Below are 57671 nucleotides of genomic sequence, written 5' to 3' on the forward strand. Positions count from 1 at the left end.
CGCCGACGTCGTCGCCGAGGACGAACTCAACGCGAACTACATCATCCCCAGCGTCTTCAACGCGAAGGCGACCGAGGCGGTGGCCTCGGCCGTCAAGCAGGCGGCGCTGGCCGCCCGCCAGTAAGCAAAAACCAGTGCGGCGGTGCCCGGGACACGGGCACCGCCGTTCTCGTACGCTCGCCCGCGTGGGCGGGATGCGGGCGACGCGCGTGGTCGTGCTGGGCGAGTTCCGCGCGGACCGGCTGGTGCCCGGGCTGCGGCGGGCCGGTGCCGAGGTGGTCGTCCTGGGATTCGCGGAACTCGACGGCTTCCTGGGGCCCGACGTGGTGTGCGGCGGACTGCCCGCCACCTTGAGCGAGCCGGTGCTGCTGCGGCTGCTCGACCGCCACGACGCGGACGTCGCCGTGCCCAACCCGGGCTGTCCCGGGCAGGAGCAGTTCCTGCCCGTCTACGCCCGCGTCCGCTCCCTGCTGCGCGGTACGGGCCGCCGCCTCCATGGGCACGCGGAGGAGTTCGCGACGCTGGCGAGCGACAAGGTGACCTTGCACCGGACGGCGGAGCGGCGGGGCTGGCCCGTCCCTCGCGGGGTGGTCTGCGCCCGGCCGGAGGCGGTCCGCGCGGCCGCGCGGGAGTTGGGGTTCCCCCTCCTGGTGAAGGAGGCCCGCAGCGAGTTCCACGCGGGGCGGCACCATGTGCGGGACGAGACGCGGCTGGGCCCGGTCTGCGGCGGGATGACGTACCCGGTGCTGGTCCAGCGGGCGGTGACCGGCGAGGAGTTCGCGGTCGAGCTGCTGTCCCTGCCCGGGCGCACGGTCGCCTGGCCGGTGGCCTCCCTCGGGCGACTCGACGGCGACTGCGCCCCGGGCAGACGGGTGCGGGTCGCTCCGGCGGCGCTGCCCGCCCGGGCGCGTACGGAACTGTCCGCGGTGCTCGGTGACATCGTGGCGACGTACGAGCCGTGCGGACCGTGGCAGATGGACCTCGCCGTCGACGACGAGGGCGGGCTCCGGGTGATCGAGCTCAACGGCAGGCTGGGCGGCGTGTCCAACATGAGCCGGGCCGCCACCGGCCTGGACCCGCACGCGGCGTACGCCGGCACCGTGCTCGGCGGTGGACTTCCGCGACACCCGGAGGCCCACCGGGTCGCGCTCGAACTGCCCGTGCGCCCCGGCGCCGTCCTGCCGCCCGCCCCGCCCGGCACCGAGCTGACGCCGTACCCGGGGAACCCCGGCAACCCGGGCCCCGCCCACGGCGGGGTCCAGCGGGCCGTGCTCGGCGTCCCGGCGGGCCTCCCCACGGAGCCGGTGGGTGACTGGTTGCGGGCCCTGCCGCCCGGCGTGCCGCTGAACTCCCCGGACGAGGCGGTCACCCAGCTCATCCGGGGCGTACGGGCTCTGCAGGCGGTCAGGCGAGCAGGTTCGTGATGAGTTTGCGCACCCTGCCCTCCACGACCGGCAGGACGCCGTGGACCAGCTGCGTCCCGTAGACGACGGTGGTTCCCGGCGGCGGGGCGCACGTCCAACGGGTGTGAGGGACCGAATCGAGCTTCACCGGGCCGGTACGGGCGGTGATCTCGTGGACGAAGCGGGTACCGGGCGCGTAGCCCCCGGCGCCGGAGGTGGTGGCATCGCTCCACAGGGCGTCGGCGGAGCAGGTGTCGAGGTGGAACTCGCCGCCGCTGTCGGCGTCCTGGAGGTTGAAGGCGACCCGGGCGATCCGCTGGGGGCGCGCTTCCGGGTCGCCGACGCCGTGGACGTGCGGGCGGATCCTGTCGCCGGGTTTGAGGTCGTGGTAGAGCCATGGGTCGGTGCTCGCGGCGGACGGGAAGACCCGGCGGAGCGCGGGCAGGGCGCGCCGCATGGCCCGGTCCAGGAGCGCCTGGGCCGCCGCCGGCGGGGTCGTCCCCTCGCTGGGGCGTGCCGGGACCCAGCCGGTGGCGGAGAGATGGTCGTCCAGGATCCTGGTGAGCTCGGCGGTCTCCTCGGGGGTGAGGAAGTCCTCGACCGTCTGCACGGCCAGGGTCTCGGTCATATGGATCACGAACGGACTCCTCTCACGGCACCCGCGCGATTCCCCCCACATTGGAGTACAGGGCCGGGCACCTGCCAAGCGCGCCGCCCGGACATCCTTGACGGCCCGTCCGCACGCGCCGAATGGTGGAGGGGTGACGTCCCTGGGCACACACACGGACACCGACGTGCTCGTCGTCGGCGCGGGGCCGACCGGGCTGCTGCTCGCCTGCGAGCTGGCGCTGGCCGGGGTGCGCACCCTGGTCGCCGAGCGGCGCGACGCGCCCCACCGGGAGTCGAGGGCGCTCAATCTGCACCCGCGCGGCATCGAGCTGATGGACATGCGGGGGCTGGCCGGCCGGTTCCTCGCGCGCGGCCGGACCGTGCCCGGCTGGCAGTTCACCGCGACGCTCCCCCACCGGCTCGATTTCACCGCCCTGGACACCCGCCACCCCTACGCGCTGCTGCTGGCCCAGGCCCGTACGGAGGCTCTTCTGGAGGAACGGGCCCGTGAGCTGGGCGTGCGCATCCGCCGCGCGCACCGGGTCGTCGCCCTGGGCCGGTCCTCCTCCGGCGTCGACGCGGAGCTGCGCGGCCCCGGTGGCACGGTCACCGTGCGCGCGGGGTACGTGGTGGGGTGCGACGGCGGGCGGAGCTTCGTCCGGGAGGCGGCGGGCATCGGTTTCCCCGGCACGCGGGAGTCGATGACGGCCGTGGTGGGCGACTTCGCGGTGGCGGATCACGCGCACATCGAGCGGGCGCGGCGGCACGGGGTGCTCGTCGCACGGCTGGAGGAGGGGCTGACGCGGTTCGTCGTCATGGACCCGCTCCGGATCAGGGTGCCCTCCACCGAGCCGGTGACCTTGGCGGAGTTCCGCGCTTCGCTGTCGCGCGTGTGCGGGACGGACTGCGGCATCGGCGAGCCCCGGTGGCTGTCGCGGTTCGGCAACGCCACCCGGCTCGCCGAGTCCTACCGCCGGGGGCGGATCCTGCTGGCGGGCGATGCCGCGCACGTCCACTTCCCCGTCGGGGCCCAGGGGCTGAACACCGGGCTGCAGGACGCGATGAACCTCGGCTGGAAGCTCGCCGCGACCGTCCGCGGTTGGGCGCCGCCGGGCCTGCTGGACACCTACCACCGGGAGCGTCACCCCGTGGGGCGGGCGGTCACCGACGGCACGCGGGCCCAGACGCTGCTGGTGGAGCTGCCGCTGACCGAGGAGTACGGGCGTCCGGCGGCGCTCCTGTGCGAGCTGCTCGACACGCTCCTGGGCATGACGGAGGTCAACCGTCACCTGGCGGGCCGGATCTCCGCCCTCGACACCCGCTACCCGCCCGCCGCCCCGGACGCCGATCCGCTGAGCGGACTCCGCATGCCCGACATCGGCCTCACGACCTCGGCGGCCGGGCGCGCCGTCCGCGTGTACGAGCTGCTGCGCGACGGCCGTTTCGTGCTGCTGCGCCTGGGCCGCGACGGCGGGCCGGGGCCTCCCGCGATCGGTGACCGCGTCCGTGTGGTGACCGCCCGGTCGCACGACGGGCACCGGGATCTGGAGGGGGTGCGGGAGGTTCTCGTCCGGCCCGACGGGCACATCGCCTGGGCCGGACGAGCGGGCGGCCCCCGCGCCCTCGGAGCGGAACGGTCCCGGGCCCTGGCCGCGTGGGCCGGGTCCGGGACCGGGTCAGTGGGTCAGGCCTCCACTCCGTAGTACTGGGCGAGGAAGCCGGTCACGTCCGCCGCGTGCGGGCTCAGCTCGGGCAGGTGCGCGGCGAGAGCGGTGCGCACGGCCTCCGTGAGCTCGGGCAGGCCGGTGGCCGCGCCCTTGACGTACGGGTCGAGGCGGCGGACGAGCTCGTAGTTGCTCTCCACGTCCAGCTGCCGCATGGCCCGCTCCAGCGGCGGTGCCTCCGCCCCGGCCACCGGCGGCAGCAGCCGGCTGACGAACGTGACGCGGTGCATCACCCGCCAGCACGGCGGCTTGCGGTCCGACTGGCGCGCCTGGCGCAGCGCGGCCGCGTTGGGGTCGGTGCCGTTCTCCAGCCAGGTGGGGTCGACGACCTTGTGGAAGAAGGTGTCGAAGTGCTCGGTGTCCTCGCCGAGGTAGAAGCTGAGGAACCGGTAGGCGTCCACCTTGCCGGGCGCGTTGACGGGCTTGCCGTCGGCGTCGAAGACGGGCTTGCGGTTGGCGTCGTACTGCTGGACGTTGCCGGACGGCGAGCAGGTGACGTTCAGCCCGAAGGAGCGGGTGGCCTCCTTGCCGCGGGCCCGGGTGACGGACATGCCGCCGCCGACGGCCGCGTCGAGCTGGGCGTTGATCCCGACGCCCATGATGTCGAAGGACGTGCCGACGGACGCGCCCACCGAGCCGGACAGCGAGTACGAGCCGGAGGTCGTCTCGCTGACGGCGTCCGTGGTCTCGGTGGTCTCGGCGAAGAAGCCGCCGTCGGCCGTCCAGACGTAGGTGTTGACGAGATCGCGCCGGGAGAAGCCGTCGCCGGTGGTGTTCCCGGCGGTGTCCCGGCCCTTGCCCGGCGTGGTGTCGCCGCCGATCGCGCCGCCCAGCACCCGGCCCGCCCGCTCGGCGGTGGGGTCGGGGGCGTGGGTCTCGGTCGACACGGACTCGTAGTAGCCGCGCAGCCGCTGCTGCTCCCGCTGGATGCGGCGCTTGACGGCGTAGGCCTCGCGCGGCTTGTAGTAGCTGTACTCGCCGTGGTCCCGGGCGCCCGCGTAGTCGGGGTCGATGACCTTGCCGCGCTCGTCGTAGCCGACCGTGCCGTCCAGCGTGCCCTGCTTGGTGTAGCGAGGGTTGATGGGGAAGGGGACGACGTTCCAGTCCTTGGGGATGTCCGGGTTGGGCTGGATGCGGTAGGCGACGAGGGCGCCGCTGTGCGCCAGGCGCAGCGCGAAGACGTCGGCGGTCTGGGACTGGACGAGCGCGAAGCCGGTGTTGACGGGGACGTACCGGCGGCCGAGCGTGGCGTTGAGGGGCTTGGTCGGGTCCTCCCAGCTGCCGGACAGGTCGACCTTCATGGCGCGGGAGGTGTTCTCGCCCTGCGAGACGGCGGTCTCGTCGGCCCAGCTGTTGGAGAACTCCAGGCTGCCGCGCACGCCCACCGACACCTTGGCCTTGGCCATGGACTTGGCGACGCCGAAGCCCAGCGGTGCGGCGATCATCCACATGTCGACGTCGACCTCGTTGGAGAGGGCGAAGTTGAACGCGGCGTCGACGCTGCGCTCCTTGGCCGACGACAGCGAGTGGACGACCTGCTCGGCCTGGGTGAACTCCACCGAGGCGACGCCGTCGTAGGTCGCCCGCTCGGGGTCGATCGTGTTGGGCGTGAGGTTCTCCGACGGCACGGGCGGCGCGCCCTCGACATAGCCGACGAGCTGGGGGTCGAACTGCACCTGGCTGACCCACTCGCTGACCAGGTCGCCGACCTTGTAGCCGGTGACCAGGTGCCAGCGGCCGTCGCGCAGGTAGCCGTACGCGCGCTTGAGCACGCCGAACGCCTCGCCCTTGGCGGTGTACTGCATGTCCGCGTACTCGGCGACGGCGGGCGCGCCGGAGACCGTCTCGTGGAAGGGGGTGCGCATCGCGGCCAGGGCCGAGCGGACCTGCGCGGTGTCGCTGGAGACGGGGGCGGTGGACAGGACGGCGGCGGGGCGGCGGGGGGCGGCGGCCAGGGTGAGGTCGTTGCCGCGCAGGCCCTCGTCGCGGACCAGGTTCGCGCTCTCGTCGGTGGAGGCGCGGTCGAAGGACCAGTAGGCGATCAGGTCCTCCTTCTCGCCCTTGAGGCGGGTGAAGAGGTTGTCGAGGACCTGCTCCTGGGTGCGGGCGGTGCGCCAGACGCGCACCTCCTCCAGGATGCCGTGGAAAGGCTGGGTGACCTCGCCGTCCTTGACCCGGGCGCCGAGGGAGAGCTGGGTGTCGCCGTAGTCGGTGAAGTCCTTGGCGTCGAGGGGGTCGCAGGCCACGGAGACGCCGTTGCGGTAGATCCGGAAGGCGCTGCCGCGCGGGTCGGGGTTGCGGGTCCAGCGGGCGCCGCGCAGCCGGGCGGGGTGCGAGCCGGTGGTGTCGGCGGCGGTGTTGCCGGCGTTCTCCTCGAAGCGCCACTGGGCGGTCAGGCCGCGGTCGCGGGCGGAGACGGGGGTGCCGAGCCGCGCGGCGTCACGGGCGAGGCCCCACAGCCGGACCTCGGCGACGACACCGGTGAAGGAGTGGACGTCCAGGCCCGTGCGGGCCCGGCCGATGTCGAGCGTGCCGGTGTTGCCCTTGGCGCCGGGCCCCTCGTAGCGGGCGGAGCCCGCCTCACGGCCGTCGATGAAGAAGCGGATGTCCTGCCACTCCTGGACGTCGACGGACTCCACGAGCTCGACGGTCTGCTTGACGGGCTTGCCGTCGGCGCCCGCCCCGGTGATCTCCTTGCTGCCCTTGCGCTCCTGCGTCGACCGGCCGCTCTTGCGGACGACGGCGAGGCGGTGGAACGTTCCGGCGGCGACGGCCTCGGTGGAGGTGAAGCGCACGAGCTTGCCGTCCGGGTCCTCGAAGCCGAACTCCAGCTTTCCGTCGGGCAGGACGAGCAGCCGGTACGGGACGCTGCCGCCGGAGCCGTCCGCCGTACGGCCCTTGGAGAGCAGGCCCTGTGTCGTACCGAGGGCGGCGACGCGGCAGAAGACCTCGACGGTGAGGTCGTCGGCGATGTCGAGCGCGTCGTTGTCGGGCGCCTCCAGGTACGCGCCGTCGGAGAGCTCGACGGCCCAGGACTGCTCGTAGGCGGCGGCGAGGTGGGTCCACTCGTGGGGGGCGAAGGTGTCGCGGGTGGCCACCAGCCGGTCACCGGCCCCGGCGACGACGCGGTACGTCGTCTCCGCGGTCTGCTCGAGCTCGGCGGTCGTGGTCGCGGTGGTGACGCCGCCGCGCAGCTGAACGTGCCGGTCGTTGCCGGAGCGGTCCAGGACGCCGGGCTTGCCGCCGACCTGGTCGAACGGGTCGCCGGAGGGCCAGTAGCCCATCAGGCCGGGCTCCTTGCCCGTCAGCCGTACGTTCTTGCGGTCCCGGATCTCCGCGGCGGTGCGGGCGGTGCCCCAGAGCCGGACCTCGTCCATCTCCACGGCCGCGTAGTCGGGCACCCAGCCGCCGAAGTGGCTGCCGAAGCTGAAGAGGCCGTCGCCCTGGTAGGTGCCCGTGGCGATGCGCCGGTCCTCGGCGACGCCGTCCCGGTAGATCACCTGCTCCCGGGTGGTCGCGTCGAAGACGCAGGCCCAGTGGTGCCAGCCCGCGTAGTCCTGGCCGTGGGTGGTGGTGAGGTCGTCGCCGTAGAAGGCGAAGGTGAAGGTGCTGGTCTCGCGCCAGCCGATGTGCAGGGCGCCCCTGGTGCTGCCGTGCGAGGTGCCGTGGCCGACGACGTACTGGGCCTTGCCGTCCCACTCCTTGGTGCGCCGGGCCCAGAACTCCACCGTGAAGGACCGGCCCGCGAGGCTGAAGCCCTTCTCGGTCATGGCCACGCCGCTCTTGCCGTCGAAGGCCAGGGCGGGCACCACGGTCGCCGCCGGGGCGAGCAGGCCGAGGGTGTACGGGACGTCACCGGTGCCGGCGTGGACGATCCTGGCCGTACCGGACACCGTCTCGGGGTTGACCCACGCCTCCAGGGTCAGATCGCGGACCACGGCCACGCGGTCCAGTCGCTCCTGCGGCAGGGTGAGGGCGTTCCGCTGCCCGTCGAAGGAGTACGCCCGGCCGGGCTTGTCGGCGCGCCAGCGGCAGCCGTGCCCGGCGACGAGGTCCGAGACCTCGCCGAGCGGGACCTCCCGGGCCGTGCCCGGGTCGGCGAGCACCAGCCGGGAGCCCGCGGAGAGCGGGACGCCGGGGCGGTCGGCGGAGGCGCGGCGGTGGTCGTAGCGCAGCCGCTGGACGGGCTCGCCCGGCTGCGGCTCGGGGCCGCCCTCGCCGGCGTCCAGCCGGAGCGACGTGGCTCCGGGCGCGCAAGCGGTCTCCGTGAGGTAGAGGTGACCGCCGAGGGTGACCGGCGTACCGGCGGGCAGGGCGGCGGAGAGGGGTTCGGCGAGCCGGAGGACACCGCCGACGACGTCGCCGGACTTGCCGCCGGACAGGATTCTGGTGGTCGCGTCGAACGACTTGACCGCGCCGATCGTGACGGGCTCCTCCGGCGTCCCGTTGACGATCGCGGCGAAGTCGGCGGCGTGGCGCGGCAGCCCCCGCCAGGTCTCGCGTTCCTCGCCCCGCTCGATGGTCATGTCGCACAGGCCGGGTCCGTCACCGGCGGTGACGCGGATGGTCACCGAGCCCAGGCCGGTGCCGGAGTCGCGGGCGGTGAAGGTGACTCCCTGGCCGTCGCCGGCCGTCAGCCGACGGGAGGAGCGCAGGACCGTGGTGTCGTAGTAGGTGGCGAAGAACTGCCCGTTGGTGCCGCGGAAGTACAGCACGACGTTGCCGGTGGCGCTGTCCAGCAGGTACGGCCGGTCGGCGGAGCGGGCGAAGGCCAGCAGCGCGCCGGAGGCGCTCAGGCCGGTGCGGTCGAGGGAGAGCTGGGGGACGGGCAGCGCGATGTCGTCGGCGCCCTTGAGGCCGCCGGTGAGGCGGGCGAGCTCGTCGCGCTTGGCCGTGAGCTCGGCCTGGTCGGCCTCGATCTCGCGGCGGCGCCGTTCCAGCAGTTCGCGCTGCGGGCGGAGCTCGGCGAGCTGGGCGTCGAGGGCCTCGACGCGCTTGGCCGCGTCGCGGAAGTCGGAATGCCCGAATTCGTGGAGGGCGACCCGTTCGAAGACGATCAGCCCTTCGCCGGACTCGGTGACCGCGGCGGTGTCGTACTGGACGACGCGGTCGCCGAGCCGGTCGGGGGCGCAGACCGCCTTGTCGCTGTAGCGGTTGACGAGCGTGCTGTAGCCGTCGCTCCGCTCGTCGATATGGAAGTGGGTGTTCCAGGCGGTGACCTTCCGCGGCCACACGATCAGGGGCGCGTCGTTGTCCTTGCTGTCACCGGCGACGTTCATGTCCTTGCCGGTGTGCCGATTGCGCAGGAGGTAGGGGATACGGCCGCTCCACGAGGCCCCGGGGGGATACATGACGTCCCACAGCGCCGACTTCGCGTCCTTGTCCGAGGTCCGGACCAGCGGGGGTTCGCCGCCGGCACCGTCGTCCTTCACAGCCAGGTACTGCGGCTCGCCGTCCCGCGCGTTCTTGAAGCGGATCCGGCACGTCCAGCCGGCGATGTCCTGCCACCTGGCGTAGTACCCCTCGCGCTGGCGCTCCAGCTCCGGCACGTCGGCGGTCTGCCGGGCGAGCTCGGCGACCTCGGTCTCCTTGGCCGTGACGTCCTGGACCAGCTGACGGATCCGGGCGTCCAGCTCGCTGATCGTCTCGACGTCGGAGCTGCCCTCGGGGGCGGCGAGCACCGGCAGCGTCAGCTCGTCGGGCACCTGGGCGAGGCGCCCGTCGCGCCCGACGCCGAAGTCGACCGTGGCGAGATACGCCTCGTCGGTCTCCGCGCCGGTCCTCGGGTCGGGTCCGGCGGTGGCGTAGGACAGCAGGACGCGGGCCTGGCGCTTGGCGGGCTTGGGCTCCTGACCGTAGCCGGTGGTGGTCTCCTCCTGCTGGTGGTACAGGACGGCGGAGAGCCCGGAGACGGTCTTCCGGCCGGCGACGGCGAAGCTGTCGCGGCGCACGCCGGGGTGGTCGCCGATGGGGGCCTCGGAGGTCACCCACTTCGGGCCGCCGACGAGCTCGCCGTGGCGGGCGTGGTCCGTCTGGTCGTGGAGGCGGGTGCCGGAGCCCTCGTCGAAGCGGTAGTAGGCGACGAGCCCGGGGTCGTTGCCGATGAGGCGGACGCTCTTGTCGCGCTTGAGCTCGTCGGCGGTGCGGGCGCGCTCCCAGATCCGGACCTCGTCCAGCTCGGCGCGGGCGCCCTGGGCGAGGGCGCGGCCCAGCAGCAGGGCGCCGGTGCCGGTGTAGCCGCCGTCCATCGTGCGGCTGCCGGCCGGCTCGCCGTCGCGGTAGACGGTCTGCCGGAGCGCGGTGTGCTCGTAGACGCAGGCGTAGTGGTGCCAGGCGGTGTCCTCGGTCCGTACGTCGGTGTTGAGGTCCTCGGCGTAGAAGGCGAAGGTGAACCGGTTGTCCTCGCGGAAGCCGATGTGGAGGGAGTTCCGCAGGCTGCCGGCCTCGTCGCCGTGGCCGAGGAGGAACTCCTGGCGGCCGTGGGCGGTGCGGCGTGCCCAGAACTCGACGGTGAAGTCGCGCCCGGCGAGCTCGGGTCCCTGCGGGACTCGCACGTGGGCGTCGCCCTCGCCAAAGGCCAGCGCTGTCTCGGCGTGGCCCTCGGTGCTGACGACGGGTATGAGCGGCAGGCCGGTGAACGGGCAGGTGCCGGGGCCCGGTTCGTAGACGGCGTCGCGGTGGGCGGGGTCGGGGCTGGTCCAGGCCTGGGTGCCCTGGAGGTTGAACAGCCCGTCCTTGCCCTGCTCGACGTTGAAGGAGTCGACGCGGCCCGTGGCGTCGTTGTGCGCGAAGATCTGCCAGCGCTGCTGTCCGTGGACGGCGGTGGGGACGAGCAGGGCGGCGAAGCGCCCGCCGGAGAGGTGGCGGACGAACGACAGTTCCTGCGTGGGCTCGTGGAAGGGGCGGCCCTCCATGTCGGTCGTGCCCAGGCTGTCCTTGGCGGAGTCGGGGCGGGTCCGGTGGCGGCTGCGGCGGTAGCGGGCCTCCAGGACGGGCTTGAGCTCGCCGCCGACGAGTAAGAACCGGTCGCACAGGAGGGTGTCGGCGACGAGGGGCACCTTGGCCCCGGCGGCGTCCTTGACGTAGTCGGTGCGGTCCGGGTCGCCGGAGGAGGCCCCGCCGGTCAGCTTGTGGACGGCGTCGGGGTGGTCGGCGGCGACGGACTGGCGCAGGACGACAATATGGGTGCCGTCGGACAGGGCGTGGAAGGGGGCGGGGGCGGTGAGCCGGGCGGTCGTGGACAGGAAGGGGTCGGTCTCCTCGGCGTCCAGCCGCTCGCCGGGCGCCGCCTCCACTCTGCCGCCGTTCTTGACGACGGGCAGCGCGGTGGTGCCGACGGCGGCGAAGCCCACGTCCGTGATCTCGGAGGGGAAGCGGAGCGGGAGGGGGTTCTCCGACCAGTAGGCGGCGTCGAGCTCGCCCTTGGCCTCGTCGTGGCGGGCCAGGTCCAGGACGGTGTAGACGATGCGCCGCCGGTCGTCCATGGCCAGGGCGACGGTGGTGCCCTGGTGGCGAACGGTGGTGGTGTGGAGGTAGGAACGGTCGCTGTAGACCTTCAGCAGGTGCTGTTCGCCGGACAAGAACTCTCCTCGGGACGGCGTGCGGTCGCGCGCGCCGGAAGTCGTGGGACAAGGGGCCGAGCGGCCCCTTGCGGCCTGCGCCCGCTCCCCCGGGCGTGCGCGGCCGTCACACGATTGACCAGCGGGAATTCCCCGTCAAGGGAGTCATCGCGCCACGGTGTCCGGAAAGGGCGTCCGAGTTCGTTCCGGTCGGCTCAGTGGTCGTGGGGCCCGGACCGGTGGACGGGTCCGTGGGTGTCCTCGGCGTGGCCCCGGTGGCCCGTGGGGGCGGCGATCTGGAGGAGGGCCTCCTCGTCCTGGTCCTCGCCGAGGTGGTCGACCTGGAGGGTGGCGTGGGTGATGCCGTAGTCCTCGCGCAGCCGGTGCTGGAGGCGGCGGCGCACGGTGTGGCAGTCGCCGCCGGGGGTGACCAGGACGTGGGCCGACAGGGCGGGCTGGCCGGAGGTGATCTGCCAGATGTGGAGGTCGTGGATCTCGACGACCTGGTCGGCGGCGGCCATCCGGTCGCCGACCGCGTCGGGGTCGATGCCGGCCGGGGCGGCCTCCAGGAAGATCCGGCCCGAGGCGCTGATCAGGCCGAAGCCGGCCTTGAGCATGAGGACGACGACGGCGAGGGTGGCGATGGCGTCGGCGCGGGCGAAGCCGGTGAGCATGACGACGAGCCCGGCGACCGCGGTGCCGATGAAGGCGTAGAGGTCGTTGAGGATGTGCTGGAAGGCGCCCTCGACGTTCAGCGAGGTGCGGTTGGCCTTGGAGATGCACCACGCGGCCACGATGTTGACGGCGATGCCGACGAGCGCGGTGACGAAGACCAGCTGTCCCTCGACGTCGGGCGGGCTGATCAGCCGGCGCACGGCCTCGTAGCCGAGCCAGGCGCCGAGGAGGACGAGCGTGAGGCCGTTGGCCTGGGCGGAGAGTATCTCGGCGCGCTTGAGGCCGTAGGTGTATCCGCCACGGGCGGGCCGGGCCGCCAGGCGCATCGCGATGAGCGCCAGCACGATCGAGGCGGCGTCGGTGAGCATGTGGGCCGCGTCGGAGATCAGCGCCAGGGAGCGGGCGAGGATGCCGACGGTGACCTCGGCGGCCATGAACACGGTGATCAGCGTCAGGGCGATGGTCAGCCACCGGCGGTCGGCGTCGGCGGCGACGCCGTGGCTGTGCCCCCCGTGGTCGTGGCTGTGGGCGTGTTCATGGGTGTGGGTGTGGCCGGGCACGGTGCCTCCTGGCTGCCTCGTCGGGGGCTTCGCCAGCGAGTGAACAACATGATTCACGGGGTGCGCAAAGGCTGCAACGGCATCGGTTTCCAGTAGCGTTAACACCGCTCTGACCTGCGATTTTATCCCGGAGGGGCGGGGCTTCGCATGCAGCTGGTAATCGATTTCAGAACCATGGAGCAAACACCGTGCCCGGCCTCGCCGCTACCCCCGGCGGCCGGGCTTGCCGGGCTTGCCGCGCTTGGAGGTGTGGGAGCCGCCGCGGGTGCCCTTGGCGCCCGCGCCGCTCCGGCCCGCCGTCCTGCCGGTGGCCGTCCTGCCGGTCGCCGGCTTCCGGCGGGCGGCGCCCTGCTCCGGGCGCTTGTCCTTGCGCTGGTCCTTCGGCTGCTCCCCCGCCTCCGGGCGGCGGCCCCGGGAGCTGTTCACGGTGCGGCCCCGGACGATGCCGATGAAGTCCTCCACCATGTCGGTGGTCCGCTCCTCGGGCCACGACAGCGCGACGCTCGACTGCGGGGCGTCGGTGACCGTCCGGTACGTGAGGTCCTTGCGGTGGTGGAGACGGGCGAGCGACTGCGGGACGAGGAGGACGCCCACGTTCGCCGCGACCAGCTCGATGGCGTCGCCCGTCGTCGCGGGGCGCTCGATCGCGGGCCGGCCCGGCAGCCCCTCCTGCCAGTCGAGGGTGTCGTCGAGGGGGTGGAAGACGACCTCGTCGGCCAGATCCGCCAGCGTGACCTCCTCGAACGCCGCGGCGAGGTGATCCTTCGGGATCACCACCACCGTGGTCTCGGTGTAGAGGGGGATGGCGCTGAAGTACGTACGGTCGACGGGCAGCCGGACGAGCCCCGCGTCGGCGTCACCGGCGCGCAGCACGTCCGGTGCCTCACCGGCGGGCGTCGCCACGAGCTCGAGCGGGGTGTCCGGCAGTCGCTCGTTCCAGATCCGCACCCATTTGGCGGGGGTCGCGCCCGGTACGTAGGCGAGCCGGAACGGGGGAGAAGGTACTTCCGAGCCTGTCACCTGGCCAGGTTACCGGGCGTGGTCGGAAGGGGCGCACACGCTCGATATCCTTGACGGCATGACGTCGCACCAGAGCACCCAGACCATGAAGCCCGCCACCGCGGCGAAGAAGCTGGGTGTGTACCTCGAAGCCACCCCCGCCGAGTTCCAGGAGGGTGTCGTCACGCGCGACGAGCTCAACGCTCTTCAGGCGGACCCGCCGGAGTGGCTGCGCGAGCTGCGCAGCAACGGTCCCCACCCGCGTCCGGTGGTCGCGGCGAAGCTCGGTGTCTCGATCTCGGGCCTGGCCCGCGGCGGGGTCACCGAGGCGCTCACCACGGAGCAGATCGAGGCGCTGAAGCAGGAGTCCCCGGAGTGGCTCCAGAAGGAGCGCGCCACCCAGGCGGAGGTCCGCAAGGAAACCGTCCGCATCAAGGAGAAGAACAAGCAGAAGCAGGAGCAGCAGGGCCGCTGACGCCCCTGGTCCCTGCCTTTCGGAGGGCGCCCGGCCGTTTCGCGCGGCCGGGCGCCCTCCGCGCGTTCACAGCCAGCTGACGCGGGCGCTGGTCAGGTTCTCCCCGGCCGGTGGGCGGGCCAGCTCTCCCTTGGCCACACCGTCGAGGAGCTTGCGCACGGCCGCCATGATGTCGGGCGTCGCGTTCCGGAGCTCCGCCGCGTCGTGCGGCCCCGCTTCGTCCTTCTCCACTCCGGCCTCCGCGAGCAGGGCGTCCAGGTCCGCCAGTCTCCCGGCCACCCACTCCAGGGGCGCCGCCGAGAGTTTTTCGTCGAAGACCCGCGCTCCCGGGTTCCAGCCGTCGAACCTCGGGTGGTGGTGGGCGCGGTCCAGGCTTCCGGCCGGGCCGGCCACCGACTCCAGCAGGTCGGCCCGCCAGAGGGGGCGGTCGACGACGATGGGCCGCGCGGCGTAGATCGTCCCCGTCAGGGGGCCTCGCCGGAGCAGCCGGACCTCCAGGCGCACGCCGTGCTCGGCGCCTTCCTGGCCCGGGGTCGGACGGGGGTCGATGAAGTAGAGGTCACTGGCCACGACGCCGATCCGCTCGAATCCAAAGGCGTAGAGCACGAATCCTCCTCCGGCTGTTCCTGGCGACCTTGCGGTGGCGGTGCTCCGGTCAGCGTGCCACGGCGCGGGCGGCGGGGCCATGGCGCGGGAGGTGTCCCCGGCGGCGGGCCGCCGGGGACGGGAAGGGGGGCGGCCGGGGTCAGACGCGGTCGGCGGCGATCAGCAGGTACTGGAAGCTGCCGTCCTTGTACGCGGTCAGGAACGCCTTCTCGATGCCCGTGGCCAGCGGCGACTGGGCGCGCAGCTCCCAGTACGGGATGGTGGCCTCGGTGAGGTCCACGACGGCGGCGGGGACGAGCCGGTTGGCGGCCATCTCCTTGAAGTAGCTGCTGCGCGGGTGGATGTCGCAGATGTAGTGGGCGTTGATCTCGCTGACGGCCCGGGACGGCAGTCCGTAGGTGTCGTTGTAGCAGCCGGTGATGGTCACGTACCGGCCGCCGTGCCGGAGCATCCGCGCGTACTCCGGGAACAGCTGGGAGAGGTCGACGTACATGGTGCTCTCGTTGTTCCAGATGGCTCGGAAGCGGCCGCTCTCGAAACCGGTGTCCAGCATGTTCTTCAGGTGGAAGCGCACCTTGTCGGACACGCCGTGCTTCTCGGCCTGCTCGTTGGCGAACGCGACCTGGGTCTCGGAGATGGAGACGCCGTCGACGTGGCAGCCGAAGCGGCGGTTGGCGACGAGGCTGCCGCCGCCGCGGCCCGACCCGGAGTCCATCAGGCGGTCGTCGGGAGTGACGGTGCCGAGGTGGTTGAGCAGCACCTCCGCCTGGGCGCACTCCAGGCGGTGGAGCTCGGCGATGATCCGCTCGTCGCGGGTCTCCTCGGGGCCCTCCAGGACGGACCAGTCGACGTCGCCGATGCCGTAGTGGTGGTGGTAGATGCCGTCCACCTCGCCGAGCCGGAGATTGACGGGGTTCTTCTCCCGGTTCCAGTAGTCGGCGACGGACCGCTGGTAGGCGCTGGCGAGAACCGAGGCGGGGCTGATCTCCTGAATGGTCACCGTGTCTTCTCTTTCCGCTTGCTGATGAACTGCTGGGGATTCACTGGGTCGATGCGCCGTGGTACCGGGGGCTGGTCGCGTGCCACTCCTTGCTCCCGCCCATCCAGGCCCACAGCCCCGCGAGGTAGCGCCGGAGCTCCGGGGAGCCCGCCGCGCTGAGGACGGCGCACTCGGCTTCGACCGTGTGCATCAGCTCGTCGTGGATGCAGGCGGCGCGGTTGACGGCCTCCTGGAGCGAGCAGTTGTCCTCGGCGGCGATGAGGTTGGGCAGATTGGTGTCGGTGGGGTCTTCCTTGGCCATCGAGTACAGGTCGTTGAGCAGCACGTTGGCCGTGCCGGCGTACAGGTACGTGCGGCGTACGCGCGCGTCGGCGAACTCGGCGGCGGGGAGCTCGTAGCCGCCGACGGGGTCGATGAGGACCATGCAGGGGTAGAAGGCGTTCTCGTAGCGGTGCAGCAGGTACTCCCACACGGCGGGCCGCCGCTCGGAGCCGCGCCACTCCCCCTCCTGGTTGTAGCCCACGAACATCACGGCCAGTTCGTGGCGCAGCCGGGCCACCTGGGTGGGGGTGGCGATGCGTGCCAGGTGGTCGAGGCAGGAGCGGAAGGCGCGCAGGACGGGTTCCTGGCGCACGACGTTCTCGAACTGGGCCAGGTAGCGGGCCGGGAGGCGGACGGGGTCGACGACGGCGTGGGCGAGGGCCAGGCGGGATCCGATCAACTCGGGTGAGGTGTCCTCCCCTTCGTCGACCCAGTGGTCGTCCACGGCCCATTCGGCGAGTCCGCAGCGGGCGGCGGTCAGAATGCGGTCGGGGTCGTCGGTATCGGGGTGGGCGAGCATGAACAGCCGCCCGAAGTTGTGGGACCGCAGCCGCTCCAAGCGGCCCCGGAAGATGCCGACTTCCTCGGCCCATTCGACGAGCCGGTTGTTCACCTCCTCGCCGAGGGCCGGGTCGTCGCGCTCGGCGTCGGGGCAGTAGAGCGGCGGTACGCGCACGGAGGAGCCCGAGGAGGGCCCGGGGTCGTGGGAGGACCCGTCCGCCGGTTGTTCGAGGGCCGGCCCGGGGGCGGGCGCAGCGGGCGGCGTGAGGTCCGCGCGGAACAGACGGGCGGCCGACGTGCCGAGCCCCGTCGGCCCGGCGAGCAGGCCACGCAGCGCGTCCACGACGGCCGGTGCCGCCTCGGCGGTGTCCGCCGGGTCGTCGGGGCGGGGGGCGGTCGGCGCGCCCGCTCCGAGCGGAGCGGTGCCGTTGAGCCGGTTCATCCGGGGTCCCTTCGCTGCGCGTGCGGGCAGCGGCCACCGTGCCACCGCCCCGACCAGGCCACGCAGCAGACTGGCGGACCCGAGGGCGTCCGCGCAGCATCGGCGACGTACGTTCATCCGTACGTAGCTGAGTATGTTTATAGGGTCGAAGTGTGGTGCAGATACGGCGGAAGGGCCCGCGCCTACGACAGGCGCGGGCCCGTTCCGGGCCGAGCGGGGCTCAGCCGGTCGCCTTCTTGAGGAGGCCGCGCAGCCGGACGGCGTGGAAGACCTCGAACACGCCCATGACGACGAGGAACACCCCGGTCACCACGGTGAGCACCTCGATCGACCGGAAGGGCAGGTCGATCATCACGATGCCGGCCAGGACGTTGAGGAAGCCGACGAACACCTGCCAGCCGCGGGCGGGCATGCCCTTGGTCGACAGCGCCACGCCCGCCAGCATCACTCCGCGCAGCAGCCAGCCGAAACCGATCCACAGGGCGAGCAGCAGGATCGACCGGGCGGGCTCACGGAAGCACAGCAGCCCCAGCAGTACGCACAGGGCGCCGCTGACGAAGCCCAGCACCCGCAGGGTGCCGGGGACGTACACGCTGAAGGCGCCGGCGAGCTGGAAGGCGCCGATCACCAGCAGGTAGAGGCCGAAGAGGACCCCGACGACCAGCAGTGACGCCTCGGGCCAGGCCAGCACGATGGCGCCCAGGGCCACCGAGGCGATGCCGGCGCCCAGGAGCGTCTGCCAGCCCGCGTGCGCCAGTCGGCTGAGGTCGTCGCCGAGCCCATGGGGCCCTTGGGAATCGTTGAGGGAGAAAGTCATGGCACGCGCTCCCCACGTGATCGCCCCCTCACCCCTTCGTCCACGTTTGCACAGATGGCGCACGCCGACAACACGACGGGGAGGAGCCGGAGCGCGCCGCGTCAGTCGCGGGTTCAGTCGCAGGTGTCGAGCATCCCGATCAGCTTGTCTTTCTCGGGCTGGGTGACGCTCAGCCCGTACAGGCTCTTGACGTGCCCCCAGGCCCGGCCATACGTGCACCAGAAGTCCTGGTTGGGCGGCACCCACTGGTCCGGCGACTGGTCGCCCTTGGAACGGTTGGATGAGGCGGAGACGGCGTACAGCTGCGAGTTGCCCAGATCGTTGGCAAACGCCTTGCGTTTGTCGGTGGTCCAGGTGTCCGCGCCGCTGCGCCACGCGTTGGCCAGCGGCACCATGTGGTCGATGTCCACCTTGGACGCCGAGTCGAGGGTCTTGTCGTCGTACGCGCTGTACCAGCTGCCCGCGACGGCCCGGCACATCGAGTCCTGGGTGACGCCCGAGCCGTCCCGCGACAGGACCACCTCGCGGGTGTCGCACTCCCCGTACTGCTTGATCCAGTGCGGGAACTTCGCCCGGGAGTAGCCAGACATCGAGTGCGGCGCTTCCACCTTGAGCCCGTCCAGCTCGGTGCGGACCGCGTCCGCCGCCGGAGGCTCCGGCGGTACGCGGTGGGAGGCCGTGGAGGGGGCGGAGATCGCCGGCGCGGCGACGGGCGGGGCCATGACGGCGGCCAGGCCCAGGACAGCGGCGGCGGCACGCCGCCAGGCGCGAGTAGTGATCATGCGCAAACACTTAGTGGCCGCCCCGCGCCCGCCCGGCCCATTCGCCCGTCCGAGGGCGCGCTGGCATGTTCAGACACATCGTCACACCGCGTACGATGCCGTCGTGATCGCGTATGCCCCCGCAGCCCTGTTCCTCCTCCTCTTCGGCATCGGTGTGTTGCGCGACCGACGGCGTTTCAGCAACGCGGTCCATTTCGGGCTCACCTGTATATGCCTGTTGTTCGGCCTGTTGTTCAGTCTGCTGCGCGCGGCCGCGGCGGGCGGCGAGCGCGGTATGCACGCCCTGGAGTGGATCGCGGCCGGGCTCCTCCTGATCCCCTTGCTCGGCGCGTTCGTCCTGCCGGCGCTGCTGCTGGCCAACGGCGTGAAGATGATCCGCAAGGAGGGACGGCGCCCGGCCAACCTGCTCTCCTTCCTCGCCGGTCTCGGCATCTTCTGCCTCATCGGCCTGACGATCGCGTCCGCCGCCACCCGTTCCCGGAACCTGACGATCGCCACGGGCACCACCGTGATGATCGCCGCCTATGTGTCGTTCCTCTTCTTCTGCTTCATCGGATACGCCTTCCTGTACGGCTGGATGCGGCCGCGCCGGAACGTCGACTTCGTGGTGGTGCTCGGCTCCGGGCTCGTCGGCGGGACGAAGGTGCCGCCCCTGCTCGCCAGCCGGCTGGAGCGCGGGCGCGAGCTGTACGAGCGGCAGGCGGCGCGCGGCAAGCCGCCCGTCCTCATCACCTCGGGCGGCCGGGGCCCGGACGAAAAGCTCCCGGAATCCCACGCGATGGCCGACTACCTCACCGAACGCGGCTTCCCCGCCGAGCACCTCCGACGCGAGGACAAGTCCCGCACCACCGAGGAGAACCTCCGCTACAGCGAGGCGATCATGTCGGAGGCGAAGCCCGGCTACCGCTGTGTGATCGTCACCAATAACTTCCACGCCTTCCGGGCCGCGCTCATGGCCCGCAAGACCGGCGTCAACGGCCAGGTCGTCGGCTCCCCGACGGCCGCGTACTTCTGGCCGAGCGCGACGATCCGCGAGTTCGTCGCCGTCTTCCTCAACCACAAGCTCGTCAACTTCACCATCTGCGGCCTGCTCGCTCTCTCCGGCGTGGCGGCCGTGTTCATCCACTGAGCGGTGGGTCCCAGTCCTGAGGGGGCCGGGCCTCGTGGAGGACGGCGTGGTAGTACCCCTCCGCCTCGCGCCCGGCGGGGTCCAGACCGGCCGCCGCCAGGCTCTCCAGGGTGCGCCGCCGCTCGTCCGGGTCGGTGAAGCGGCGCTGCCGGTGCGTGGCCCCGGACGACCGTGTGACCAGCCCGTACCGCCCCAGCACCGCCGCGACGGGCCGGAAGTCGACGGGCCGCACCACGAACGCCGCCACCCAGGCCCGTCCGCCGGACGGGGCGAGGACGGTGTCGAAGGTGCGCGGCCCGATGTAGCTCAGCCCACCCGTGACGGTGATCAGGCCCGCCGGGGCGAGCGCCTCGGTCAGGGCGGCGCCCGCCGGTACGGTCTCCAGGTTCGCGGCGAAGGCGGTGTCCAGCAGGCCGACGGCCGCCGCGTAGCCGACGGCCCGGGGCGAGGCGTCGACGCCCACGACGGGGACGGCGTCGGCGCGGCGGCGGGCGGCGTAGAACTCCTTGTCGGCGGCGATGAGTTCGTCCAGGGACAGCTCCGCCGTCCGCGGGCTCGTGTAGTGCTCGTAGAGGTCCCGCAGCGTGAGCTCGTGGTTGACGAGTGCGGCGTTGATGCCGTACGAGCAGCACAGGTCCACCATGGTGACCGGTCCGCCGGGGTGGGCGCGGGCCCGGTCGGCGAGGAGGGCCCGGAAGACGGGCTGGGCGTGGTGGGGGATCTGGTACCGCAGGGGCGCCAGCCGGGTGAAGTACGCGCGGGGGTCGGGCCGGTCGTAGATGTCGTCGAAGCTGCTCTTGCCCCAGTGGTCCGCCCTGTCGGCGTCTGTCCCCATTCCCCGGCCCTTCTTCCGATCGGCTTCCGGTCCGCGTCATCCCTTCCCCGGGCCCGCGTGGCACGGAACACGCCGGGGTGCGAATCCGGCCGTCCGGGTCAAGCCGGGGGTTCAGCCGTCCTCACCCGGAAGGCGGTCGGAGGCGCGCACCCGGTGGAGGTGGACCAGGACGTCGTAGCTGCGGCCCAGGGCCACCGGGTGGCCCGGCAGGGGATGGGCCGTGCCGATGCCGTAGGTGGGCCGGGCCCGGCCGAGCCAGTCGCGGGCGGGGGCCGGTGCGGTGCGCAGGTCCAGGAAGTAGTCGCGCTCGCGCACGCGGTCGAGGGTGTGCTCGTTGCTGCCGGGGGCGGCGGGCCCCACGGTGAACTCCTTGACGTTCTTCCCCAGCGGCAGGTCGTCCGGCCCGGTCGCGTTGAACGAGCCCTGGTCGAAGGAGAGCCCGACGGCGACGTAGCGCGCTCCGAGCCGGTCGTGGAGGAAGGCGCCCTGTGACTTCGGGTAGTTCTCGGGATCGGCGCTCGCGTAGCCGACGTGCCCGTTGTGGGCGGAGAGCAGGACCTTGTCGCCGGTGTTCCGCTGCCACCAGGCGGTGTTGTCGGCCATGACCTCGTCACGGAAGCGCATGGCCGCCGCGACGTCCTCCTGCTTGCCGAAGTCGAAGGCGTACTGCTCGGCGGTCTGCCGGAGCGTCAGCGCGTTCTGGACGGCCCACCGGTACGCCTCGCCCGCCGCGCGGCCCGGGCCCGGCCGCTGCTTGCGCAGCAGGTCCAGGGCCCGCCGGGCGCGGGCGGCCTTGTCCTGCCGTTCGGCGAGCGGCCGCTCCAGGTAGGCGCGCATGTACGGGCCGGCGGCCGTCGTGGGGCGCAGGTCGCGGTAGAGGCCCGTGAGCTCGGACAGCAGGGAGGGGTGGGCGGTGCGGACGTAGTCGAGGACCCGGTCGTAGAGCTCCGGGCCGGCGTAGGCGATGTCGTTGCCCATGAACCGGACGGGGTCGCCGGGGTGGGCGACGTTCCAGGAGCGCATCCACTGGACGAGGGAGAGGTATTCGCGGGTGTTCCAGGAGAGGTAGGCGTCCTGGAAGTCCTCGCGCAGTACGCGCTCGGGGTCGCCCTTTCCGCGCAGGACGTAGTCGTTGAGCCTCAGTCCGGTGCTCCAGGGGGCCTCCAGGGCGTAGGCGCGGAAGCCCCGGTCGCGCACCAGGTGGCGGAAGACGCGCTGTTTGAGGGCGAAGAACTCATGGGAGCCGTGCGTGGCCTCGCCCATTCCCACGACGCTCGCGTCGCCCACCATGCGGTCCAGGGGCCGCAGGTCGTCCGAGGGGCCGGACGGCTCGGTGGACCGCAGCGGGTGGGCGACGCTCTCGACGGCCCGGACGACGCGGTCGTCCTCATGTGCGGTGGCCGCGAGGGCCGGGGTGGTGGCCGCGGACGCGCCGAGGCAGAGGAAGAGGGTCAGGAAGACGGTGGCCGGGCGTCGTTGGGTGCGCTTCATGCTCTTCAGCCTGGTCGCCGGGCGGGCAGGGGACCATCCGGCGCGTCCCCGTGTGATGGGTGGGGCTGGCCCCACCCCTTCCCCGGCGGCCGGCGGTATCAACTGCCTCAACTGCCTCAGAAGGCAACCTGTATAACAGCGTGTATGAGACACATGACCATACGTCGTGGCGCGTCCCTGGCCCTCGCCGCCGCCGCGTTGCTCGGCCCGGCCACCGCCGCCACCGCCGCCGGGCGGCCGCAGGCCGCACCGTCCCCCACCGCCGCCGCGACCGCCGCGCCGGACCGCGCGGTGGTGGCCGGGCTCGACCGGTACGCCCACCGGCTGCGCGGGGCCCGGCCGGGCGGGTCCGGCGCGGACCTGGAGGCGTTCGGGAAGGCGACGCGGGGCGCCTCCATCGTCGGGATCGGCGAGGTCTCGCACGGCTCGGGTGACGTCTTCGCCCTCAAGGACCGGCTGCTGCGGCACCTGGTGACGCGTGAGGGGTTCTCCGCCTTCGCCATGGAGATCAACTGGTCGGCCGCCGCCCGCATCGACGCCTACGTCCGCACCGGCGAGGGCGACCTGCGGCAGATCATGGGCGAGGAGTTCCAGGACGCCTACGGCCTGGACGACACCGAGGAGTACCTGCGGCTGTTCGCCTGGGTGCGCGAGCACAACCGCACCAGCGCCCACCCGGTCCGGATCGTCGGCGTCGACTTCTCCGACGTCGACCCGGAGCAGTACGACCGCCTCTTCGCCTGGGCCGGGCGGAACACGCCCGCGCTCGTCCCCGAGCTGCGCGAGCGGTACGCGGCGCTCCGCGCGCTGCGCGGCGGGGTCGCCGAGCGGCTGGCCGCGTACGGCGCCCTCCCGCTCGCCGAGCGCAAGAAGATGGCCGAGGACGCCGACGCCGCGTACCGGCTGCTGGAGGGGGCCGCCAGGCGGGATCCCCGGGTGCTCCAGGACGCCCGGGTCATCTCGCAGATGGCCACCTCCAACGCCTTCGACAGCGACGACCCGGCCCAGGCCCTCGCCGCCAACCGGTACCGTGACCGGACCATGGCCGAGAACGCCGTCTGGTGGCAGCGGAACACCGGCGGCCGGATCCTCCTGTCGGCACACGACGGGCACATCACCTACGAGACGGCCCTCCCCCACGTCTACCCCGTCACGATGGGCGCGGACCTGCGCGAGCTCGTCGGCAAGGAGTACCTCGCCGTCGGCACGTCCGCGTACGCCGGCGCCTACCGGGCCCGCACGGCGACGGGTGTGGGGACGTTCCCCTTCGCCGCCGCGCCGGGCAGCAACGAGTACGTCCTCGACCAGGTGCGCCACCGCGACTTCTACGTCGACCTGCGCGAGGCGCGCCGCGACCCGGCGCTGACGGGCTGGCTGGACACGGCCCGCCCGACGTTCATGATCCCCGGCCGGTACCCGTACCAGACGGCGTGGCCGCTCGCGCTGGGCCGCGGCTACGACGTCGTCTTCCACCTGCACGAGGTGGGTGCGTCCGTCCCCCTCGCGCGGCCGTAGCCCGGGACCCCGTAGGACCCCCTACTCCCCGGGACGGAGGCGCGACTGGTCATCGCGGATGATGCCATCCTCGTTGAGATCCACCACTGTTGGGGCATGCACCGTTTACCCGCAACCAGCGATGACAGGAGCATGCCTTGACGGACGTGACACGACGCGGAGTGCTCGCGAGCACGGCGGCGTTGGGGGCGACGGCCGTGGGGCTGTCCGCACCGGAGGCGGCCGCGACGCCCGCCGGGCGGGCGGCCGCCGCCGCGCCGGCCCGGTCCGGCCCCGCGGCCATCGGCCCCGACGACACGCGGTACCCGTCGCTCACCCGGCGCGGCACCAACGCCCGCTTCGTCGGCAGACCCGACTACGTCCGGGTGGCCGACACCACCGAACAGGTCGTCGAGGCCGTCCAGCAGGCCGTGCGCGAGGGCAGGCGCATCGCCGTGCGCAGTGGCGGGCACTGCTTCGAGAGCTTCGTCGACGACCCGTCCGTCAAGGCCCTCATCGACCTCTCCCCCATGACCGCCGTGCATTACGACGCGTCGCGGCGGGCGTTCGCGGTCGAGCCGGGTGCCCTGCTCGGCCAGGTGTACCGGCGGTTGTTCACCGAGTGGGGCGTGGCCATCCCGGCGGGGGCCACCGCCGAGGTGGGCGTCGGCGGGCACGTGCTCGGCGGCGGGTACGGCGCCCTGTCGCGCCGGCACGGGCTGTCCGTCGACCATCTGTACGGCGTCGAGGTCGTGGTCGTGGACGCGGCCGGGAAGGCGTCGAGCGTCGTCGCCACCCGGGACTCGTCCGGCCCGCTGCGCGAGCTGTGGTGGGCGCACACCGGAGGCGGGGGCGGCAACTTCGGCGTCGTCACCCGCTACTGGTTCCGGGACCCGGCGGCCACCGGTTCGGACCCCGCCCACCTGCTGCCCCGCCCGCCCTCGTCCGTCCTCACCTTCACCGCCTCCTGGTCGTGGAAGGACCTGGACGAGGCCTCCTTCGCCCGGCTGGTGCGCGACCACGGCACCTGGTACGAGAACAACAGCGCGCCCGGCTCGCCCTACGCGGGGTTGTTCAGCGTGCTGATGCTGAACACCCGCAAGTACGGCACCGTCGACCTGGTCGGCCAGCTGGACTCCACGGGCTCCGGGGCGCGGCGCCTCCTGGACGACTACGTGGCCGCCGTCGGCCGGGGGGTGGGGGCCCGGCCCACGGTGAAGCGGGAGGAGCGGCCCTGGCTCGAGGCCAACGCGAACGTGACGGAGTCCGCGCCGTCGTTCTTCAAGGCCAAGTCCGGCTATCTGCGGAAGCGCTTCACGGACCGTCAGATCGCGGTCCTCCACGAGCACCTCACCGGCAAGGCGGGTGGTGAGCTCCCCGGTTCGCTGTGGCTGGTCTCCTACGGAGGGAAGGTCAACACCGTCCCGGCGGACGCGACGGCCGTCGCCCAGCGGGACTCCGTCCTCAAGGCGGTCTACCTGACGGGCTGGGAGGACCCGAAGCACGACGGAAAGGCGGAGCTCGCCTGGCTGCGCGACCTCTACAAGGCCGTGTACGCCGACAGCGGCGGCGTGCCCGCGCCCGGCACGAACAGCGACGGGTGCTTCATCAACTACCCCGACGCCGAGCTCGCCGACCCCGCGGTCAACACGTCCGGGACGCCGTGGCACGCCCTCTACTACAAGGGCCACTACGCGCGGCTCCAGCGCGTCAAGGCGCACTGGGACCCCAGGAACGAGTTCCGGCACGCGCTGTCCGTCCGTCCGCCCCGCTGACCGGTCCGTCGCCGGCCGGCCCGTCGCCGGCGCCCGCGACGACGTACCCGTATTCGTAGGCCAGGATCACGGCCTGGGTGCGGTTGCGGGCGCCGAGCTTGGCCAGGACGTTGCTGACATGGGTCTTGACCGTCTCCAGGCCGACGATCAGGTGACCGGCGATATCGGTGTTGGACAGGCCCCTGGCCATGAGGCGGAGGATCTCCCGCTCGCGGCCGGTGAGGGCGGGCGTGCCGCGCGGCGGCCGCGGCGGCGGCCCGGGGCGGGCGGCGACGAGCCGGCGGACGCCGTCGGGGAAGAGGAGCGAGTCGGTCGTGGCGACCAGGCGCACGGCGTGGCCGATCTGTTCGGACGGGGCGCGCTTGAGGACGAAGCCCGCCGCGCCGGCGCGCAGGGCGTCGTAGACGTACGCGTCGTTCCCGAAGGTCGTGATCACCACGACCTTCGGAGGCGCGGCGAGGGTGGTCTGGAGGCGCCGGGTGGCCTCGATGCCGTCGATGCCGGGCATCCGGACGTCCATCAGGACGACGTCGGGGCGCAGTTCCTCGGCGAGGGCCAGGGCCTGGTGGCCGTCGGCGGCCTCGCCGACGACGTCGAGGCCGGGCAGCGCGGAGAGCAGGGTGCGCAGGCCGGTGCGGGTGATCTCCTCGTCGTCCGCGACGAGGACGGTGACGGTCGTGGTCACGGCGCCTGCCTCAGCGGGACGCGCACGGCGAGCAGCCAGCCGGTGCCGTCGGGGGCCGGTCCCGTCACGGCCTCGCCGTTCAGGAGGTCCACGCGTTCCAGGATGCCGGTGAGGCCCCTGCCGCGTCGTCCGGCGCGTGGCGGCCGGGCGCGACCGGGGAGCCGGTTGGCGATCTCCAGCTCCAGGAGGGCGGGGGTGACCGTCACGCGCAGCCGGACCGGGGAACGGCCGCCGTGCTTGAGGGCGTTGGTGAGCCCTTCCTGGACGATCCGGTAGGCCTCCCGGGACACGGTCGCGGGGACGCCCGCCGGGTCGCCGGTGACGTCAGCGCGGACGTCGGTCCCGGTGTGGCGGACCCGGTCGACCAGCGTGTGGAGGTCGGCCAGGGTGAGCGGCGGGGCCGTGGCCGTGTGCTCCTCGCGGAGGATGCCCAGGGCGTGGTCGAGGTCGTCCATGGCGGCGCGGGAGGCTTCCTCCAGGCCGGTGAGGGCACGGCGGGCGGCGGCCGGGTCGGTGTCCATGAGGCTCCTGGCCACCGCGGCCTGGATGGTGGACGCCGTCAGGGTGTGGCCGATCGAGTCGTGCAACTCCTGGGCGAGCCGGTTGCGTCGCGCCATCCGCCGCATCTGCGACTCGAGCGCGGCGAGCCGTTCGGCGGGGCCGTGGCCGAGGAGCGCGGGGGCGGCGCGCCGGAGGAGGGCGGCGACCGCGGCGCAGGCGTGGCCCGCCAGGACGAGGAGCGCGACGGCCACCGGGAGCGTCCACAGCCCGGCCGCTCCCCCGGGCACGTCCAGGGGGCGGAGGAGCGTGACGCGGTCGCCGCCGTTCAGCCACACGGCGGGCAGGGCGACGGCCGTCGCCAGCGCGAAGGCGGTGGCGGCCGTCAGCGCGCCGCCCGCCACCGTGTGCAGGAGGAGCCACGTCCCCGTCCGGAGCCGGTCGGCGCCGCGTGGGCGCGCCGCCGTGACGGGGGCGGGCAGGTCCGTGCCCAGCAGCCGGTCGGCCAGGCGGACGGAGGCGCTCCGCGCCGGGCGCGGGCAGCCGGCGGCGACGGTGAGGGCGGCCCACGCGGTCAGGAGCACGGCGGTCCGGGCCGGCGCCGGCCAGTCGCGCGGGGCCGCCGCGACCACGAGCGACGCGGCGGCGAGCGGCAGGAGACCACCGGCGGCGCCGAGCAGTCCGTGGAGCCAGGTTCGGAGGGTCTCGCCGCTCGCCGGTGGACGGAACGGACGTATCAGCGGACGGAACGGATGTATCGGAAGACGCACGCCCGGGAGTATCGCAGCGGATTCCGGCGGCACGCCTCCCCCGCGCGAGCGATACGCGAGCTCCCCCGTCGCCGGGAGGTGCCGGCCGGTCCCGCGCACGAGGCTTGCCGGGACTTCGAGATCGGCTTCGTGAGACGGGGGTTCATTCATGGCATCGCGGATCGCGGTGAGCGCCACGCCCGAGGTGGCGCGGGGTGGTGACGCGGGCGGCCAAAACGGCGTGGTGGCCTTTCTGGTCGTCTGTTTCTCGGGGAGCTGGCTCTATCTGTACGCGGCCCACTCGTGGTGGGGGCTGTCGCTGGTCGATCCGCTCGTCCAGCTGCCCTTCGGCTTCATGCCCGCGCTCGCCGCGGTGGTGGTGCGCCGCTGGGTGACCCGGGAGGGCTTCGCCGGGGCCGGGCTGAGGTTCCGGTTCCGGGAAGCGTGGCCGTACTACCTCGCCGCGTGGCTGGGGCCGCTGGTGTTCGCCGCCGCAGCCGTGGGGCTGGCGGGAGCGCTGGGATGGCGCACGCCCGGCCTCTCCTCCCTCACGGACCTCTCCGGCGGGCTGCCCGCCTGGGCGTTCGTCCCGCTGCTCATGGTGGTCGTCCCGCTCCTGACGCCCGTTTACTGGGGTGAGGAATTCGGCTGGACGTCCTTCCTCCGGCAGCGACTGTGCCCGGGCCGTCCGGTGCGGGCCACGATGGCGACCGGGCTGATCTGGGCGGTGTGGCACTATCCGCTGGCGTTCACCGGCTACATCGAGTTCTCCGATCTGCCACTGGGGCTCGCTGTCTGGACGGTGTCGTTCCTGTTCCAGGAGATGCTGCTCGGCTGGCTCTACGACCGCGGCGGCAGCGTCTGGGTGGTGTCCCTGGCACACGGCGGGAACAACATGGTGCTCTCCCTGCTCACCGGCTTCCTCCTCGGCGAGCGCGCGGGCCTCGGCGTCAACACGGTGACGCTGCTGACGACCGCCCCGATGGCCCTGGCGTGCGCCGTGATCGCCGTCGGCGCGCGCCGGCGGGGAAAGCCGTCCGCCCGCCGACGGACGGCGGCGGAAACCGGGCATTGACCATTCGACAGTTACCGTCGGACCGTCATACGGGCTCGCCCGTACGAGAAGAGACGACCCGTCGCCCGACGGCCCTCCCGGAAGCGACGAAATTCCCTCTTCACCCCAAAGGTTCCGCCCGCCTTGCCGATTGGCCCAACACGCCTGTTTCTTATATCGTTTGGGCCTGACACCACGAAAAAGGAGTGCCCAATGGCAGTCAAGTTCGAGCAGGTTGAAGAATCCGAAAAGGAAGCGCCCGGCGTCGAGCCGGTCTCCGTTCCGGTCGGCGGGCAGGAAATCACAACGTACTGGCGGCGCATTTTCCACGACGACCTCAATCCCGAGGTGACGGAGGACGTCTACACCGTCGAGATCCTGGCCCCGGTCCTGGGCACCGAGGAGTACGAGACCGACGAGCTGAACGAGGACGGCAGCCACAAGCTGGCGACCCGTCCGTGCGTGACCCACGAGCGGCGCGAGGTGGACCTCGGCAAGGAGTCCCTGGAGAAGCTCCTGGAGGCCCTGAAGCCGTTCCTGGACGCTTCCCGTGAGGCCCAGCCCCTCCCGCAGCAGGCCAAGAAGCGCCGCGCCAAGGCCGCCAAGCCGGCTCTCGACGGCCCCGCGTAAGGAACAGGGCGACGGCGACGGCCGCGCGCCCGCCCGTAAAGGCGACCACTCGACCGGGGGTCGCCTTTTTTCATTTCCCCGAAATGCCGCGCGGCGGCGCCGGGTGATGGGCCATCGGGACCGCACGAGTGGCCCGTGGGGTGATCGCCGTTCATCATGGCGGCATGCGCCGCGTCCCCGGACATTTCCTCCGGACGGGCCCGTCCATTTCACCCGTCCGAAGGAAAGGGCACCGTCCATGCCCCTCGACCCGGATCTCGCCGGCCTCCTCGACCGGGCGAACGCCGTCGCCGCCGTCCCCGTCCGGACGACCGATCCCGAGGTGCTGCGGGAGGCCGAGCGGCGGCTGTCCGCCTCGACGGCGCCGGCCGAGCCCGTCGACGTCGGTTCCGTGCAGAACGGCGTGGTGCCCGGGCCCGCCGGGGACGTCCCCGTGCGGATCTACTGGCCCGCGGACGAGGGCCCGGTCCCCACGGTGGTCTACTTCCACGGCGGCGGCTGGATCACCGGCGATCTCGACAGCCACGACCATGTGACCCGGCGGCTGTGCCGGGACACCGGCGCGGTCGTCGTCGCCGTCCACTACCGCCGGGCGCCCGAACACCCCTTCCCCGCCCCCTACGAGGACTGCGTGGCCGTGGCGCGCCACGTCGCCGACCACATCAAGGAGTACGGGGCGCGGCGCGACCGCGTGGCCGTGGCCGGGGACAGCGCGGGCGGCAACCTCGCCGCCGTGATCGCCCAGACCTTCCGGGACGAGGGGCGCCCGCTGGCGGCCCAGCTGCTCGCCTACCCGGCGACCGACTTCGACGGCGAGTACCCCTCGCGCACCGAGAACGGCTCCGGGTATCTGCTCACCAGCGCGAACATCACCGACATCCAGCACCTCTACGCGGGCGACGACCCCGCCGTGCGCGGTTCGGCGCGGGTGTCGCCGCTACGGGCCCGGAACCTCGCCGGACTGGCTCCGGCGATCATCGCCACCGCCGAGTACGACCCGCTGCGCGACGAGGGCCTGGCCTACGCGCGGGCCCTCCGGGACGCCGGCGTGGAGGTGTTCGTCCGTACCTACGCCGGGCTGATCCACGGCTTCCTGAACCTGTTCCCGGTGTCCGCCGCCGCGGACGCCGCCGTCGGCGAGCTGCTCGCGCGGTTCAAGGGGCGGCTGGACGGCGGCGAGACGTCCCAGGACACGCCGTCGAACGCGTGAACGCCCGCCCCGGGTGTTCGAGCGCGTTCAGCCGGTGAACAGCTGCCGCAGCTTGAGGGTGAGTTCGTAGACGCCGTAGGCGAAGGGCGCTCCCACCCACAGCCAGCTGAACACGAACAGTGCCTTGCGTCCGGTGGTCACAGCGCGACTCCCTCGTCCGGTGCGACGGCGGCGCTCCTTTCCGCGCCCGCCGGTTCGTGGTGGCGGGGGTGGACCGGGCGGATGAACTCGTTCGCGGCGAAGCCCAGGGCCAGCACGCCGATCATGACGAAGAAGGACGTGGTGTACAGGCCCGGCCCGGTGTGGCCGGCGGACTTCCCCGCGTCGGCGATGGCGTTGACGATGAGGGGGCCGAGGATGCCGGCCGTGGACCAGGCGGTGAGCAGCCGGCCGTGGATCGCGCCGACCTGGTGGGTGCCGAAGAGGTCCTTGAGGTAGGCGGGCACGGTGGCGAAGCCGCCGCCGTAGAAGGAGAGGATGACGGCCGCGCAGACGATGAGCACGGGCTTGGAGGAGCCGCCGGTCAGCGCGATCAGCAGGTACATCAGCGCGCCGGCGCCGAGGTAGAGCCGGTAGACGTGTTTCCTGCCGACGGCGTCGGAGACGGAGGACCACAGGATCCGGCCCAGCATGTTGGCGAGCGAGAGCAGACCGACGAATCCGGCGGCGGCGGTGGCCGTGACGGGCGAGGAGGACTCGGCGAAGAAGTCCGTGATCATCGGCGCGGCCTTCTCCAGGATGCCGATGCCCGCGGTGACGTTGGCGCACAGGACCACCCACAGACACCAGAACTGCGGGGTGCGCAGGGCGGTACGGGCCGACACCTGGGCCGTGGCGGCCGCCGGGCGGGCCGGTGCGTCGCTCGTGCCCGCCCCGCGCCCGTCCGCGTGCCCGTCCGTGTCCGCGTCCGGTGGTACCCGGATGAGCAGGACGCCGAGCGTCATGAAGACGCCGTAGGCGAGGCCCATGACGAGGAACGTCCTCGCGATGCCCGTCGCGTCCTTGCCGAAGGCGGACAGCAGCGCGGTGGACCAGGGCGAGGCGATGAGCGCGCCGCCGCCGAAGCCCATGATGGCGATGCCGGACGCGAGTCCCGGCCGATCGGGGAACCACTTGATGAGGGTGGAGACGGGCGAGATGTAGCCGATGCCGAGGCCGGTGCCGCCGATGAGGCCGTAGCCCGCCACCACGAGCCAGTACTGCCGCGTGCCCGCCCCGCACGCGGCCACCAGGAAGCCGGAGCAGAAGCAGAGGGCCGACACGGCCATGGCCCAGCGCGGCCCCTTGCGTTCCACCAGCGTGCCGCCGAACGCGGCGGACAGGCCGAGCATGACGATCGCCACCTGGAACGGCAGCGCCGACGCGGTGCCGGAGAGCCCCAGCGATGCCTCCAGCGGTGGTTTGAAGACGCTCCAGGCGTAGACCTGACCGATGGCGAGGTGGATGGAGAGCGCGGCGGGTGGCACGAGCCATCGGCTCCACCCGGGCGGCGCGACGGTACGGGATCGGGCGGGCATGCACGGAACGTACAGCCCGCCGGAGCCGCGCCGGAAGAGCGCGGCCCCGGCCTACGGGGGGTTACCGGTCCACGGCCGCCAGCAGGACCTGCTCGCGTTCGGGAGTGAGGGGCCGAGCCTCACGGCCCGTGCGGGTGGGGCCGAACGCCTCGTCGAGGCCGCCGGGGCCGAACAGCCAGGCGGCGGTGTCGCGGATGGACTCCGTGACGGGACGGCAGCGCAGGCCCGCCGCTATGGCCTTGGCCGAGCTGGGCCGCCAGACCGCGGCCGTCTCCCCGCCCTCCGGGGCCCACAGCGGGAGTTCGGTCCAGACGGCGACCTCGTGCTCCAGCAGGATCTCGTCGCCCACCCAGACCAGTTCCGCCCGGCCGCCGGTCTCGGCCACGCACGTGTCCAGGAACTCGCCCCAGGTCGTGTTCGCGGGCGTGCCGCTGACCAGGTACGTCCCGGCGTCCTCGGCCACGATCCGGTCCAGGCCGAACGCCGCGATGTCACGGGCGTCGACGAGCTGCATCTCGCGGCCGGGCGCGCCCGGGGCGATCATCCTGCCGCCCTGCGCGGCCCGGCGCAGCCACCAGGTGAGGCGGCGCGCGAGGTCGTGCGGCCCGATGATCAGGCCGGGTTCGAGGATCAGCGCGTGCCCGGGGAAGCCCTCCTCCACGGCGCGCTCGCAGCCGACCTTGAGCTTGCCGTAGTCGCCGTCGTCGGGGCCCGCGTCCGGGGCGCACTCGTGCCGGGGCGAGCTCTCGTCCACGGGCTCGGCGGGCCAGCCGGGGCGGGCGTTGATGGAGGACACGTACAGATATGTGGCCGCCGAACCGGCCAGCGCCTCGACCGAGGCCCTCACGACGCGGGGGACGTATCCGCAGACGTCCACCACCGCGTCCCAGGGGCCCGCCGCGGCGAGCCGGGCGAGATCCTCGGGGCGCTCGCGGTCGCCCCGGATCACCCGGACGCCGTCCGGGTCGGCCTGCGTCCTGCCCCGGTTGAAGACCGTCACCTCCCAGCCGCGCCGCAGCCCCTCCTCGACGAACGCCCTTCCCAGGAACACCGAGCCACCGATCACCAGAAGTCTCATGTGGCTGAGTCTGCGCACGGAAGCCGCCGGGGGAACAGGAGTACGCCAGGAGCGGACCGGTTGTGCCGAGGGCGAACGGCGCGTCCCGGGTCCGGCCGCCGGGGCGGCGATACTGAGGGCATGAGTTCCGCCGCCGCCACCGCTCCCCCGTCCGGGCCGACCGAGCCGTCCGGGCCGTCGGGGCGGCCCTCGCCGTCCGCCGTTTTCCCGGTGCCCGACGTCCTGGCGTTCCTGACCGGGAGCTGGACGGTCGAGCGCACGCTCACCGACCTGGCCACCGGGTCGGCCGGGACGTTCCGCGGCACGGCCGAGTTCCGGGCGGACGGCGACGGCGCCCGCCTGCTCCACGTCGAGGACGGCGAGCTGGACTGGAACGGCACGGTCAACCGCGCGGGCCGGACGCTCGGGCTCCTGCCCGGCCCGGCCGGCACCGCCGAGGTGACCTTCGCCGACGGCCGCCCCTTCCACGACCTGGACCTCCGCACGGGCCGCTGGCACACGCGCCACCCGTGCGTCGCCGACCTCTACGACGGCGCCTTCACGGTCGTCTCCCCCGACGAATGGCGGGTGCGCTGGCGGACGACCGGCCCGGCCAAGGAGCACGTCCAGCACTCGGTCTACCGGCGCCGTCTGTCATGAGCACGAGCCGCGCGGTACCCTGCGGGCCGTCCTTCGCCGAGGGGGTGGCCCATGGGTACTGCCGGCCGGTTCGACGCCGGGGCGGACGAGCACGGGGCCGAGCACGACAGGGCCCGTGCGGCGTTGCGGGCCGGGGTGCGGCGGCTGGCGGGGCTGCTCGGTGACGTCCCCGACCCGGGGGCGCCCTCGGGGGTGCCGCCGTGGACGGTGGGCGATGTGGGTGCGCATGTGTGCGCCGTCTACGTGGCGTACGGCTCGGCGTTCACGCAGGAGTTCCAGGACTGGGACAGCGTGCTGCCGGCGGGTGAGCGCACCTTCGCCGAGCGGGTCGCCTCGGTCAACGCCAAGGCGCTCGGCCTGATCGGCGAGGAGGCGCGTACGCGTCTCGGCGCGCTGGTCCTGGAACGGGGCGATACGTTCCTGCGGGTCACCGAGGGGCTCGCGCCGGACGCGCCCGTCACGACGCCCTGGTACGGGCCGGGCGTCACCATCACCCTGGCGGCGGCCACCGGCATGATGCTGAGCGAGACCCTGCTGCACGGCCTCGACATCGCTCGCGGCGCCAGGCTCCCCTGGGCGATCGCGCCGGACGACGCGCGGCTGGTGCTCGGGCAGTCGATGCCGACGATGATGCCGTTCGCCGTCGACGCGGCCCGGGCGCGGGGCGTCCGCATCGCCTTCGACCTCGCCGTCGAGGGCGGGCCACGGCTGGCGGTCGTCGTCGACGACGGGACCGCGACGGTGACGCGGGACGCGCCGCCGCGCGCCTACGACTGCCGGATCACGACCGACCCGACGACCTTCCTGCTGATCGCCTTCCGCCGTGTCCCCCTCTGGAAGGCGATCGTCCGTGGCGCGATGCGTCCCGGCGGCCGCAGGCCGTGGCTGGCCCCACGGCTCAACGGCTTCTTCGTCAGCCCGTGACGGGGAAGTCGCCGATCCGGTACTCCGCGCACGCGGCGGGCAACCGCACGCCCGCCAGCCGCAGTTGGGTGACGCGGGCGTGGAAGGCGGCACCGTGGAGGAGGTGGTGGGCGATGGCGGTGACCTGGCGCCGGGCGGGGTCGGCCAGGGCGCTGCCGGCGGTCCAGGCGTTGAAGGCGCCCATGGCGGGACCGCACCAGATCTGCCAGTCCCCCTTGCGCCCGGCCTCACCGGTGACGGCCCAGCGCGAGGCCATGGCCAGGTACCAGCGGAAGACCATCGCCATCCGGAATTTGGGATCCCGCTCGGCGCGCTCGCGCCATGCCGGGTGGTGGGTCGCCAGGTAGTCCGCCGTGTCCCGCCAGACGTCGTCGAGGGGGCGGCGCAGGACGCGTTGTTCCAGGTAGCGGCGTTCCGTGGGCGGCAGGGCGGCCAGGCTGTCGTGGTCGCGGTAGAGCCGGTACAGCCGGCCGGCGTGGCCGGGGAACATGGTGCCCCGGGCGAGGACCTGGACGGTCACCCCCTGTTCGAACAGGTCGGCGGCCGGTGCCATGGCGCAGTCGGCGAGGCCCGCGCCCGCCAGGAGCCGTTTGACGGCCGGTGAGGTGGCCGCTTCGGTGGCGGCCTGGTTGACCGACCCGGTGACGACGTACGCGGCGCCCAGCGCGAGGGCCGCCACCACGGCTTCCGGGGTGCCGATGCCGCCCGCCGCGCCGACGCGCACCCGCGCGGTGGCGGGATGCTCGCGGGCGACGCGGTCGCGCAGGCGGACGACGGCGGGCAGCAGGACGGCGAGGGGGCGGCGGTCGGTGTGCCCGCCGGAGTCGGCCTCGACGGTGATGTCGTCGGCGAGCGGGACCGTGCGGGCGAGTTCGGCCTGTTCGGCGGTGACGCTCCCGTCGGCCACCAGGGCGGCCGTCAGCTCGCCGGGGGCCGGGCGGAGGAACAGTTCGGCGGTCTCCGGGCGGGAGACCTTGGCGACGACCCGGTGCTCGGCCCGTACCCCCGGGGGGCCCGGGTCGCGGTGGAGGCCGGCCAGTCGGTAGCGCACGAGGTCGGGGGTGAGCTGGACGAAGGCGGACGCCTCCACGCAGCGCACGCGGTGGCGCAGGCAGGCGTCGACGCAGGCGCGTTCCTGAGCGGGTGCCATGGGGCTGTGGATGAGATTGCACGCGTACGGCACACCGGCGGAGCCGAGGGCGCTCTCCAGCCGTTGCAGGGCCGCGTCGATCCGGTCCTCGGGGAGCCCGGCGGCGCCGAAGGAGGCGAGGTGCCCGGCCCGGGCAGCGGCGATGACCAGCTCCTCGCAGGCGATGCCACCGGCCATCGCGCCGGTCATATAGGCGTAGCGGACGCCGTGGTGCCGACGGAACCCGGCGGAGCCGAGCCGGTCGGGGTGCTGCGGGGCGACGGCGGCCAGGACGGTGAGGCCGTCACCGGGCAGGGGCGGCGCGTTGGTGGCGCCCACGCGGCCACCGTCGCCGACGATGTAGCAGGGGCGCTCCAGGTCGGCCAGGACCGTGTGGACGCCCTCGGCGTCGTACCGCACCCGAGCGTCCGTCATCGCCGTTCCCCTCCCCCGCGTGGTCACGCGGCCTCCCCGCGGATGTCGGCCGCGATGTTGTCCACCTGGTAGATGCGCAGGTCGTCGCGCCAGACACTGCCGTCGGCGAACAGCAGGACCCGGCGGTCCTCGCGGCGTACCTCGCGGATGTGCGCCTCGCCGCGCACCCGCCGGTGCTCGCGCAGGATCTGCCCCCGGTAGGACCAGTGGAGCTCCTCGCCGACGGCGATGTGGAGGCGGGGGCGGACGAGGTGGTCGAGCAGGCCGGTGTGGAGGGCGTAGGCGTGCACCGCCTGGTAGAGCATCTGCACCCCCGCGGAGCCCGGCATCACGGGGTCCTGGAAGAAGTGGTGGTGGAAGAACCAGTCGTCGCGCCGCACGGGTTTGTCGCACAGGACGTAGCCGGCGCCGTGGTCGCCGCCGCCGGGTACGAGCGCGACGTCCTCCAGCAGCGCGAGGCGGCCGCGCCCCGGCCGGAGGTCCCGGCGGGGGTCCAGCCGGCGGACGTCGGCGGGGGCGGGCGGGTGGCGTTCCAGCCAGGGGGGCCGGTAGGTGCCGCCGTCCAGGCCCTGTTGCTCGGCGAGCAGTTCGGGGGTGAAGAAGCCGTGGACGGCCTCTCCCTCGTAGAAGGGCTCGCCGCCCGCGCGGAGTTGGAAGTCGTAGCGGTGCATGACGCCGCCGGGCAGGGGTGAGTGCGACCGCAGGGTGACGTGTTGCTCCACGGTGGTGCCGGGCGTGTCGACGTGCCGGAGCAGCCGTGCCCTGCCGTCGAGGTTGCGGCAGGAGAGGTGCCCGTCGGGGTACGCGCCCGCGACGCCGAGCATGCCGCTGAACAGGCCCGCCGCCTGGAGCGCGGTCTCCATGAGGGCGAGTTGCGGCATCGTCCCGCCGTTCTCCCGTACGTACCAGGGGTCGGCCGGGACGTCGTACTCGGCGAGCCCCCAGCTGCCGGGGCGGTACGCGTCCCACTCCCCGTGCCCGTCGACGACGCGGTCCAGCATGCGGAAGTCCCCCCGGGGCAGCCGGGGCCGGACCCGGCCGGTGACCCGTGTGGTGCTCCCCGGCAGCGGGACCGTGCCCAGGTCGCCCTCGGCGAAGATCGCGGTGTGCAGCTCGCCGGCGACGACGCGCTTGCCGGTGACGCCGGTGCGCAGGCCGGGCCGGGCGGGGTCCAGGGCGTCCTGCCCCGGCCCCTCCTTGAGCACGACGCCCACGTCCCGCAGCCGTGCCAGGGGGCGGCCGGCGACAGTGACCCGGCAGTCGGCGGTCGCGTACGGCCTGGGCAGCATGCCGGTCGCGGTGACCTCGGCCTCCAGCCGGAGTTCCGCGCCGGGCGGGGCCGGGGTGCCGCGGACGTCCACCAGGACGGGCCGCCCGACGGGGAGGGTGGCGCGGGCGCCGGGCAGGCACAGGTGGAGGCCCTGGTGGAAGGTGTGGACGCGGATGAGTTCCAGGGCCGCCGCGACGCAGTGCGGCCACGCGTCCTCGGCGTGGTCGGGCAGGCGGGTCGTGGCGAGCAGCAGGCCCTGTCCGTTCCGGCCGCCGCGCGGGTCGGCGAAGGTGACGGCCTCCAGCAGCCGGGCGGGCCAAGTCGCGGGGAGGGCGGCGGTCGGCAGGCCGCTCTGGTCGAAGGCGGCCCCGAGGACGCGGGCGATGTCGCCGGCGGCGAGCGCGTCGAGGTCGGCGGCGGTCAGCCGGGTCACGGTGGTACGGGCCAGGGGACGGGGGTCGGGCGGGAAGCGCGGGGCCGGGGGCTCGGGCCGGGATGCCTGCGGGCCGTGCGGTGCCAGGACGGCGAAGGCCCGCTCTCCGTCGCCGATCCGCCACTCCTCGCCGTCGCGCTCGACGCGCGGCGCGCCGCCCGGGAGTTCGGGCGCCTCGTCCAGCCAGGTGAGCGAGGCACCGCCCGGGTACCGGCCGGCGTCCTCTGCCCGGAGCGCACGGGCGGCGGCGTGCAGGATCGTCGCCACGGCGTCGACGGGCCGGGGTGGGGCGGGGGCTGGGGAGAGGGCCGGCGGGCCGCCCGCCGCGCGGGCGAGCTGCCAGGCGATGACGGCCTGATGGGCCGCCAGGACGCCGGCGTGCGTGCGCTGGAGACGCCCGGCGAGCCGCGCGGTGAGCGCCGGCACGGTCTCCGGGGCGACGGCTCGCGCGGCGACGGCCTCCGGGTCGCCCGGGCCGGGAGCCGGAGAGGCGGCCGGCGCGACAGCCGGTTGCGGCAGCGGAATCCCCTCGAATCCGAGCTCGTCCATGAGGATTCCTCCTTGGTCAACGCCGGGTCCGGTCGCTCCCGGGGCCCGTCACCCCCGGCCCGCCGCGCCCCGGGCGGCGAGGCCGCCGGCCAGGGCGGCCGGCTCGATCCACACGAAGCGGACGCCGCTCCACCGCTGGAGGAGCCGTCCGTCGGGCGCGCAGGCGGTCAGTGCGCACTGGGAGAAGAAGGACGCCGCTGTCGGTGTCGTGGCCTCGTCGACGTCGACGGTGATGACGAAGGGCTCGTCGTCGGGGAGCGGGCCGAACAGCTCCAGGCGTTCGGCGGAGACGGGTACGGGGATCTCGTCGCCGTCGGCCAGCGCCAGCAGCGTCAGAAGGGCGCCCTGCATCAGCAGATCGGCGAGGGCCGGGCTGTACAGCCGTCCGGCGAACGCGCCGTGGGCGAAGGCCGGGTCCGGCATCCTGGCGGTGATCACCAGATGGCCGGGCGACTCCTCCAGGACGTCGCGCAGGCCGTTGAGGGCCGCGCCGTGGAAGAGCCGGCCGTCGCGGTAGCCGGGGTGCGGGGCGTCGGTGAACGTGCGGGGCCGCAGGCTCGTCACGGGGGCCTCGCCCGGCCGGTCCGCGAGCCGGAAGCGCCCTTCGAAGCGCGGTTTCCCCTGTTCCCCGGCGTCGTCGACGCTCACGCGCACGAACGGTACGACCGCCTGCCGCGCGTCGCGTTCCAGCCGGACGCGGAACCGCTCGGGGTGCCCGGGCGGGAAGGTGATCGCCTGGGCGATCCTGATGTCGCGGCACTCGACGACCGGCCGGCCTCCCCCGTGGGCACGCTCGACGGCGCCCAGGGCCCAGCCCACGGCGGCCGTCATGGGCAGGATGGGCACCCCGGCGGCGCGGTGCGCTCGCAGGACGGGCTCCTCACCGAGCCCCGTCAGCACGCGGTACGCGGTCAGACCCGCGTCGGGAAGCGGTTCGCACCGCTGGAAGAGCGCCTCGGTCGGGCCGACGAGCGCCACCCCGCCGCCCCGGCCGGGTGCCATGAGCTCCAGGAACCGCGCGCATCCTTCCTCCCGGGAGAGCACGGGCACCCCCACCTCGGTGAAGATCTGGTGGAGGTCCGCGGCCATCCCCTCGGTCCAGGGCCCGAAGGCGACCGGGACGACACGGCAGTGGGGGTGGGCGGCCTGCCAGGCGCAGCCGAAGCGGTTGAGCGCCTCGTTGGCCAGGGCGTAGTCCGCCTGCCGCAGATTGCCCCAGATTCCGGCGACCGAGGTGAAGAGGACCAGGTGCCGCAGCCGCGCGGCGTCGAGGGGCGCGAGCACGTTCCGCAGGCCGGCCGGTTTGGTGTCCACGACCGCGGCGATGCCTTCCTGGTCCGCCTCGGCCAGCGGCCGGTCCCGCAGGACGCCCGCGCCGTGGAGGACGCCGGTGATCCGGTCCGCGTACGGGGCCAGGGCCGTGGCCACCGCGTCCGGGTCGCGGACGTCCGCCGCCGCGTACACGGCCTCCGCGCCGTACGAGCGCAGGGTGGCCAGGAACGCGCGGATGCCGCGCTGCCGGACGAGCAGGGCGAGCTCCTCCTCGACGCGGGTGCGCGCCGGTTCCTCACCGGGGTCCTCTCCCGCGTCGCGCGCCCGGGCCTCCAGGGCGGCCCGCAGCTCTTCCGGGCCGCCGAGCGCGGCGGCCCAGGCGGGCTCGTCCGTCAGGGGTGTGCGGCCGAGCAGGACGCAGCCGCAGTGGTGGGCGCGCACGAGTTCCTCGACGCACCAGGCGGTGACGCCCCCGGCGCCGCCGGTGACCAACAGGACGTCGTCCTTGGTGAGTTCGACCTCCCCGGCGGCCACCGGGGACCGGTGCCACGGGGTGCCGGAGACCCGGGGGGCGCGGCGGCCGGTCGTGTCCACGCCGACCTCGCGGACGTCGCCGGCGAGGTCGGCGAGCTCGGTGGCGAAGGCCGCTCCGGCGTCCTCGTCGGACAGGCCGGGGGCGAGGTCCAGGACGCGGCAGAACAGGGTCGTCGCCTCCAGGGCGAGGGTCTTGACCAGTCCGCCGAGCCCGCCCGCGAGGGCGGCGGCGGTGTCGCCGCCCGAACCGGCGTAGCCGAGCGCCCCGTCGAGCCGGGTGACGGCGACGAGGCCGGCGCGGGTGCCGGTCCGGGCCGCCGCCTCCAGGGCGGGGCGGGTGTGTTTGGCCACCAGGATCGCGTGCCGGAGGCGGGTGATGATCCGGTCGGCGTTCGTCTCCCCACTGCCGTCGCTGTCGTCGGGCTCGCGGCTGACGGGCAGGACGCACAGGTCGAGACGTGTGCCGTCCGCGAGGAGCTCGGCGAGACGGGCGGCGAGTGTGTCCTCCGCCCAGTCCGTCAGCCCGGGTGTCTCCGTGGCGGCGCCGGGGAGGGCCAGTCGGCTGACCCGCCAGCCACGGGTGGTGAGGGCGTCGGCGAGGAGACGGGCGAGCCCGCCCGCGTCGTCGATCAGCAGGGCGTGGGGGCTCTCCGGGTAGGCGTCCTCGCGGACGTCGACCGCGGGCAGGTCCATGGGAGTCACCCAGGCGCTGCCGAGCGCGGTGCCCACCACCGGTGAGAGGAGCTGGGGCCTGGGCTCGGCGATGACCTCCTGGGCGATGGCCGTCAGTTCACGGACCGTCCGGGCCTCGCTGAAGCGGTACATCTCGCTGCGGGCGATCACCGGGTAGCGGCGCCACATCTCGGCGCCGATCTCGACCTGTTTGAGGGAGTCGATGCCGAGGTCCGCCTGGATGTCCATGTCCGGCTCGATCATGTCGACGTCGTAGCCGGTCTTCTCGGCGATCACGGCGCGGAAGACTCCCTCGACCTCGTCGGGGTCGAGCGAGCCGATGTCCGTCGTGCCGGTCGCCGCGACTTCCCCCTTCTGTGCCGCCCACAGCTCGGCGAGCGCCGACCTGCTCTCGGCGTGCGGGCCCTCGGCGCGCTGGTCCTCGGCGCGCTGGTCCTCGGCCACCGGTCCGGCATCAGGGCGGGGTTCCGCCGTCACCGCGTCGACCGCCGCCGGTACGGGCAGGAGCGGGTCGTCCTGTTCGGGTGGCCCCGACGGCGGTCGCAGGAGGCCGGAGACCGCTTCGGCCGCGCGGGCGTGCGTCTCGCCGAGGGCCATGCTGTGGTCGGCGACCGCCTGGATGGCCGCGAGCAGCGACGCGTCCATCCGGCCGGCCGCCGCGCCCCGGGCGAGGAGCGCGCCGAGCTGCTCGGTGGTGCGGACCTCGCTGTCCACGTAGCGGGCGTGCGCGGCCAGGTGGTCGGTGGCGGCGCGGGTCAGCGGGTCGGCCGCCTCGGTCCGGGCCGGCGACGGGGCCGGGGCGGGCGCGCCTTCCGGCTCGGCGCGCGATGCGGCGGCGGTGTGCCGGGCGAGGAGTTCCTCGTAGGCGCCGCGCCGCTTCTCCACGGCGAAGAACGGGCCGTCCAGGCGGCGGGCCACCTTGGAGGGCGTCCGGCGCTCCGGGCGGGGCGGGGCCGAGTAGCGGTCGACGCCGGTGAGGGGCAGGCCGAGGACGGCCAGGCGGACGGCCGCCTGCTTGAGCGCCGTGCAGGCGTCCGTCCCGGGCCCGGCGTCGCAGGCGACGACCTCCGCGCGGCCGGGCCCGAGGGTCCGTTCGACGAATCCGGTGAGGATCCGCCGGGGGCCGAACTCGACGAAGACCCGGATGCCGTCGGCGTGCATCTCCTCCAGGCGGGCGGCGAAGTCGACGGGGCGCAGCAGTTGCCCGACCAGGGTGCGGCGGTTGGCGTCCGCGTCGTCGCCGTAGGACGCCCCGGCCGTGTCGGCGTAAACGGGCAGTGCGGGAGGGGCGAAGGCGGCCTCGGCGCAGGCGGTCGCGAACTCCTGGGCGGCGTGGGCGATGTGCGGGGTGTGGAAGGCGGCCGCGACCGGCAGGAGCCGTACGGGCAGGCCGCGCGCGGCGCACGCGTCGGTGAAGTGCCGGACGGCGGCGGTCGGGCCGCCGACGGTTTGCTCGTCGGGCGCATTGTGGTTGCAGACCGTCAGTTCGGGGTGTTCCGCGAGGAGTTCGGTGAGTGCGTCGCGGCTCATGCGGGCGGCGGCCATGGCGCCGGGGTCGTGGCCGGGGCCGGGCGGTCGTGCCATGGCCTGACCGCGGGCGTGGGCCAGGGCCGTGAAGCCGGCGTCGTCCAGGACGCCGGCGGCCCACAGGGCGGTCAGCTCCCCGAAGCTGTGGCCGAGCAGTGCGTGCGGGGTGAAGCCCAGCTCGCGCAGGTAGCGGTACTGGCCCGTGGAGAGGGCGCCGATGGCCGGCTGGGCGTGGGAGGTGCGGCGGAGCCGTTCGGCGTGGCGGGTGGCGTCGCCGGTCCCCGGTGGGGGGAAGACCGCGCGGGCCAGGCTGTCGGCGGCGGGGAAGCGGGCGTTGGCGGCGTCGAAGGCGGCGCGGACCGGGGGCAGGGCGAGGGCGGCGTGCAGGCCCATGCCGGGGTACTGGCTCCCCTGTCCCGCGAACAGCGCCCCCGTTTTGGTGCCGGGGGGCAGGGCCCGGGTGCGGTAGTGGATGCCGCGCGGGTGGCTCCAGGTGTCGTCGCCGGGGTGGTCGCGCAATCGGGCGACGGCGAGGGCGAGCAGCTCCTCGTACTCCGGTCGTCCCGTGGCGACGAGGCCGAGGCGGGCGTGGGGCGCGGGGACCGGCCCGGGGTCGGGCGGGTCGCCGCGCTCCAGCCGTCGCAGCAGTTCCGCCCTGTCGGGCGCGTGCCAGAGGTACGCGGAAGGGGTGTCGTGCAGCGCGTACTCCCGTTCCACCCGGGGGCCTTGGTGTTCTTCGAGGACGGCGTGGTAGTTGACGCCGCCGAAGCCGAACGCCGAGACCCCCGCCCGCCGGGGCGTGCCCGAGGGGTCGCGTACCCAGGGGCGGGCCGTGGTGTTCACGTAGAGGGCGCCGTCCGGGCGGACGGCCTGCGCGTGGGGGGTGGTCACGTTGATGGTGGGGGGCAGCACCTTGTGGTGGAGGGCGAGCGCGGCCTTGATGAGCCCGGCCGCGCCGGCGGCGGCCTTGGTGTGCCCGATCTGCGACTTGACGCTGCCGACGGCCACGAAGTGCCGGTCGTCGGGGGTGGCCAGGAGGTCGTTGAGCGCGGTGAGTTCGACCTCGTCGCCGGTGGGGGTGCCGGTGCCGTGCGCCTCGATCAGCCCCACGGTGGCGGGTGGGCAGCCGGCGTCGGCGTAGGCGCGGCGCAGCGCGGCGCTCTGCCCGGCGCCACAGGGGGCGTAGATGCTCTGCGCGTTGCCGTCGCTGGAGCTGCCCAGGCCCTTGAGGACGGCGTAGATCCGGTCGCCGTCGCGCTCGGCGTCGGCGAGGCGGCGCAGGGCCAGCATGCCGATGCCCTCGCCGACCAGGGTCCCGTCGGCCTCGGTGTCGAAGGGACGGACGACGCCGGTGGGAGAGAGGGCGGGGGTCTTGCTGAAGCACATGAAGGAGACGATCGAGTTGTCGGCGTCGCAGCCGCCGGTGAGCATCACGTCGGCGCGGCGGGAGATCAGCTCGTCGACGGCGCAGCGGACGGCGGCCAGGGAGCTGGCGCAGGCGGCGTCGACGGTGTGGTTGGCGGCGCCGAGGTCGAGGCGGTTGGCGACGCGTCCGGAGACGACGTTGGCGAGGATGCCGGGGAAGGAGTCCTCGGTCCAGGGCGGCAGGGCCGCGAGCCGGATCCGGACGATCTCCTTCGCCTGCTTCTCCGGGATGCCCATGGCGAGCATGGTCTCCAGGATCTCGGGGACCAGGAGGCGGGCGGCGAGCGGGATGAGGGTGGAGTTGGTGCCGCACACGCCCAGGACCACCCCGGTACGGGAGGGGGCGCACCAGTCCTCTCTGCCGCGTCGCGCGTCGCTGAGCGTCTCCTTGGCCACCACCAGGCTCAGGAGTTGCACCAGTCCGGTGGAGTCCACCGTGTTGGGCGGCATCGCGAATTCGAGCGGGTCGAAGAGCTCGGGGGTGAGGAAGCCGCCGCGGCGGCAGTACGTCTTGTCCTCGGTGAAGGGGTCGGGGTCGTAGTACCGGTCCGGGCGCCACCAGCTGTCGGGCACGATGTCCGAGCAGTCGCGGCCGGCCACGATGTTGTCCCAGAACTCCCTGATGTCGCGGGACTTGGGGAACCGTCCGGACAGGCCGACGACGGCGACGGGGTCGGAGCCGAGCCGGCGGTCCGGGCCGCCGGGGTCCTCGCTGATCGTGCGCACCGGTCACCTCGATCCCGACGGCGGACCCGTCCCTGCTTCTCCCCGTCTCTTCCCATCTCTCCCCAGGGGACGTACCGGCCCGCTCCGGGCGGCGAGGGCGTGTGGAGGCGCTGGTGTCACGTCGTACGACAGGAGGCGCCCCGGGCGGGACGCGCGTCACCACGCGGCGTCCTGCGCGCCGGTTCCGCACGCCCCGATGCCCACTTGCGGGTCCGCCGCCCGTGGCGTCACCGGGGCCGGGCAAGCACTTCGTCTCACCCTCCGGCGGCCTGCCGGAGGGCGTCCCGGCAGGCTTCGACGGCCGGGTGGCGGCCGCCGCCCCGGCGCACCGCGGTGAGGATCGTGCGCGTGCCCCGGCCACGGGGGAGCCGACGGAGCGCGACGGTCGGGGGGCGGCCGTTCCACACCAGGTCGGGCAGGAAGGCCGCGGCGTGGCCCTCCTCGGCGAGCCGGAGGTGGAGCAGCAGGTCGGTGCTCTCGAACCGGACGTCGGGTTCGAAGCCCGCGTCGCGGCACAGGGTGGTGGCCCAGTGGCGGGCGGCGCTGCCCTCGGGCTCCATCACCCAGGGCCGTCCGGCGAGGGCGCGCAGCGCCGCCGTGGGGCCGCGGCCGACGGCGGCCGGTGGCACGGGGAGGGCCAGGCGCAGGGGGTCGTCGAGCAGGTGCTCCTGTTCGAGCCCGGCGGGCCGGGGCGTGGGGTGGCCGGGGTACTCCTCGGCGACGACGAGGTCGAAGTCGCGGGCCTGGAGCGCCAGGAGGGCCCGTTCCGGTTCCATCTGCGTGACGTGGACCCGCAGCCGGGGGTGGGCCTCGCGGAGGAGGCCCAGCATGGCGGGCACCAGGGTGAGCGCGGCCGTCTGGAACGCGGCGACGCGCAGGGTGCCGGTGAGGTCCGTGAGGGACGTGGCGATGTCCGCCTCGGCCCGCTCCAGACGCTCCATGACCGCCTCGGTGTGGGCGACGAGGATTTCCGCCTGTGGGGTGAGCCGTACCCGCCGCCCCACGGGTTCGAGCAGCCGGACGCCCACCTCCGACTCCAGTTGGGAGAGTTGCTGCGAGACGGAGGAGGGGCTGTAGGAGAGGGCGGCGGCCACGGCCGCGAGGGTGCCGCGGTGCTTGAGTTCGCGCAGCAGGCGCAGTCGATGGAGGTCGAACATCGGTGGCGCGGCCCTTCGATGGCGGTCGCCGGCCTGCGGGGGGGGGCAGCCGGAACGTTCGGTTTTCCTGATGAATATAGGTGGGAAACGTGCGCTGGACTGTGCGAAGGGTGCGGCCGCACGCTGGTGGCATGCCCGAGGACTTCACTTCTTCCCGTACTCCGTCGTGGTTCGTCCGTCCGGCCGCCCGGTCCTGGAGGTGCGCGCCCGCGCCCGCCGACGCGCGGGACTTCCACGCCTCCCTGCCCGGCTACGCCCCGACTCCGCTGACCGAACTTCCCGCTCTCGCCGCCGAGTTGGGGGTCGGCCGGGTGTTCGTCAAGGACGAGTCGTCCCGGCTGGGGCTGCCGGCGTTCAAGGCGCTGGGCGCGTCCTGGGCGGTGCGCCGGGTCCTCGACGGGCGGACCCGGGGCCTCAACGGTCAGGCGGCCGACGGGGCGGGGGCGGCGGCCCCGGTGACGTTGGTGACCGCCACGGACGGCAATCACGGGCGGGCCGTGGCCCGGATGTCCCGGCTGTTCGGGCAGCGCGCCCACGTCTTCGTCGGGCACGGCGTCCACCCGGAGGCCGTGGCCGCCATCGAGGACGAAGGGGCGGAGGTCACCCGCGTCGCGGGGCCCTACGACGAGGCGGTGCGCCGGGCGGCCGAGGCGGCCGCCGCGCCGGACTCTGTCCTGGTCCAGGACACGGCCTGGCCCGGCTACGAGCGGATCCCGGCGTGGATCGTCGAGGGGTACGCCACGCTCTGCGCCGAGATCGACGACCGGCTCGCGCTCGCCCGTGCGGGGGCTCCCGGTCTCGTGGCGGTGCCCGTGGGCGTGGGCTCGCTGGCCCAGGCCGTCGTCACCCACTACCGGAGCCGCCGGGACGGGCGGGCCCCGGCGCTGCTGGCGGTGGAGCCGGAGAACGCGGCCGGGCTCGCCGCGAGCCTCGTGGCGGGGCGGCCCGTCACGGTTGCCACCGGCGGGACCACGATGGCCGGCCTGAACTGCGGCACCGTCTCCCACCTCGCCTGGCCGGTGCTCCGGGACGGGCTGGACGCGGCGGTCACCGTCACGGACGCCGAAAGCGCCCGCGCGGCCGCCGATCTGGCCTCCCTCGGCGTTTCCTCCGGCCCCTGCGGTGCCGCCTCCCTCGCGGGCGTCCGCGCGGCGCTCACGGGCGCAGGCGCGGACGGGCGACGGGCGGCGCTGGGGCTCGGGCCGGCGTCGGTAGTCGTCCTGCTGAGCACCGAGGGCCCGGCCGCGAACCCGCACACCACGTCCGGCACCATCACCTCAAGTTGAGACGATCGGATATGAAAGGGAGACAGAAAGCCATTCTCCGTCTCTGTTGATCTCTCTACGGTTGGGTCATCAAGCCGATCCGATCAAGGAGAAACCCCATGCGCGCCGTCACCCAGAACGCTTTCGGAGGCCCCGAGGTCCTGGAGGTGGTGGAGACCGAGCGACCGCGCCCGCAGGCCGGCGAGGTGCTCGTCCGGGTCCACGCCGGCGCCCTGAACCCCGTGGACGCCGCCGTGCGGGCCGGCTTCCTCCCGCTGCTCGGCGAGCCGCCCTTCGGCATCGGCTGGGACGTCTCCGGCGTGGTCGAGGAGGCCGCCGAGGGCGCGGGGTTCGCGGTCGGCGACGAGGTCTACGGGATGCCGCTCTTCCCGCGCGCCGCCGGCGGCTACGCCGAGTACGTGGCCGTGCCGGCGAGCCACCTCGCCCGGCGGCCCGCCTCGCTCGACCACGCGCACACGGCGGCGCTGCCGCTCGCCGGGCTCACCGCCTGGCAGTCCCTGGTGGGCGCGGCCGGGGTGAAGGCCGGCGACCGGGTGCTGATCCACCGCGCCGCCGGCGGCGTCGGCCACCTCGCGGTGCAGATCGCGAAGGCGCGCGGCGCCCACGTCATCGCGCTGGCGAGCGAGGCCAAGCACGACTTCGTGCGCGGCCTCGGCGCCGACGAGGTCGTCGACTACCGCACCACCGACTTCACCGAGGTGCTGGGTGACCTCGACGTGGTCCTCGACTCCTCGGCCGAGGGCGACCGTTCGCTTCGCGTCCTGCGCCCCGGCGGCATCCTCGTCAGCATCATGCAGCACCGCGACCTGGACCTCGCCGCGCGCGTCCGGGCCGCCGGGCGGCGCTTCGCCGGGGTGTCCGTCGAGCCGGACGCCGAGGGCCTGGCCGGGATCGCCGCGCTCGTCGACGCGGGGCGCGTCCGTCCGCACATCGCCGCGACCTTCCCGCTCGAGGACGTGGCCGAGGCGCACGAGTTGCTCGGCACGGGCCGCACGCAGGGGAAGATCGTCCTCACCGTCCGGGACGAGACCGCCGTCTGAGACGATCACCCCGCAAGACGACGCACGACGACGCACCCCGGGACGCGCATGGACATCCTCACCGAAGTACTCGGATCGATGCGCACGGGACGCCCGGCCTCCGTCCGCACCGAGGGGCGCGCCCCCTGGGGGCTGCGCCTGCCGCCGGTGGCCGGGGCGGGGTTCCACGTCGTCCTGCGCGGGAGCTGCTGGCTCCTCCCCCCGGAGGACGCCGCACCCGCGCCCGCGCCCCGCCACGAGCCGGTCCGCCTCCACCCCGGCGACGTGGTCTTCCTCCAGAACAACCACAGCCACGCGCTCGCCGACGACCCCGGCACACCCGCCGTCGACGCCGGCCCGGCGCGGTTCCGCCCGGGTTCGCCGATCGGCGCGCTCTCCCTGGGCGGGGACGGCGCCCGCACCACGCTGCTCTGCGGCGCCTACCACCTGGACCAGGGACGGCCGCACCCGCTGGTCCGTCAACTGCCCGAGGTCGTCCACCTGGAGACCCGGCACGGACGGCATCCCGAACTCTCCGCCGCCGTCGGGCTCCTGCGCGCCGAGCTGGAGGAGGAACGGGCCGGTGCGGCCGGCATCGTGCCGGCGCTGATCGACGCCCTCCTGCTGTACGTGCTGCGGGCGTGGCTGGAGGAACAGCCGGCGACGGCGGTGGCGGGCTGGTCCGCCGCGCTCCGGGACCCGGTGATCGCCCCGGCGCTCACGGCCATCCACGAGGACCCGGCCGCCCGGTGGAGCGTCGAGTCGCTGGCCGCCCGCGCCGGAACGTCCCGGGCCACCTTCGCCCGCCGGTTCCACACCCTCGTCGGGGAGCCTCCGCTGGCCTATCTGACGCGCTGGCGGATGACGACGGCGGCCCGGCTGCTGCGTGAGGCCGACCATCCCCTGAGCGTCGTCGCCACCCGCACCGGCTACGGCTCCGAGTTCGCCTTCGCCAAGGCGTTCAAGCGCGCGTACGGCCTTCCCCCCGGCGGCTACCGCCGCCACGCGGCGGCCACACCCATGCCCTTCGCGGGGCGGCACGCCTGATCGGTGGACGACAATCGGCGGATGGACGTTCCCGGGCTACTGGAAGCCGCCTCCCTCCTGGTGCCCGAGAGCACCGCCACCGACGACGACCTCACCGTGCGGGACGTCTGGGACTGTCTCGCCCAGGACGACTGGGAGTTCGCCCTCAACCTCCTGGAGGAACACCGGGACGGTCCCGCTCTGCCCCTCGCCTTCTGGGAGACCCTCGCGGACGCCGCCGGTCGACTACGGATGCGGCGAAGCACCGCCTGGTGCCACTGGCGCGCGTACGAGACCCGCCACGGCGTCATCCGCGCGGAACTGTCCCTGCCGGAGAACTCCCCACGCCGGACGCCCATCCCCGGCCACGGAGTCCTGCGGCCGGTGTGGGACATCGGACACCGCACGCCCACCGGCGACACAGCGTTCGCCATCGCCTCGCTCTGGGTCGAAGGCAGGGACGCGCTGGAACCCGGCGAACGCGCCTCGATCCGCCTCGCGCCCCTCACCCCCTCGCTCTGGGGCCACCTCCAGCCCGGTCAACGCTTCACGATGCACGAGCGCCGGCCCGTCACCGCCACGGCCACCGTCCTCGAGGTGCGCCCGGCCGCCGCCGACGGTTGAGGAAAGCATTTGGCCGGAGAGTGACGCCCGGTGAAGGATGGCCCTTTCACCCTTGTTCACCCTCGCTTTCCCATGCTTTCCAAGGAATGCCCCTTATGAACACCCGGCGCGCCGACGTCGACGACCTGGCCCTCGCGGTCGCCACCGCCGCCCGGCACCCGGCCGGGAGGACGACCCTGGAGTCGCTTCTCGACACCGGCGACCCCCAGCGGTGGGTCACCCTCGACCTCGGAGTGCGACGGCTGCCGTGGTTCTGGTCGTCCGCCCTGCCCTCCATGGTCTGGCTCGAGATGGCGGAACCGCCGCCCGGGGAACCCGTCCTGGCCGTCGCCCTGTGCCACCCCGACGGTCGCGTACGGCAAGCCGCCCTGGAACGTGCCGCCGGCGTTCCGGCGCTGCTGCCGCTCGTGGCCGTGCGCTGCTCGGACTGGGTGCCCCCGGTGCGGGACCTGGCCCGGGCGCTGCTGCGCGCCGGGCTGGCGGGCGCGGCGCCGCGCACCGTCGCCCTCGTCACCGCCGTCGCGCTGCGCACGGCCGTGCGACGGCACGGCGCCCACGCCCACGACCTGCTCATGGAGGTCCTGGAGAGCGCCGACGGGGAGGTGACGGACGTTCTGCTGGACAGCCGCGACCCGGCCACCCGTCGGCTCGGCCACCGGATCGCCGTGCGCCGGAACCGCCTCTCCCCGGCGCGACTCGCCCGTATCGCGGCCACGGACACCGACGTCGTCGTCCAGGACATCTGCGCCGACGCCGTCCTCGCCCACATGAAGGACGGCCGGCACGGCGAGCTCCTGGAACCGCTGCTGCGCGCCCGGGCCCCCCGGGTGCGCGCGTCCGGGGTGACCGCGCTCCACCGCACCGGGCGCCACGACGAGGCCACGGCGTTCCTCGCCGACCGCGCGGGCATCGTCCGCGCCTGCGCGCGCTGGGTGCTGCGGCAGCGGGGCACCGATCCGCTGCCGCGCTACCGCGAGCTGTGCGCCGGCCCCTTGGCGGACGTACCGCCCGGTGCGGCGGCCGGTCTGGGCGAGTGCGGCACCCGCGAGGACGCCGCGCTGCTCCATCCCCTGCTGGCTCACCCGGTCGCTCGGGTGCGGGCCCACGCCGTCGCCGCGCTGCGCGCCCTGGGCGCGGTCGACGCCGAGCTCCTGCGGCCGTCGCTGGACGACCCGTCGGCGGCCGTCACCCGTGAGGTGTCCACCGCGCTCGTCTCCTCGGGAGGCCGGCTCCCCGAGTCGTGCCTGTGGGAACGGCTGGCCGCCGACCGGCCCCGGCACGTCCGGGCGGCTGCCTTCCGGCTGCTCGCCACGCAGCGCGGGATGTTCCAGCTCCGGTGCTGCCTGACCTTGCTCGACGACGCCGACCACCGGCTCCGGGAGCGGGCCCGTACCGCCGTCCTGCGCTGGGGCCCCGCCGACGCCCCCACCGCGTACGCGGCACTGCCCGCCGACGAGCGCACGCGGCTGGACGAGCTGATCGAGGGGGCCACGCCCGTCCTGGGCGAGGACAGGACACGGCTGTTGCGCTTCTACCTGAGGGCGGGGCACCGCTCGTAACGGGCACGGGAATCAACGGTCCAGGGCACGGGCCGCCATGAGCAGGCCGATGACGCTCCCCGCCTCGGTGATCTCCCCGGCCCGTACGGCGGCCACCGCGTCGTCGAGGGGGATCCACCGGACCGTCATGGCGGCTTCGGTGGGGTCCCGGTGGTGGCCGGCCGACGGGTGGAGGTCCGTGCCGAGGTACAGGTGCGTCACGGCGGACGTGCGGGACGGCAGGGGGTGGTAGACGGCGAGTGGGCTGAGGGTGCCGGGGCGGTGGCCGGTCTCCTCCTCGCACTCGCGCCGTGCCGCTTCCCGTGGGCACTCGCCTTCGGCGATCGCCCCGCCGGGTACGTGGAGGAGGCGCCGCCCCGGCGGGTAGAAGGCGTCCTCCACCAGCGCGACGCGGCGCCTGGCGTCGACCGCGACGGTTCTGGCGCCGTCGGCGATGGTGAGGCGGTCGTACGTCCCTTCCGTGCCGTCCGGTTGGAGGACGTGGTCGTGATGGAGGTCCAGGTGGCTGCCCCGGTGGACCACCCCGGTGCTCAGTCTGCTCCAGCCCCGCAGGGGTTCTTGGATGTCGTGGACCATCTCCCCGCCGTTCCTCGTCGGTGCGCGCCGCCCTGGTAACGCCGGGGCGGGGGAAGCGTTGCGGGTGGGTGGGGGCCCGGAAGAGCTCACGTCAGGGCGTCGACGAGCATGAAGGCCGCCACGGCCAGCAGGGCCACCGCGAACGCCCGGCGCAGCGCGGTGCCGGACACCTTGGCGGCCAGGCGTTTGCCGTCCCAGGCGCCCAGGATCGCGGTCGCCGCGAACGGGGCGATGACCGACCAGTCGAGGCCGGAGGTGGTGGCGCCCCGGGTGAGCAGGGAGGCCAGGGAGTTGGTCGTGATGACGAGCAGGCTGGTGCCGACGGCGGCCTGCATCTCGAAGGCCAGCACCGCGACGAGCGTCGGGACGACGAGGAAGCCGCCGCCCACGCCGAGCAGTCCGGTGAGCGCGCCCAGTCCGGCCCCGGTCCCGGCGGCCCTGGCGGGGGCTCGGCGCGGCGGCTCCGGTGCGTCGGCCCGGGTGTCATCGGCCCGGGTGTACTCGGCCCGGGTGTACTCGGCCCGCGTGTCGTCAGACCGTGTGTCGTCGGTCCGTCTCTCGCGGGTCCCGAGCAGCATCATGACCGCGGCGAGGGTGGCTATCGCCGCGAAGGCCGCCGTCAGTGCCCGCTGGGGCAGGTGGGCCGCCACGGCTCCGGCCGCCGCGGCGGGGAGGAGGCCCGAGGCCGCGAACAGCGCGCCGGTTCTCCAGCGGACGTTGCCGGCGCGGGCGTGCGCGTACAGGGCGGTCGCCGAGGTCGCCGCGACGATGAGCAGGCTGGCGGTGGTGGCCGCCGCCGGGGTGAAGCCGAGCAGATAGATCAGCGCGGGTACGGCCAGGACGCTGCCGCCTCCGCCGAGCGCGCCCAGGGCCAGCCCGACCGCCGCTCCGGCGGCGAGGGCGAGTATGAGGGCGCTCACGCTATGACGCCGTCGCCGAGGCTTCCGCCGACGGTCGGCGCTCCGCTCCCGGTCCCTCCTTCCCTGGCCCGGGCCGCCGCCGCGGCGAGGTGGTGGCGAACGCGTTCCTGTGGCCGGGTGGCTACGGGGCCGGGACAGCCGAAGCCGTGGCGGGACTGCGGGAGCATCCTTCGATCACTTCCTACGGAGGGAAACGGGCGGAAAGGGCGGGAACGGTCAGGCGACGCCGCGCCCGGGGACGGTGAGCCCCGCGGCGGTGGCGGCGTCGAAGACGTCGTCCACGGCGACGACGTTCCGTCCCGCGGCGTCCAGCAGGGACGCGGCGATCGCCGCGCGCGCCCCGCCCGCGCAGTGCGCCCACACCTCTCCCGGTGGCACTTCACCGACCCGGTCGCGCAGCCGGTGGACGGGGATGTGCGTCGAACCGCTGACGAAACCCGCCGCGCGCTCGGAGTCCCGGCGCACGTCCAGCACCACCATCCGCTCGCCGGCCGCGCGGGCGGCCGCGAGATCAGCGAAGGTGGCGCGGCGGAAGGAGCGTAGCGCCTCTCCCGGGCGGACCCAGCCGGCGGGGGTGCCGGTGGCGGCCGCGGCCGGGCGGTCGATGCCTACGCGCACCAGCTCCCGCTGCGCGGCGGCGAGCTCCTCGGGACCGGCGGCGATCAGGGTGAGGGGCTTGCCCCAGGGGATGAGCCACGCGAGGTACGTGGCGAGCCGGCCGTCGCCCTCGAAGTTGAACGAACCGGCGACGTGCCCCTCGGCGAAGGCGACGCGGTGGCGGAGGTCCACCACCCACTCCCCCGCCGCCAGCCGCGCGGCGATCTCGCTCGCGCCGGCACGGCGGGGCGGGGTGAGGTCGACGGGCGCGGGCCCGGCGGCGTTGGCCGGGCCCATGTGGGTGTAGTAGGCGGGGATGTCGTCCAGGCCGGCGAGCAGTCCGGCGACGAAGGTGTCCACGTCCTTGGTCAGGGCGTCGTTGGTGCCGCGTTCGGCGCCGATCGTCGTGGCGTCGCGGCCGGCCGGGGCGGAGGAGCAGAAGCTGCCGAAGCCGTGGGTGGGCAGGACGGGCACGTCGTCGTCGAGCTCGTCGGCCAGCCGGTGGGCGGAGGCGTGCTGGGCGCGGGCCAGGCGCTCGGTCAGCCGGGGCTCGACCAGGTCCGGGCGGCCGACGGTGCCGATGAGGAGCGAGCCGCCGGTGAAGACGGCGGCGGGCCGGCCGTGCTCCTCGAGGACGTAGGAGGTGTGGTGGGGGGTGTGGCCGGGGGTGGCCAGGGCCCGGAGCGCCAGGCCGTCGTCCACGGGGAACGTGTCGCCGTCGGCGACCGGGGTGCGGGCGAAGGAGACCGCCGCGCCCTCGGGCACCAGGTACCGGGCGCCGGTGACGCGGGCGAGCTCCAGCCCGCCGGATATGTAGTCGTTGTGCACATGGGTCTCCGCCACGAGGCCGATCCGCGTGCCGCGCCGGGCGGCGGCCGCGATGACCCGGTCGATGTCGCGGGGCGGATCGATCGCCACGGCGACGGCGGCCCCGCCCGCCAGATAGCTGCGGTTGCCCAGCCCTTCCAGTTCGAGGGTCTCGACGGCACGCACGGCGGGCACTCCTCACCGGTCGACGCACCGGGGAGCGTGACGCACCCCGGGGGCATTCGGAGCTCCCTTCGACCGTAATACCGGCGGAGGTGTTCCTGAAACCTGGAGGGAACCTATCCGGCCGCCCGGCGCGCCGCCGTCGCCGAGAGCGCGGCCGCCGTCAGCCCCAGGACGGCCGTGACGGCGACGAAGCCGGGGCCGGCGACGGCCCACGGGCTCAGCAGGGCCGTCCCCAGGGCCACCCCCAGGTGGTCGAGCGTGCCGTTCCAGGAGATGACGCTCGCGCGCCGCGCCGGATCGGCGCCGCCGAGGTACGTCTGCTGGCTGGTGTAGAAGGCGCCCCCGGCCACCATCCACACGAACACCGCGGCCAGGCTGACCGCCGCGACCGTGCTGACCAGCGCGACGACGCTCGCCCCCACGAACACCAGCGCGCAGCCCGCGGACAGCACGTTCTCGCCGATGCCGCGCCGCCGCGCCCGGTCGCTCACCTGCCCGAGGAGCACCGAGCCGGTCAGTGAACCCGCGCCCACCAGCAGGCCGATGAGGCCGAGCCGTGCCGTGTCGTAGCCGTACCGTTCCGCGAAGAGCGCGCCGACGAACGTGTACGCGCCGAGCCGGCCGGCCTGCAGGAAGCCGGTGGAGAGCAGGGGCAGCGCCAGGCGGCGCTGCCGCCACACGGCGAAGCCCGCCAGGGGCGAGGTGGACACGGCCGTGGGCCGGGGGCCCTTCAGGCGCCACCCTATGAGCAGCACGACCGGGGCCAGCCCCGCGCCGACGGCCGCGAACGTCCACGGCCAGCCCGCCGCGTCCGAGAGGAGCCCGCCGAGCGGCACGCCGAGGACCTGTCCGAGGGCGTAGCCGGAGACGCCCGTGGCGACGGCGCGGCCGCGCTGGTGGGCGGCGGCGGACTCGGAGAGGTAGGCCCACATGGCGGGGGCGGCCGTCGCTCCGCCGAGTCCGGTGAGGGCGCGGGCGGCGGTCAGGGCGGTGAGGCTGTCCGCCGTGGCGCACAGCAGGTTGCCGCCGACGAAGAGCGCGCCTCCGACGGTGATGAAGACGCGGCGCGGGAACCGGTCGGAGAATCCGCCGAGCAGGGGGGCCGCCACCGCGTAGGTCAGGACGTAGGCGGTGACGACCTGTGCGGCGGCGCCGGTGCTCACGCGCAGGTCGGTGGCGATCGTGGGCAGCAGCGGGGACACCAGGAAGGTCTCGGCCCCCATCAGGAAGAGGAAGAGGTACAGCAGCGCGCAGCGGGCCCATGGGGTGACCACGGCCTCGCCCCCTGCCGGGAGGCGGGGGGCGAGGCCGGTCGCCGGGCCGGAGCCGGTCACGCCGACCGGGCGCGTACGCGCGCCGGTGCGGTGCGGGGCAGGTCCAGCTCGTCCCAGCAGCGGCGGAGCGCGTCGGCGAACCGGTGGACCTCCAGCGGCTGGTGGACCGGGGAGGGGTTGATGCGCAGGCGCTCGGTGCCCCGGGGCACGCTCGGGAAGTTGATCGGCTGGGCGTACATCCGGTGCCGTTCCAGCAGTGTGCGGGCCAGCTCGCGGCAGCGTTCCGGGTCGCCGACGAGCACGGGCACGATGTGGCTCTGGTCGCTCACCAGCGGGATGCGGGCGTCGCGGAGCAGGGCCTTCAGCAGCCGGGCCCGCTCGTGGAGCCCCGCGCGTTCGATGTCGCTGCGCCGCAGGTGCCGCACGCTCGTCAGGGCGCCGGCGGCGACCGCCGGCGGCATGGACAGGGTGAAGATGAAGGCGGGCGCGAGGCTGCGGATGGCGTCGACGACGGGCCCGGGGCCCGCCACATAGCCGCCGGCGGTGCCGTAACCCTTGGCGAACGTCCCCATCAGGAGCGTGATCTCGTCGCCGACGCCGAGCTGGGCGGCCAGGCCGGCGCCCTCGGGCCCGTACATGCCGACCGTGTGCGCCTCGTCGACGTACACGAAAGCGTCGTGCCGCTGGGCGACCGCGCAGAGCTCGGCCATGGGCGCGACGTCGCCGTCCATGGAGTAGACCGATTCGAAGGCGACGACCTTCGGGCGCCCGGGGCGCACCTCGTTCAGCCGCCGGTTGAGGTCGGCGGGGTCGTTGTGGTCGAAGACGTGGCGCTCGGCGCCGCTGGCCCGCATCGCCGAGATCATCGAGGCGTGGTTGAGCCGGTCGGAGAAGAAGACGCAGTCGGGGAGGGTCTTCCCCAGGACGTACAGGGCGGCGTCGTTGGCCGCGTAGCCGGTGATGAACGTCAGCCCGCTCTCCTTGCCGTGGAGGTCGGCGACCTCCCGTTCCAGGGCGACGTGGTGCGGGGTGGTCCCGGAGATGTTCCGCGACCCGCCGGCGGCGGCCCCGGAGGTGTCGAGCGTCCTGCGCATCGCGGCCAGCACGTCGGGGTGCTGGCCCATGCCCAGATGGTCGTTGCTGCACCAGACGGTGACCTCCCGGACCCCTTGGGGCCCGTGGTGCAGGGCTTGCGGGAAGCGACCGGCGAGCCGTTCGATCTCGACGAACGTGCGGTACTGCCCGGATTCCTTGAGCTTCTCCATGCGATCGGCGAAGTGGCCGATGTAATCAAACACTTTTCGCGAACCCCCGTTGAGGGACACGGTCTCCCGTGCCCGACTCGCTCAGCGTGCCTCTACAGCATCGCCCGGGGCCGGCTCCGGCGCATCGTCACCGGGTATCGGACACGATCCTCCTGACGGGCCATCCCCCGGGCGGCGGCATCAGGCCGGCGGATGAGAGCGGGCCGTGACGAAGACCGCCCCCAGCACGATGCCGTCGATCTACGGCTTGTGACCCCATTTTTCGTCCCGTCCCACCAGGAGGGTCCCCATGGCGGTGCGCCGGTGGAGGACGGCCCGCCCGGCGCGGACGGTGGTGACGAGCCCGGCCCCGCGCAGGGCGGCGGCGTGGGCGGAGGCCGTGGCGTCGCTGACGCCCAGCCGCCGGGCGAGACCGCTCGTGGTGTGCTCCTCCGCGAGGAGGAGCAGCATCTCGCAACGGGTGCGCCCGAGCACCCGCGCCAGCGCCTCCTCCGGGCCGCCCCGGTCGTCCGGACCCGCCGGGGTGAGCGGCAGGCCGGGCCCGGCGGGGAAGGTCACGTGGACGGGGCGGCCGGGCAGGTCGGAGACGAGCGGGTGCCCGGTCCAGTGGAAGGTGGGCCGCAGCACCAGGCCGCGTCCGCCGGGCTCGACGTCCCGCTCCCCGGTCCCGGGCAGCTCCCAGACGCTCCCGCGCAGCCGCGCGCCCGGCACGAGGCCGGCGAGCGCGGCGCCGAGGCCGTGCTCGGCCACCGCCAGGGCGTGACGGGTGAACTCCCGCTGATGGAGGTCCTGCACCACGGGCCACACGGGACGCACCACGCTCTCGAACGCCGCGTGCTGCGCCCGCCGCAGGACGCGCCAGCCGCCGGCTTCGCCCCGGTGGAGGTCGCGGAGCCAGGGCGGGGGCGGCGCGGGGTGCCCGGCGTAGACCCGCTCGATCTCCGAGCGGATCCGGTCGGGGTGCCACTGCCGGGCGGCGTCGAGCGCGTCCGGGAGGGAGTCGTCGAACACGTCGAGGAAGCCGGGTGCCCGGCCGGCGGGGACGAGGTCCGCCAGTGCCCCGGCGGCGGCCGGCAGGGAGTGGAGCGACCGTCTCCGCCAGCGGCCGTAGAGCAGTTCGTCGCCGGGGGTCAGCAGCTTCATCAGGGCCGTGTTCAGCTCCAGCAGCGGGGCCGCCCGGGGCGCGAAGCGGACCCCGGCG

At 74.0% G+C, this 57671-nt stretch carries 42 protein-coding genes (1 of these 42 running past the window's edge); 16 read left to right on the forward strand and 26 right to left on the reverse strand.

The features are described 5' to 3' along the window. The first annotated feature begins 185 nt into the window (after nt 1–185). Nucleotides 186–1424 carry an ATP-grasp domain-containing protein gene (locus tag IE096_RS06940; RefSeq protein WP_189449730.1) on the forward strand — a complete coding sequence of 413 codons (1239 nt, stop codon included), beginning with the start codon at nt 186–188 and terminating at the stop codon, nt 1422–1424. Here IE096_RS06940 and IE096_RS06945 read toward each other — a convergent pair. Continuing rightward, nucleotides 1405–2040, reverse strand: a complete 636-nt coding sequence (locus IE096_RS06945) for a hypothetical protein (RefSeq protein WP_229820005.1) — start codon at nt 2038–2040, stop codon at nt 1405–1407. The two genes, IE096_RS06940 and IE096_RS06945, sit on opposite strands and share 20 nt — an antisense overlap. A 124-nt stretch (nt 2041–2164) precedes the next feature. On the opposite strand from IE096_RS06945, the gene IE096_RS06950 reads away from it, so the two are divergent. After that, nucleotides 2165–3715 (forward strand): FAD-dependent monooxygenase, encoded by a 1551-nt coding sequence (locus tag IE096_RS06950; protein WP_229820006.1) that lies wholly within the window; start codon nt 2165–2167, stop codon nt 3713–3715. Here IE096_RS06950 and IE096_RS06955 read toward each other — a convergent pair. From IE096_RS06955 to IE096_RS06965, 3 genes are all read right to left on the reverse strand, one after another. Further along, nucleotides 3697–11316, reverse strand: a complete 7620-nt coding sequence (locus tag IE096_RS06955) for a LamG-like jellyroll fold domain-containing protein (protein ID WP_229820007.1) — start codon at nt 11314–11316, stop codon at nt 3697–3699. The two genes, IE096_RS06950 and IE096_RS06955, sit on opposite strands and share 19 nt — an antisense overlap. A gap of 194 nt (nt 11317–11510) precedes the next feature. Beyond that, nucleotides 11511–12530, reverse strand: a complete 1020-nt coding sequence (locus tag IE096_RS06960; protein WP_229820008.1) for a cation diffusion facilitator family transporter — start codon at nt 12528–12530, stop codon at nt 11511–11513. Between the two features lie 204 nt (nt 12531–12734). Next, complete coding sequence (locus tag IE096_RS06965; RefSeq protein ID WP_189449736.1) at nt 12735–13550, reverse strand: LysR family transcriptional regulator substrate-binding protein; 816 nt, start codon at nt 13548–13550, stop codon at nt 12735–12737. A gap of 58 nt (nt 13551–13608) precedes the next feature. Between IE096_RS06965 and IE096_RS06970 the strand changes: the two genes are divergently transcribed. Then, the gene (locus IE096_RS06970) at nt 13609–14004 is read left to right on the forward strand and encodes a DUF5997 family protein (protein WP_189449738.1); all 396 of its coding nucleotides are present in this window, start codon (nt 13609–13611) and stop codon (nt 14002–14004) included. A gap of 66 nt (nt 14005–14070) precedes the next feature. Here IE096_RS06970 and IE096_RS06975 read toward each other — a convergent pair whose 3' ends face one another. From IE096_RS06975 to IE096_RS06995, 5 genes are all read right to left on the reverse strand, one after another. Then, the gene (locus IE096_RS06975; RefSeq protein WP_189449740.1) at nt 14071–14610 is read right to left on the reverse strand and encodes a hypothetical protein; all 540 of its coding nucleotides are present in this window, start codon (nt 14608–14610) and stop codon (nt 14071–14073) included. 139 nt (nt 14611–14749) lie between these two features. Further along, nucleotides 14750–15610: a geranyl diphosphate 2-C-methyltransferase gene (locus IE096_RS06980; protein WP_229820009.1), complete on the reverse strand. Its 861-nt coding sequence runs from the start codon at nt 15608–15610 to the stop codon at nt 14750–14752. A 40-nt stretch (nt 15611–15650) separates the two neighbouring features. Further along, a complete protein-coding gene (locus IE096_RS06985) occupies nt 15651–16874 on the reverse strand; it encodes a family 2 encapsulin nanocompartment cargo protein terpene cyclase (RefSeq protein ID WP_229820010.1) in 1224 nt (407 codons plus the stop codon). Between the two features lie 220 nt (nt 16875–17094). Beyond that, nucleotides 17095–17691, reverse strand: coding sequence for an HdeD family acid-resistance protein (locus tag IE096_RS06990; protein ID WP_189449742.1), 597 nt, complete (start codon nt 17689–17691; stop codon nt 17095–17097). A 113-nt stretch (nt 17692–17804) separates the two neighbouring features. Next, complete coding sequence (locus IE096_RS06995; protein ID WP_189449744.1) at nt 17805–18473, reverse strand: HNH endonuclease family protein; 669 nt, start codon at nt 18471–18473, stop codon at nt 17805–17807. A gap of 103 nt (nt 18474–18576) precedes the next feature. Here IE096_RS06995 and IE096_RS07000 point away from each other — a divergent pair, with 103 nt between their 5' ends. Next, nucleotides 18577–19602 (forward strand): YdcF family protein, encoded by a 1026-nt coding sequence (locus IE096_RS07000; protein WP_189449746.1) that lies wholly within the window; start codon nt 18577–18579, stop codon nt 19600–19602. Here the strand turns inward: IE096_RS07000 and IE096_RS07005 are convergent. Together IE096_RS07005 and IE096_RS07010 are read right to left on the reverse strand one after the other, a co-directional pair. Then, nucleotides 19592–20437 carry a hypothetical protein gene (locus IE096_RS07005; protein WP_189449748.1) on the reverse strand — a complete coding sequence of 282 codons (846 nt, stop codon included), beginning with the start codon at nt 20435–20437 and terminating at the stop codon, nt 19592–19594. The two genes, IE096_RS07000 and IE096_RS07005, sit on opposite strands and share 11 nt — an antisense overlap. 111 nt (nt 20438–20548) lie before the next feature. Next, nucleotides 20549–21928, reverse strand: coding sequence for an erythromycin esterase family protein (locus IE096_RS07010; protein WP_189449750.1), 1380 nt, complete (start codon nt 21926–21928; stop codon nt 20549–20551). A gap of 144 nt (nt 21929–22072) precedes the next feature. Here IE096_RS07010 and IE096_RS07015 point away from each other — a divergent pair, with 144 nt between their 5' ends. After that, complete coding sequence (locus tag IE096_RS07015) at nt 22073–23443, forward strand: erythromycin esterase family protein (protein ID WP_189449751.1); 1371 nt, start codon at nt 22073–22075, stop codon at nt 23441–23443. 146 nt (nt 23444–23589) lie between these two features. Continuing rightward, entirely contained in the window at nt 23590–25197 is a 1608-nt protein-coding gene (locus IE096_RS07020) for an FAD-binding oxidoreductase (protein WP_308430331.1), read from the forward strand. Here IE096_RS07020 and IE096_RS07025 read toward each other — a convergent pair. Together IE096_RS07025 and IE096_RS07030 are read right to left on the reverse strand one after the other, a co-directional pair. After that, nucleotides 25133–25882, reverse strand: coding sequence for a response regulator transcription factor (locus IE096_RS07025; RefSeq protein WP_229820011.1), 750 nt, complete (start codon nt 25880–25882; stop codon nt 25133–25135). The genes IE096_RS07020 and IE096_RS07025 overlap by 65 nt on opposite strands. Next, nucleotides 25879–27150 carry a sensor histidine kinase gene (locus IE096_RS07030; RefSeq protein ID WP_229820012.1) on the reverse strand — a complete coding sequence of 424 codons (1272 nt, stop codon included), beginning with the start codon at nt 27148–27150 and terminating at the stop codon, nt 25879–25881. Before IE096_RS07030 ends, IE096_RS07025 begins: the two co-directional genes overlap by 4 nt. A gap of 148 nt (nt 27151–27298) precedes the next feature. On the opposite strand from IE096_RS07030, the gene IE096_RS07035 reads away from it, so the two are divergent. From IE096_RS07035 to IE096_RS07045, 3 genes are all read left to right on the forward strand, one after another. Then, a complete protein-coding gene (locus tag IE096_RS07035; RefSeq protein WP_189449757.1) occupies nt 27299–28204 on the forward strand; it encodes a CPBP family intramembrane glutamic endopeptidase in 906 nt (301 codons plus the stop codon). A gap of 192 nt (nt 28205–28396) precedes the next feature. Beyond that, nucleotides 28397–28813 carry a hypothetical protein gene (locus tag IE096_RS07040; protein ID WP_189449759.1) on the forward strand — a complete coding sequence of 139 codons (417 nt, stop codon included), beginning with the start codon at nt 28397–28399 and terminating at the stop codon, nt 28811–28813. Nucleotides 28814–29051: 238 nt separating this feature from the next. Next, a complete protein-coding gene (locus tag IE096_RS07045) occupies nt 29052–30023 on the forward strand; it encodes an alpha/beta hydrolase (RefSeq protein ID WP_189449761.1) in 972 nt (323 codons plus the stop codon). A gap of 27 nt (nt 30024–30050) precedes the next feature. Here the strand turns inward: IE096_RS07045 and IE096_RS32235 are convergent, their stop codons facing one another. The 3 genes from IE096_RS32235 to IE096_RS07055 all read right to left on the reverse strand — a co-directional run bounded on the left by IE096_RS32235 (nt 30051) and on the right by IE096_RS07055 (nt 32618). Beyond that, nucleotides 30051–30164 carry an MFS transporter small subunit gene (locus IE096_RS32235; RefSeq protein WP_419096297.1) on the reverse strand — a complete coding sequence of 38 codons (114 nt, stop codon included), beginning with the start codon at nt 30162–30164 and terminating at the stop codon, nt 30051–30053. Then, on the reverse strand, nt 30161–31540 hold the full coding sequence (locus IE096_RS07050; RefSeq protein ID WP_189449763.1) for an OFA family MFS transporter: 1380 nt from the start codon (nt 31538–31540) through the stop codon (nt 30161–30163). The genes IE096_RS32235 and IE096_RS07050 overlap by 4 nt, the downstream gene beginning before the upstream one ends. Before the next feature lie 61 nt (nt 31541–31601). Beyond that, nucleotides 31602–32618, reverse strand: a complete 1017-nt coding sequence (locus IE096_RS07055; RefSeq protein ID WP_189449765.1) for an NAD-dependent epimerase/dehydratase family protein — start codon at nt 32616–32618, stop codon at nt 31602–31604. Nucleotides 32619–32738: 120 nt separating this feature from the next. Between IE096_RS07055 and IE096_RS07060 the strand changes: the two genes are divergently transcribed. Further along, complete coding sequence (locus IE096_RS07060) at nt 32739–33257, forward strand: DUF6314 family protein (RefSeq protein ID WP_229820013.1); 519 nt, start codon at nt 32739–32741, stop codon at nt 33255–33257. A 51-nt stretch (nt 33258–33308) separates the two neighbouring features. Next, nucleotides 33309–34181 (forward strand): maleylpyruvate isomerase N-terminal domain-containing protein, encoded by an 873-nt coding sequence (locus IE096_RS07065; protein WP_189449767.1) that lies wholly within the window; start codon nt 33309–33311, stop codon nt 34179–34181. Here the strand turns inward: IE096_RS07065 and IE096_RS07070 are convergent. The 4 genes from IE096_RS07070 to IE096_RS07085 all read right to left on the reverse strand — a co-directional run bounded on the left by IE096_RS07070 (nt 34171) and on the right by IE096_RS07085 (nt 45331). After that, nucleotides 34171–35745 carry a PfaD family polyunsaturated fatty acid/polyketide biosynthesis protein gene (locus IE096_RS07070; protein WP_189449769.1) on the reverse strand — a complete coding sequence of 525 codons (1575 nt, stop codon included), beginning with the start codon at nt 35743–35745 and terminating at the stop codon, nt 34171–34173. The genes IE096_RS07065 and IE096_RS07070 overlap by 11 nt on opposite strands. A 23-nt stretch (nt 35746–35768) precedes the next feature. Beyond that, nucleotides 35769–37997 (reverse strand): hotdog family protein, encoded by a 2229-nt coding sequence (locus tag IE096_RS07075; RefSeq protein WP_189449772.1) that lies wholly within the window; start codon nt 37995–37997, stop codon nt 35769–35771. A gap of 48 nt (nt 37998–38045) precedes the next feature. Further along, a complete protein-coding gene (locus IE096_RS07080) occupies nt 38046–44174 on the reverse strand; it encodes a type I polyketide synthase (RefSeq protein ID WP_229820014.1) in 6129 nt (2042 codons plus the stop codon). A 254-nt stretch (nt 44175–44428) separates the two neighbouring features. Continuing rightward, complete coding sequence (locus IE096_RS07085; protein WP_189449774.1) at nt 44429–45331, reverse strand: LysR family transcriptional regulator; 903 nt, start codon at nt 45329–45331, stop codon at nt 44429–44431. 131 nt (nt 45332–45462) lie between these two features. On the opposite strand from IE096_RS07085, the gene IE096_RS07090 reads away from it, so the two are divergent. The 5 genes from IE096_RS07090 (at nt 45463) to IE096_RS07110 (ending at nt 50845) form a co-directional block, all read left to right on the forward strand. Then, the gene (locus tag IE096_RS07090; protein WP_189449776.1) at nt 45463–46617 is read left to right on the forward strand and encodes a diaminopropionate ammonia-lyase; all 1155 of its coding nucleotides are present in this window, start codon (nt 45463–45465) and stop codon (nt 46615–46617) included. A 98-nt stretch (nt 46618–46715) separates the two neighbouring features. Continuing rightward, on the forward strand, nt 46716–47657 hold the full coding sequence (locus IE096_RS07095; RefSeq protein ID WP_189449778.1) for an NADP-dependent oxidoreductase: 942 nt from the start codon (nt 46716–46718) through the stop codon (nt 47655–47657). Between the two features lie 48 nt (nt 47658–47705). Beyond that, nucleotides 47706–48683 (forward strand): AraC family transcriptional regulator, encoded by a 978-nt coding sequence (locus tag IE096_RS07100; RefSeq protein ID WP_189449780.1) that lies wholly within the window; start codon nt 47706–47708, stop codon nt 48681–48683. Between the two features lie 21 nt (nt 48684–48704). Next, a complete protein-coding gene (locus IE096_RS07105; protein WP_189449782.1) occupies nt 48705–49286 on the forward strand; it encodes a hypothetical protein in 582 nt (193 codons plus the stop codon). A gap of 95 nt (nt 49287–49381) precedes the next feature. Then, a complete protein-coding gene (locus IE096_RS07110) occupies nt 49382–50845 on the forward strand; it encodes a hypothetical protein (RefSeq protein ID WP_189449784.1) in 1464 nt (487 codons plus the stop codon). A gap of 12 nt (nt 50846–50857) precedes the next feature. Here IE096_RS07110 and IE096_RS07115 read toward each other — a convergent pair whose 3' ends face one another. The 6 genes from IE096_RS07115 to IE096_RS07140 form a co-directional block, all read right to left on the reverse strand. Further along, on the reverse strand, nt 50858–51421 hold the full coding sequence (locus IE096_RS07115) for an NUDIX domain-containing protein (RefSeq protein WP_189449786.1): 564 nt from the start codon (nt 51419–51421) through the stop codon (nt 50858–50860). Between the two features lie 86 nt (nt 51422–51507). Then, entirely contained in the window at nt 51508–52341 is an 834-nt protein-coding gene (locus IE096_RS07120; RefSeq protein ID WP_189449788.1) for a sulfite exporter TauE/SafE family protein, read from the reverse strand. Nucleotides 52342–52557: 216 nt separating this feature from the next. Continuing rightward, entirely contained in the window at nt 52558–53931 is a 1374-nt protein-coding gene (locus IE096_RS07125) for an MBL fold metallo-hydrolase (RefSeq protein ID WP_189449790.1), read from the reverse strand. A gap of 113 nt (nt 53932–54044) precedes the next feature. Beyond that, nucleotides 54045–55205: an MFS transporter gene (locus IE096_RS07130; RefSeq protein ID WP_229820015.1), complete on the reverse strand. Its 1161-nt coding sequence runs from the start codon at nt 55203–55205 to the stop codon at nt 54045–54047. A gap of 56 nt (nt 55206–55261) precedes the next feature. Continuing rightward, on the reverse strand, nt 55262–56503 hold the full coding sequence (gene hemA / locus IE096_RS07135) for a 5-aminolevulinate synthase (RefSeq protein ID WP_229820016.1): 1242 nt from the start codon (nt 56501–56503) through the stop codon (nt 55262–55264). A 207-nt stretch (nt 56504–56710) separates the two neighbouring features. Continuing rightward, a protein-coding gene (locus IE096_RS07140) for a winged helix-turn-helix domain-containing protein (protein WP_189449794.1) crosses the window boundary here: on the reverse strand, nt 56711–57671 show its 3' portion. The gene runs 32 nt beyond the window's last position; the window shows 961 of its 993 coding nt (coding positions 33–993); its start codon lies beyond the right edge, outside the window; it ends in the stop codon at nt 56711–56713.

Source organism: Streptomyces abikoensis (genome assembly GCF_014648775.1).
Lineage (GTDB): Bacteria > Actinomycetota > Actinomycetes > Streptomycetales > Streptomycetaceae > Streptomyces > Streptomyces abikoensis.

What these genes read in the sequence shown, in the direction of transcription:
- IE096_RS06970 (WP_189449738.1), top strand. Translation starts at nt 13,609, where the DNA reads ATGACGTCGCACCAGAGCACCCAGACCATGAAGCCCGCCACCGCGGCG.
- IE096_RS06985 (WP_229820010.1), bottom strand. Translation starts at nt 16,874, where the DNA reads ATGAACCGGCTCAACGGCACCGCTCCGCTCGGAGCGGGCGCGCCGACC.
- IE096_RS06990 (WP_189449742.1), bottom strand. Translation starts at nt 17,691, where the DNA reads ATGACTTTCTCCCTCAACGATTCCCAAGGGCCCCATGGGCTCGGCGAC.
- IE096_RS06995 (WP_189449744.1), bottom strand. Translation starts at nt 18,473, where the DNA reads ATGATCACTACTCGCGCCTGGCGGCGTGCCGCCGCCGCTGTCCTGGGC.
- IE096_RS07005 (WP_189449748.1), bottom strand. Translation starts at nt 20,437, where the DNA reads ATGGGGACAGACGCCGACAGGGCGGACCACTGGGGCAAGAGCAGCTTC.
- IE096_RS07010 (WP_189449750.1), bottom strand. Translation starts at nt 21,928, where the DNA reads ATGAAGCGCACCCAACGACGCCCGGCCACCGTCTTCCTGACCCTCTTC.
- IE096_RS07015 (WP_189449751.1), top strand. Translation starts at nt 22,073, where the DNA reads ATGAGACACATGACCATACGTCGTGGCGCGTCCCTGGCCCTCGCCGCC.
- IE096_RS07035 (WP_189449757.1), top strand. Translation starts at nt 27,299, where the DNA reads ATGGCATCGCGGATCGCGGTGAGCGCCACGCCCGAGGTGGCGCGGGGT.
- IE096_RS07040 (WP_189449759.1), top strand. Translation starts at nt 28,397, where the DNA reads ATGGCAGTCAAGTTCGAGCAGGTTGAAGAATCCGAAAAGGAAGCGCCC.
- IE096_RS07045 (WP_189449761.1), top strand. Translation starts at nt 29,052, where the DNA reads ATGCCCCTCGACCCGGATCTCGCCGGCCTCCTCGACCGGGCGAACGCC.
- IE096_RS07050 (WP_189449763.1), bottom strand. Translation starts at nt 31,540, where the DNA reads ATGCCCGCCCGATCCCGTACCGTCGCGCCGCCCGGGTGGAGCCGATGG.
- IE096_RS07055 (WP_189449765.1), bottom strand. Translation starts at nt 32,618, where the DNA reads ATGAGACTTCTGGTGATCGGTGGCTCGGTGTTCCTGGGAAGGGCGTTC.
- IE096_RS07060 (WP_229820013.1), top strand. Translation starts at nt 32,739, where the DNA reads ATGAGTTCCGCCGCCGCCACCGCTCCCCCGTCCGGGCCGACCGAGCCG.
- IE096_RS07065 (WP_189449767.1), top strand. Translation starts at nt 33,309, where the DNA reads ATGGGTACTGCCGGCCGGTTCGACGCCGGGGCGGACGAGCACGGGGCC.
- IE096_RS07070 (WP_189449769.1), bottom strand. Translation starts at nt 35,745, where the DNA reads ATGACGGACGCTCGGGTGCGGTACGACGCCGAGGGCGTCCACACGGTC.
- IE096_RS07075 (WP_189449772.1), bottom strand. Translation starts at nt 37,997, where the DNA reads ATGGACGAGCTCGGATTCGAGGGGATTCCGCTGCCGCAACCGGCTGTC.
- IE096_RS07085 (WP_189449774.1), bottom strand. Translation starts at nt 45,331, where the DNA reads ATGTTCGACCTCCATCGACTGCGCCTGCTGCGCGAACTCAAGCACCGC.
- IE096_RS07090 (WP_189449776.1), top strand. Translation starts at nt 45,463, where the DNA reads ATGCCCGAGGACTTCACTTCTTCCCGTACTCCGTCGTGGTTCGTCCGT.
- IE096_RS07095 (WP_189449778.1), top strand. Translation starts at nt 46,716, where the DNA reads ATGCGCGCCGTCACCCAGAACGCTTTCGGAGGCCCCGAGGTCCTGGAG.
- IE096_RS07100 (WP_189449780.1), top strand. Translation starts at nt 47,706, where the DNA reads ATGGACATCCTCACCGAAGTACTCGGATCGATGCGCACGGGACGCCCG.
- IE096_RS07105 (WP_189449782.1), top strand. Translation starts at nt 48,705, where the DNA reads ATGGACGTTCCCGGGCTACTGGAAGCCGCCTCCCTCCTGGTGCCCGAG.
- IE096_RS07110 (WP_189449784.1), top strand. Translation starts at nt 49,382, where the DNA reads ATGAACACCCGGCGCGCCGACGTCGACGACCTGGCCCTCGCGGTCGCC.
- IE096_RS07115 (WP_189449786.1), bottom strand. Translation starts at nt 51,421, where the DNA reads ATGGTCCACGACATCCAAGAACCCCTGCGGGGCTGGAGCAGACTGAGC.